The organism is Achromobacter sp. GbtcB20 (genome assembly GCF_019091095.1).
Lineage (GTDB): Bacteria > Pseudomonadota > Gammaproteobacteria > Burkholderiales > Burkholderiaceae_B > Achromobacter > Achromobacter mucicolens.
Map to the genome: position 1 here is coordinate 1 of NZ_JAGXJZ010000019.1, position 57,671 is coordinate 57,671.

At 60.1% G+C, this 57,671-nt stretch carries 45 protein-coding genes and 1 pseudogene (1 of these 46 running past the window's edge); 34 read left to right on the plus strand and 12 right to left on the minus strand.

From position 1 onward, the window contains the following. Positions 1–299 precede the first annotated feature (299 nt). From KVT32_RS21325 to KVT32_RS21335, 3 genes are all read right to left on the minus strand, one after another. Positions 300–605: a helix-turn-helix transcriptional regulator gene (locus KVT32_RS21325; RefSeq protein ID WP_152385715.1), complete on the minus strand. Its 306-nt coding sequence runs from the start codon at positions 603–605 to the stop codon at positions 300–302. A 212-nt stretch (positions 606–817) separates the two neighbouring features. Continuing rightward, positions 818–1,789: an LLM class oxidoreductase gene (locus KVT32_RS21330; protein WP_152385716.1), complete on the minus strand. Its 972-nt coding sequence runs from the start codon at positions 1,787–1,789 to the stop codon at positions 818–820. Positions 1,790–1,877: 88 nt separating this feature from the next. Beyond that, complete coding sequence (locus KVT32_RS21335; protein WP_152385717.1) at positions 1,878–3,002, minus strand: alkene reductase; 1,125 nt, start codon at positions 3,000–3,002, stop codon at positions 1,878–1,880. Between the two features lie 889 nt (positions 3,003–3,891). On the opposite strand from KVT32_RS21335, the gene KVT32_RS21340 reads away from it, so the two are divergent. The 12 genes from KVT32_RS21340 to KVT32_RS21395 all read left to right on the plus strand — a co-directional run bounded on the left by KVT32_RS21340 (position 3,892) and on the right by KVT32_RS21395 (position 22,166). After that, positions 3,892–5,295: a YqaJ viral recombinase family protein gene (locus tag KVT32_RS21340; RefSeq protein WP_217618835.1), complete on the plus strand. Its 1,404-nt coding sequence runs from the start codon at positions 3,892–3,894 to the stop codon at positions 5,293–5,295. A gap of 29 nt (positions 5,296–5,324) precedes the next feature. Continuing rightward, complete coding sequence (locus KVT32_RS21345; RefSeq protein WP_152385720.1) at positions 5,325–6,107, plus strand: hypothetical protein; 783 nt, start codon at positions 5,325–5,327, stop codon at positions 6,105–6,107. A 275-nt stretch (positions 6,108–6,382) separates the two neighbouring features. Next, positions 6,383–12,307 carry a strawberry notch-like NTP hydrolase domain-containing protein gene (locus KVT32_RS21350; RefSeq protein WP_152385795.1) on the plus strand — a complete coding sequence of 1,975 codons (5,925 nt, stop codon included), beginning with the start codon at positions 6,383–6,385 and terminating at the stop codon, positions 12,305–12,307. 119 nt (positions 12,308–12,426) lie between these two features. Beyond that, on the plus strand, positions 12,427–14,460 hold the full coding sequence (locus tag KVT32_RS21355) for a DNA topoisomerase (RefSeq protein ID WP_152385721.1): 2,034 nt from the start codon (positions 12,427–12,429) through the stop codon (positions 14,458–14,460). Between the two features lie 43 nt (positions 14,461–14,503). After that, positions 14,504–14,734 (plus strand): hypothetical protein, encoded by a 231-nt coding sequence (locus tag KVT32_RS21360; protein ID WP_152385722.1) that lies wholly within the window; start codon positions 14,504–14,506, stop codon positions 14,732–14,734. Beyond that, complete coding sequence (locus KVT32_RS21365) at positions 14,731–15,306, plus strand: hypothetical protein (RefSeq protein ID WP_152385723.1); 576 nt, start codon at positions 14,731–14,733, stop codon at positions 15,304–15,306. Before KVT32_RS21360 ends, KVT32_RS21365 begins: the two co-directional genes overlap by 4 nt. 3 nt (positions 15,307–15,309) lie before the next feature. Next, positions 15,310–15,831, plus strand: coding sequence for a hypothetical protein (locus KVT32_RS21370; RefSeq protein WP_152385724.1), 522 nt, complete (start codon positions 15,310–15,312; stop codon positions 15,829–15,831). Between the two features lie 793 nt (positions 15,832–16,624). Then, positions 16,625–17,350 (plus strand): hypothetical protein, encoded by a 726-nt coding sequence (locus KVT32_RS32165; protein ID WP_227741415.1) that lies wholly within the window; start codon positions 16,625–16,627, stop codon positions 17,348–17,350. 14 nt (positions 17,351–17,364) lie between these two features. Beyond that, complete coding sequence (locus KVT32_RS21380) at positions 17,365–17,946, plus strand: hypothetical protein (RefSeq protein ID WP_371825607.1); 582 nt, start codon at positions 17,365–17,367, stop codon at positions 17,944–17,946. Positions 17,947–18,046: 100 nt separating this feature from the next. Further along, positions 18,047–19,378 carry a hypothetical protein gene (locus KVT32_RS21385; protein ID WP_227741417.1) on the plus strand — a complete coding sequence of 444 codons (1,332 nt, stop codon included), beginning with the start codon at positions 18,047–18,049 and terminating at the stop codon, positions 19,376–19,378. After that, positions 19,378–19,923, plus strand: a complete 546-nt coding sequence (locus tag KVT32_RS21390) for a hypothetical protein (RefSeq protein WP_227741418.1) — start codon at positions 19,378–19,380, stop codon at positions 19,921–19,923. The genes KVT32_RS21385 and KVT32_RS21390 overlap by 1 nt, the downstream gene beginning before the upstream one ends. After that, positions 19,923–22,166 carry a DotA/TraY family protein gene (locus tag KVT32_RS21395; protein ID WP_254636975.1) on the plus strand — a complete coding sequence of 748 codons (2,244 nt, stop codon included), beginning with the start codon at positions 19,923–19,925 and terminating at the stop codon, positions 22,164–22,166. Before KVT32_RS21390 ends, KVT32_RS21395 begins: the two co-directional genes overlap by 1 nt. A 70-nt stretch (positions 22,167–22,236) precedes the next feature. Here the strand turns inward: KVT32_RS21395 and KVT32_RS21400 are convergent, their stop codons facing one another. The 3 genes from KVT32_RS21400 to KVT32_RS21410 all read right to left on the minus strand — a co-directional run bounded on the left by KVT32_RS21400 (position 22,237) and on the right by KVT32_RS21410 (position 24,377). After that, positions 22,237–22,584 carry a hypothetical protein gene (locus KVT32_RS21400; protein WP_227741420.1) on the minus strand — a complete coding sequence of 116 codons (348 nt, stop codon included), beginning with the start codon at positions 22,582–22,584 and terminating at the stop codon, positions 22,237–22,239. Between the two features lie 195 nt (positions 22,585–22,779). Next, a complete protein-coding gene (locus tag KVT32_RS21405) occupies positions 22,780–24,075 on the minus strand; it encodes a type II toxin-antitoxin system HipA family toxin (protein WP_152385727.1) in 1,296 nt (431 codons plus the stop codon). A gap of 11 nt (positions 24,076–24,086) precedes the next feature. After that, positions 24,087–24,377 carry a helix-turn-helix domain-containing protein gene (locus KVT32_RS21410; protein WP_227741421.1) on the minus strand — a complete coding sequence of 97 codons (291 nt, stop codon included), beginning with the start codon at positions 24,375–24,377 and terminating at the stop codon, positions 24,087–24,089. A gap of 981 nt (positions 24,378–25,358) precedes the next feature. Here KVT32_RS21410 and KVT32_RS21415 point away from each other — a divergent pair. The 8 genes and pseudogenes from KVT32_RS21415 (at position 25,359) to KVT32_RS21450 (ending at position 35,536) form a co-directional block, all read left to right on the plus strand. Further along, positions 25,359–25,648: pseudogene (locus KVT32_RS21415) on the plus strand (helix-turn-helix domain-containing protein). A 1,457-nt stretch (positions 25,649–27,105) separates the two neighbouring features. Further along, positions 27,106–27,384, plus strand: a complete 279-nt coding sequence (locus KVT32_RS32170; protein ID WP_227741422.1) for a hypothetical protein — start codon at positions 27,106–27,108, stop codon at positions 27,382–27,384. 1,004 nt (positions 27,385–28,388) lie between these two features. Beyond that, positions 28,389–28,781 carry a hypothetical protein gene (locus tag KVT32_RS21425; protein WP_193725394.1) on the plus strand — a complete coding sequence of 131 codons (393 nt, stop codon included), beginning with the start codon at positions 28,389–28,391 and terminating at the stop codon, positions 28,779–28,781. A 1,305-nt stretch (positions 28,782–30,086) separates the two neighbouring features. Continuing rightward, positions 30,087–31,919 (plus strand): UvrD-helicase domain-containing protein, encoded by a 1,833-nt coding sequence (locus tag KVT32_RS21430; RefSeq protein ID WP_227741423.1) that lies wholly within the window; start codon positions 30,087–30,089, stop codon positions 31,917–31,919. Between the two features lie 89 nt (positions 31,920–32,008). Continuing rightward, positions 32,009–33,061, plus strand: a complete 1,053-nt coding sequence (locus tag KVT32_RS21435) for a hypothetical protein (RefSeq protein WP_217618836.1) — start codon at positions 32,009–32,011, stop codon at positions 33,059–33,061. 431 nt (positions 33,062–33,492) lie between these two features. Continuing rightward, entirely contained in the window at positions 33,493–34,434 is a 942-nt protein-coding gene (locus KVT32_RS21440) for a hypothetical protein (RefSeq protein ID WP_227741424.1), read from the plus strand. 129 nt (positions 34,435–34,563) lie between these two features. Continuing rightward, complete coding sequence (locus KVT32_RS32175; RefSeq protein ID WP_227741425.1) at positions 34,564–34,992, plus strand: hypothetical protein; 429 nt, start codon at positions 34,564–34,566, stop codon at positions 34,990–34,992. A gap of 112 nt (positions 34,993–35,104) precedes the next feature. Next, positions 35,105–35,536 carry a hypothetical protein gene (locus KVT32_RS21450; RefSeq protein WP_152385732.1) on the plus strand — a complete coding sequence of 144 codons (432 nt, stop codon included), beginning with the start codon at positions 35,105–35,107 and terminating at the stop codon, positions 35,534–35,536. A 620-nt stretch (positions 35,537–36,156) separates the two neighbouring features. Here KVT32_RS21450 and KVT32_RS21455 read toward each other — a convergent pair. Further along, entirely contained in the window at positions 36,157–37,758 is a 1,602-nt protein-coding gene (locus KVT32_RS21455) for a hypothetical protein (protein WP_254636976.1), read from the minus strand. 352 nt (positions 37,759–38,110) lie between these two features. Continuing rightward, complete coding sequence (locus tag KVT32_RS21460; protein ID WP_152385734.1) at positions 38,111–39,637, minus strand: hypothetical protein; 1,527 nt, start codon at positions 39,635–39,637, stop codon at positions 38,111–38,113. A 267-nt stretch (positions 39,638–39,904) separates the two neighbouring features. Between KVT32_RS21460 and parM the strand changes: the two genes are divergently transcribed. The 10 genes from parM (at position 39,905) to KVT32_RS21510 (ending at position 50,193) form a co-directional block, all read left to right on the plus strand. Further along, a complete protein-coding gene (parM, locus tag KVT32_RS21465) occupies positions 39,905–40,975 on the plus strand; it encodes a ParM/StbA family protein (RefSeq protein WP_152385735.1) in 1,071 nt (356 codons plus the stop codon). A gap of 2 nt (positions 40,976–40,977) precedes the next feature. After that, entirely contained in the window at positions 40,978–41,454 is a 477-nt protein-coding gene (locus KVT32_RS21470; RefSeq protein ID WP_152385736.1) for a hypothetical protein, read from the plus strand. A 182-nt stretch (positions 41,455–41,636) separates the two neighbouring features. Further along, the gene (locus KVT32_RS21475; protein ID WP_152385737.1) at positions 41,637–42,110 is read left to right on the plus strand and encodes a DotD/TraH family lipoprotein; all 474 of its coding nucleotides are present in this window, start codon (positions 41,637–41,639) and stop codon (positions 42,108–42,110) included. Positions 42,111–42,119: 9 nt separating this feature from the next. Next, the gene (locus tag KVT32_RS21480) at positions 42,120–43,853 is read left to right on the plus strand and encodes a type IV secretory system conjugative DNA transfer family protein (protein WP_152385738.1); all 1,734 of its coding nucleotides are present in this window, start codon (positions 42,120–42,122) and stop codon (positions 43,851–43,853) included. A gap of 1 nt (position 43,854) precedes the next feature. Continuing rightward, the gene (locus KVT32_RS21485; protein ID WP_152385739.1) at positions 43,855–45,081 is read left to right on the plus strand and encodes an ATPase, T2SS/T4P/T4SS family; all 1,227 of its coding nucleotides are present in this window, start codon (positions 43,855–43,857) and stop codon (positions 45,079–45,081) included. After that, positions 45,078–45,536 (plus strand): hypothetical protein, encoded by a 459-nt coding sequence (locus tag KVT32_RS21490; protein ID WP_152385740.1) that lies wholly within the window; start codon positions 45,078–45,080, stop codon positions 45,534–45,536. Before KVT32_RS21485 ends, KVT32_RS21490 begins: the two co-directional genes overlap by 4 nt. Then, entirely contained in the window at positions 45,533–46,459 is a 927-nt protein-coding gene (locus KVT32_RS21495; RefSeq protein WP_152385741.1) for a toxin co-regulated pilus biosynthesis Q family protein, read from the plus strand. Before KVT32_RS21490 ends, KVT32_RS21495 begins: the two co-directional genes overlap by 4 nt. Positions 46,460–46,497: 38 nt before the next feature. After that, positions 46,498–48,168: a type II secretion system protein GspD gene (locus KVT32_RS21500; RefSeq protein ID WP_152385742.1), complete on the plus strand. Its 1,671-nt coding sequence runs from the start codon at positions 46,498–46,500 to the stop codon at positions 48,166–48,168. A 2-nt stretch (positions 48,169–48,170) separates the two neighbouring features. Then, positions 48,171–49,559 carry a type 4b pilus protein PilO2 gene (pilO2, locus tag KVT32_RS21505; RefSeq protein WP_152385743.1) on the plus strand — a complete coding sequence of 463 codons (1,389 nt, stop codon included), beginning with the start codon at positions 48,171–48,173 and terminating at the stop codon, positions 49,557–49,559. Next, on the plus strand, positions 49,540–50,193 hold the full coding sequence (locus KVT32_RS21510; RefSeq protein ID WP_227741426.1) for a hypothetical protein: 654 nt from the start codon (positions 49,540–49,542) through the stop codon (positions 50,191–50,193). Before pilO2 ends, KVT32_RS21510 begins: the two co-directional genes overlap by 20 nt. A gap of 447 nt (positions 50,194–50,640) precedes the next feature. On the opposite strand, the gene KVT32_RS21515 is transcribed toward KVT32_RS21510, so the two are convergent. After that, positions 50,641–50,883 carry a hypothetical protein gene (locus tag KVT32_RS21515; RefSeq protein WP_217618837.1) on the minus strand — a complete coding sequence of 81 codons (243 nt, stop codon included), beginning with the start codon at positions 50,881–50,883 and terminating at the stop codon, positions 50,641–50,643. A 77-nt stretch (positions 50,884–50,960) separates the two neighbouring features. Between KVT32_RS21515 and KVT32_RS21520 the strand changes: the two genes are divergently transcribed. The 4 genes from KVT32_RS21520 (at position 50,961) to KVT32_RS21535 (ending at position 55,753) form a co-directional block, all read left to right on the plus strand. Further along, positions 50,961–52,190, plus strand: a complete 1,230-nt coding sequence (locus KVT32_RS21520; protein ID WP_217618838.1) for an ATPase, T2SS/T4P/T4SS family — start codon at positions 50,961–50,963, stop codon at positions 52,188–52,190. Then, positions 52,187–53,329: a hypothetical protein gene (locus KVT32_RS21525; protein WP_152385745.1), complete on the plus strand. Its 1,143-nt coding sequence runs from the start codon at positions 52,187–52,189 to the stop codon at positions 53,327–53,329. The genes KVT32_RS21520 and KVT32_RS21525 overlap by 4 nt, the downstream gene beginning before the upstream one ends. Positions 53,330–53,400: 71 nt before the next feature. Further along, positions 53,401–54,027: a type 4 pilus major pilin gene (locus tag KVT32_RS21530; protein WP_193725396.1), complete on the plus strand. Its 627-nt coding sequence runs from the start codon at positions 53,401–53,403 to the stop codon at positions 54,025–54,027. Positions 54,028–54,091: 64 nt separating this feature from the next. Continuing rightward, the gene (locus KVT32_RS21535; RefSeq protein ID WP_152385747.1) at positions 54,092–55,753 is read left to right on the plus strand and encodes a type II secretion system protein; all 1,662 of its coding nucleotides are present in this window, start codon (positions 54,092–54,094) and stop codon (positions 55,751–55,753) included. A 202-nt stretch (positions 55,754–55,955) separates the two neighbouring features. On the opposite strand, the gene KVT32_RS21540 is transcribed toward KVT32_RS21535, so the two are convergent. The 3 genes from KVT32_RS21540 to KVT32_RS21550 form a co-directional block, all read right to left on the minus strand. Then, a complete protein-coding gene (locus KVT32_RS21540; RefSeq protein ID WP_193725397.1) occupies positions 55,956–56,153 on the minus strand; it encodes a hypothetical protein in 198 nt (65 codons plus the stop codon). Positions 56,154–56,900: 747 nt separating this feature from the next. Further along, on the minus strand, positions 56,901–57,218 hold the full coding sequence (locus KVT32_RS21545) for a hypothetical protein (RefSeq protein WP_152385750.1): 318 nt from the start codon (positions 57,216–57,218) through the stop codon (positions 56,901–56,903). A gap of 61 nt (positions 57,219–57,279) precedes the next feature. Continuing rightward, positions 57,280–57,671, minus strand: partial view of a phosphoadenosine phosphosulfate reductase family protein gene (locus tag KVT32_RS21550; RefSeq protein WP_152385751.1) — the end only. 475 nt of this gene lie beyond the right edge of the window; the window shows 392 of its 867 coding nt (coding positions 476–867); its start codon lies beyond the right edge, outside the window; the stop codon is at positions 57,280–57,282.

Here is a 57,671-nt window from a genome sequence, read left to right on the forward strand (position 1 = left end):
CAGCTGTTCTGGCTGCGTGAACTCAGCCGGCGCACCGGCAGGTTGGCGTGCCTTTGTCCATAATTTGCACCAGAGCCGACTTCGCTATGTTGTTGGCAGGATTGATGGGCGCGACTGCCTGCGTGGCTGGCAGTGCTGAGCTCACGCTGGGGCATGACCACGGCAAGCGGTGGTCTATTGGCGGTCGTGGTGGGTGGCACTACCTTGACAATGCATTGCCCTACATGAAGGACGTCAGTCGCACCGTGTGCAGTGCACCAACGCGACCCGTCCCACAGAGAGCGGCACTGCCACTGAACTCAGATCAGCTTCTGCAAGTTCTTGAGCAATTCCGCAATGTTCCCTTCGTGACGCTTGTAATAGGTCCAAGGTCCGATGCGCTGGGACGTGACCAGCTTGGCCCGCTGCAAGACCGTCAAGTACTGTGAAATTGTTGACTGTGACAGTCCCGCACTCTCCTGGATGATGCTCACGCAGACCCCGACCTTTTCGGGATCGACCTCTTGCTCTGGATAGTGTTTGCGTGGGTCTTTGAGCTTGGCCAAGATCGCGAACCGGGCGGGGTTGTCCAAAGCCTTCAGTGCCTCGTGGATATCAATGCTCATGGCAACCTCAAAACTACTTTTCTCGATATTATAATATCTCAATTACTAATAGCAGCGCACGGATGTAGTGAGAGCCACTACCGCAAAGTTCAGAGTGATGTCAGGCATCAGCAATGCCATCCACCTGTTCGCTGCTCGCTAGTCTCTGTAACCGTTTAGTGCATCACAGAACGTGCGTCAGTCTACCCATAACGAGTTGATCTCTTGCGGCCTCATGGCGCGTGCGCACCAAACCGGGGCGCGATGTAAGAGCCGAGTTCATCCATGACTTCTGCTGCCGGACGGCGACCATACTTGAGATTGAGAATTACATGATCGACGCCAATCGACTCAAGCGACTCCAATAGCGCCAGCAGATGATTTCGCCCCAGCCGGTAGCCCAGATGGATTGGCTCTGGCGGTGCGTCCGGACGCACATCCAGGTCGATGTAAAGCGACTGGAGGAAAGGTTTGTAGGTGTCCCCAGAGTGGGCTTTGACCACCTCTCGCCAGTTTGCCACCATCGTCTTCTGCAACTGCGGTGCCCGTGGATAGGTGATCCACCCGGAACTCTCCCGCGCGATCCACTCCATGGACTGGCGACTGTTGCCCGTCACGAAAAATGGAATCTCGTTCGTAGTCGGCTTCGGAATCAGGTCCGCGCTCTCCAATCGACCGCGACTCCATTGCAGCGGCTCGAAGCTGGTGCGCTGAGCCTTGCGGATTACTTCCAGATGTTCCCGGAAAATATCGCCCCGCTGATCCGGGTCAACATCAAATGCAGGGAACTCCACAGGTCTGTCGCCCGAGGCGACACCCATCAGGAAGCGGCCGCCGCTCAACTGGTCCACGCTCGCAGCCGCCTTGGCCGTGTGCAGCGGGCTGCGCAGCGGGATCGCTATCGACGCAGTCCCCAGTGCAATCGTCGACGTATGTGCTGCGATGAAGCCCAGATAGACCCAGGGATCAAAAACCTGGCCCACATCGCCGAAGCTGGGGTCGCGCAACGGTACGTCCCGGAACCAGAGCGCGGAGAAGCCCAGCGCTTCCGCACGACGGGCCAACTCGACCTGGTTGGACATCGTCGGCGTATCGCCCTGGAAGGCCTCGATGGGGAAAAACAGCCCCAGGCTCAGGTGGCCGGCCTTGAAGGTTCGACCGAACCCTTGGTGCTGCTGATAAGGGGTTGTACTTGGCTGATACATTGTCAGGCTCCTCTGGGTCTCAAGGTTTCCATCGCACGCGCGCAGCGCCACTGGCGCGTCCGAAGCTGCGAACGCGGCCAGTACTGCCTTATGGCCGGTAAGAGGGGTAGTCGGTGTATCCCTTGTCAGTGCCGCCATACATCGTCGCTGGATCTACTGCGTTGAGCGGCCAGCCATGGGCGATGCGCTCAGGCAGATCCGGGTTGGCGATGAAGGGACGGCCGAACGCGATCAGATCGCCCCAGCCCGCCTTGACCACGCGCACACCGCGCTCCACGTTGTATTTACCGGCATAAAGGATCTTGCCGCTGAAGTTGCTGCGCACATCATTTCGAAAGGTCTCGGGCAGCTCTGGCGCGTTGTCCCAATCGGCCTCGGCAAGCGAGACATAGGCAATCCCGACCTGTTCGAGAACCTTGATGGCCTCGATATAGGTTTCATGGGGATCTTCCTCCACCAGCCCCAGATAGACGCGGTCTTCTTCGGTGCTGGCGAACAGCGGGGCAAATCGCACCCCGAGCCGTTCCTTGCCGACCACATCAGCAACCGCCTGTACCACCTCGTGCAGGAAGCGCAGACGATTTTGCAGGGGGCCACCGTATTCATCGGTGCGCCGATTGGTGTGCGAGGAAATGAACTGGTTGACGAGGTAGCCGTTGGCGCAGTGGAGTTCGACACCATCGAAGCCCGCATCGAGTGCATTGCGGGCCGCCTGGGCGTAGAGCTGTACCAACTCTTTCACTTCGGCAGTTGTCAGCGCACGCGGCACCGACGGCTCCGTAAGTGCGCCCTGGCCCGGGCCGGTTTCGACGAACACCTTGACGTTGTCGGCAGCGATTGCCGATGGTGCGACGGGTGCCGCACCGCCGGGTTGCAGCGAGTTATGCGAAACCCGCCCCACATGCCAGAGCTGCGCAAAGATGATGCTGCCTTCGGCATGCACCGCTGCCGTGATCTTGCGCCAGCCTTCAACCTGTTCCGGGCTGTGCATACCGGGCGTCCAGGCATACCCCTGGCCACGCGGCTCGATCTGCGTGCCTTCGGTGACCATGAAGCCCGCCCCGGCCCGCTGACGGTAGTAGTCGGCCATCAGGTCGTTCGGAATGTTGCCCGGCTGGGAACTGCGCGAGCGGGTCAACGGCGGGAGCACGATCCGGTTTTTCAGGGTGTAAGGCCCCAGCTGCGTGCTTTCAAACAGTATTTCTCTATTCATTTCAATACTCCTAAATATTTAGAAATCTCGATGTTGCTGGGCAAAATTTTGGCGATGAATCGAACTCAAAACACGCCGAACGGTTGACATGGCTATCATAGCCGCATATCGGGATATGTCAATATCTAAATTGATAGATGTCATGTGTCGTGCAGCGTGCACAACTGCGCTCGCAGTCTTGCCCCGCTAATCCGATTTCCCATCCGATAAGGAGCTACATATGTTCAACGCCATCCTCATTGGGGCGATTCAGTTCTCTGAAGCTCTTCGGGATGTACCCGTCTGCAGTTGCTCTCATGCCGTGCTCCGATTGGGCTGTTGGCTCGTCGAATCCGTGTCTTCGAGGACGCCTTCTGAATCGTCCTCGTGGGTGTTCGCGACCAACTCTACCTGATCATGTCTCTGGTTCGATGCCCGCTCGCGCGCTAGCTCATCGGTGAGCTTCCGAATCGTTCGCTTGTGATCTTGGAGGATGGCGATGTGGTCTCGTTTGGGCATCATTTCCGAAATCTGCTGAGGCGGCGCGTCGGCCGAGAGACCGGCCCGCTCAATCGTCCTACGCAGACGCGATACCTCCGACTCCAAACTCGCAATCCTCGCCCGGAGAGAAGCTTCTTGCTGCAGTAGTGCTGCGGCGCTCATTTAAGTGCGTCCACGCCGTCCGCCGAGGACGTTGAATTCGCAGACTCCGGTGAAACGGAGTCCGTCGCGGGAAGAAGAGCGCCAGCTACCTGCGTGCTCGTGTCTATGAACAAGTTGGGCTCCTTCGCCGAATGGGCCTCATATCAACCAATGACCGGGCCGGTAGTAAAGATGAATTGGCACTAGAATTCATTACAAATATTAGCCTAACCGGCGGTTGTTCGTTTCCAACGGTACTACTCAACCCATGCCTACCAGTTTCGAAAGAATTGACGCCACCGCTGCACTGTCACGCGAGCTTTGGGCTCTTTGCGATACATTGCCGCAACGCGCGGCGATCGATACTCGAGAGGCGGCGGAATGGATTGATTACATGGCCAATGTGCGCCCCAAAGAAGCCGTGTGGCACATGCGACGCGCATCCGGTATCGGTGGGAGCGAGATTGGCGGCCTAGTTCGGAACCGCTGGAACATCCGCGCGGACTTCGAGTTCTCGGCGCATGAATGGGCGCTCGGCAAGCTGCTCAAAAAGCTCCCCGACGAGGGCAACGAGAGCACCTATCGCGGCACCGTCATGGAGCCAGTCATACGGCAGATGTTCTACGCGCAGTGCAACGCAGAACGACTTCCGTTCGAGTTCGACCGCTTGAAGAACGCAGTGGGCAGTATGAAATGGATGCGCTACTCCCCGGACGAGCTTTGTCGATTCCGCCATCCTTTCCCCCTGGTTGTCGATGGCCATCGACACCAACTGTTCGGAAGATACGTGGCCGACTATAAGGCGCCGACCTCCGTCGACGCTTCCGACGACATCTCGTTCCAATACGCCGCGCAGATGAACCAGGGGGCGATCCTTTGTGAAGAACAGGGCATCGAAGTCGACGGCCTGCTCTTGGTGCAGTTCGACTGCCAGAACTGCAAATTGCATCTGAATGCATTGCCTGTGGATCGCGAACTTTGTGAGGCGATTCGTGAAACAGGGGAGCATTACTGGGGCGAGGTATTGCAAGGCCGCATTCCGCGCTATGTGGTCAAAGAGCAGCGAACGCTCACCGACGATCTGCGGGCCGCGGCACTTCCGCTCGTTCAGCGACTGGCCATGTTGAGCGGAGTGGCTAAGAAGGTCAACGACGAAGCGGAGGCGGTCAAACAATCGTTGAACGGCTTGCTTGATCTGAACAACAAGCGCATGGGTGCTGAAAAGCTGAGCTTTCCGGAGGTAATGAGTTGTTCAGCCACTCCCGTGATTGACGAAGATCGCCTGGCGGAATGCCTACCGGCCGAGGTCATCGAGGCCTGCCGCCACGGGGGAAACGCCAAGGCTAAGAACGAGTTCGATCCCGATGCGGTGGCACGTGCACTTGAGGCAGCCGGCGTAGACATCAACACGGTGCTCCGGCGCAAGCTCGACCCCGCCAAGGTCCATCAGGCTTTGGCCGATCGCGACATTGATCCCAGCCTCGTCATCACTGAACGCCCCGTCTGGCGCAGCGCCACAGGCGTTGCAGACCGCGTCGGAGCCTGGGTGGGGAACATGGACTGGTTTCGCAATGAGAGTGCGGCCACTTTCAATGAAGCATCAACAGAGCCTTCAGAGGGCTCGGAACCTTCAGTGCCAATTTATCGCTCGACCGAGCGCGACGTCGCGTAACCAGCAACAGAAACTTCAGGAGAGAACAAATGGCAATTATCACCAGCACCGCCAGTAACCGGCCCACGGACTACGTTCAGCTGACCTTCGGTACGAACGGGAAGGCCCCGCTGGGTATGTCTCTTCCGAATCGCGACTACAGCGAGTTCTCGGAAGTACCTGGTATTGGCGGCCGCATCCGGCATGTGAGCGTCCGCACAAAATCCATCCCGAACGGCGAGATCGAGACTTGCACGCTGTTTTTCGAGGATGAAGGCGAAGAACGCGGCACGGCCCTGCAGTTCGTGACGGGCGGCCCTGACGGCTATAGCTACGCAGCCGGACATCTCGTAGCGAAACTTCTCGCCTGCCGCCCGGATGACCAAATCCGCATCATGGCGTACGTTTTCAAAGAGGGCTCCACCGGCACGGACCGGGCCTCTGGCCAGAAGTACGTTCGTCAGAAGGCGGAGCTCGCTGTTCCAGTGTTCGCGAATGACTACAAGATTCAACAGCCGAACTGGGGCGTGGACAGTCAAGGAAACCCGATGGAGAAGGGGCCGGAAACTCCGTTCATCATCAATTCAACCACCGGAAAACCGACAAATCACCGCGATTTCTCAGCTGCGCGGGAGTGGATGTCCATGGCGCTGCGTGCGATGCAGTACTCATTCAACCGTCGAAGCCAAGCAGAGTCGCATCACGATGCCAACACGGCCCCGATCTCGGCCGATGATCTTCCTGACTACGTTGATGCCCCAGACCATGCGACGGAACCTGATCAACGAACCGTATCGCGCGGGCGTTCGAATTACGAGGGCCAGCGAGGCTAGCCATTGGCCGGAGGTGATACCACGCGGTTTGGGGGCGGGCAGGTAGTCCCGCCCCGAATTTTTTGGTTAAGGCAGCAGTTGCGGAAGATGAGAGGGAGCGAGCGGGAATGCAATGGATTGACCTAAGGGACCCAGCAGGAGCACGGTTGCGACTTCTAGTGGATCATCAGGGGCGTCGTCACCTGGTTCTGGAAGGGGTCTCGCCGCAAAGTCGGGCTTTTCGCAGGGGTATCGATGAGTTGGGATTCACTTCCAGTCGTAGCGGCGCGTTGTTGATGATGCCGTTTCCGTCCGGCTCGACAACGTCGGCGGCTGTCTTTCAACGGATTTGGCCCAACGCGATCGGTCGCGACATGCCGGTTTCTGCGGTAGTGATCCAGCTGCGGCGCCCAACCGAGCAAGCTGCGGCGCCGGCGGTGGCCGCGGCGGAAGAGGAGCGCCTTCGGGAAATTCGGCAGACGCTCCAGGAGTCGGACTACCTCGGGCGTAACAGCGGCGGCCTGCGAGTTTTCGAAAGCCGATCGGGTCGCTTTCTCGCAACTGAGAACGAAAGCCTTCTGTACGAAAGTGAGTCAGGCCGTGGCAATTCGCCGATGTTCCTGCGGGCCACCGACGAGGAAGCGCTCATTGACTGCGCCTACGGGTTTATCCGCAGCATCGAATTGGGTGAAGTTCAGCGCGAGGGCGATCTAGATCGCTTCATCGGCGCCGTGCTACCTCGGAACGGGCAGGGGGCCGCTCCTTCTGCCGCCATTGTCCGCCGAGCGCTGGAGGAAGCGAAGTTCCGATACCTGCAGGAGCGCTACGCGACACCCGTCGAGGCGTGGGGCGACGCCATTCGACTGACTGAGTTCATGGCCACTCAGCCTCGAGAGGGGGATGAGTCTTGGCTGCCATTGCCGCTGTCTCTAGCAATTAACCAAGCTCTCGGTCTGCACCAAGATGTCTCCGTCACTTCGCAGGAAGGCGACCGAAGTGAGCGCCGCATCCTCATCACCGGCGACTTCATCGGTGCCGGCGCCCTCATGCTCCCTTCTGACGTTTCTGTGATTGCTCCTGCCGGAGTGATCGAACGGGCTCTGCCGGCAACGCTGCATGACTTGCGGCTGGATGATGAGGATGACCAGCAGCTCGACTTCATGGTCTTGCAAGCAGCTTGGGGTCCAAGCAGTAATGATCGGAACGTCGATCAGGAACTGCGTGAAATGCTCGACGACCTTGCCCGAGTTCGACCTGGCGGGGGAGCCGCGCTCGTTATCCCGCACGCTGATGGAGCTCGTCTCGGTACATTGACGCCTGAGCAGCGCGAGGTCCTGGAAGGGTTGCGCAGCAAGGCGCATGTGGAGGCCATACTGGATGTGCCTCCGGCATTGACTCGTTCATCCGGTGTCGAGTGTGGAGCGCGCTTAATTGTTGCTGCGCCGCTCGTGCCAGGCCAGCTGGCCGGTCCATTACCGGCGGCGAAGGCGTGTTACAGCTGGGACGAGCTGAAGACCGTTGTGGACGAGCTGCTTGTTTCTCGCGGGCAACGCCCGTCGTCGGACGATGTGGTTCGGATCAGCGATCGCACACTCGAGAATGAGCTGCAGCGTCCGTATGTCGCATTCTCGCGCGTAGGGGAGGCACGCACGATGGTTCCAAAGAACTTGCAGGCGTCCCTGAACTACGCATTAGCGCGGGTGGAGGAAGAGCAGGGCTCGGTCGACGAGTATGTGGCCTATGAACTCGGCATGGGAATGGAGACCCTCGCAGACCGCTTTTCCGCAGAGCAGGTCGACGGGGTCGGCATGATTATCAGCCGGCTGCAGAAGGGCCGGGGAATCATCGTCGGAGACGACACTGGAATTGGGAAAGGCCGGCAAATCGCAGCCTCCGCAGTGTGGGCGAACAAGCAGCAGCGGCCCGTCATCTTCGTGACTGATCGGGCGAATCTCTTCTCCGACTTGGCGCGCGATCTGATCGACATCGACGAGTGGGCTCGCTTTCGCGCGATGCCCCTCAATTCGGATGGCCATGTTCTGGACATCATGGCCGACAACGAAGTGCTTGTGAGCGCTACGCCGGCCGACAGAATGAGCGAGGTCTTGGAACAAGATCTTTCCTTCGCGGATCTGGACGTGAATCTCGTCATGCTCACGTATTCGCAGATCAGTAGAGAGGATAGTGCAAAGGCGGCATGGCTGCTCAAGCAATGCCCAAATGCACTGGTCATTTTGGATGAGGCCCATATCGCGGCTGGCAGCGACAGCAACACGGCGGATTACGTCCGCATGCTGAGTGAACGAAGCTGGGGCGTGGTCTACGCTTCCGCCACGTGGGCGAAGACTGTGCGGAACCTCCATATTTACGTGCGGGCATTCCCTGAGTCGATCAACATTGGTCAGGTGACGGCCGCAATGAAGCGTGGAGGCGAGGAGTTCGCTGAAGTGTTCTCTTCAATGCTCGCGCGTGACGGCGCGTTCTACCGCCGTGAGCATGATCTTTCCAAGCTCGAGGCGAACGTCCTGGTCGATGATCCGCACTATGACCGCAATCGGGCGCTACTGACTCAAGTGTCAGAAGCACTGGGGATGATGTCGCTGCTGAGCGGTGAAGTCGATCAGCTATTGCACCGTGCTAACAGCGCGACCCGCGGCGCCTTGCGAGCCGCCCAAGAGGGACGAAATGCTTGGGTCGAACAAGCCAAGATGAACATGGAGCAGCTGGACCGGAGGATCGCTGAGCTGGAGAGCCTTGGCGACACAGATGGCGTTGCTTCAGCGAAAGCGGAGCGTCGCGAACTAGCTGAGCAGATTGGGCGCCCCATCTCCAAAGGGAGCTTTTTTCAGAATAGCTTCTCGACAGGCGGCATTCTCTATCAGGCGATGCGTCGTACTCTCGGAGCATTGCTTGCGGATGCAACCGTGGATCGCGCGATTGAGTCGATCCGCGCGGGACGCCGGCCGGTTATTGTGTTTGATGATACCGGCGAAGCGTTGGTTCGCCGGTTTATCGATGAAGAGCGGGAGCGAATCGAAGCGTCGATCGCCGCCCAGGACGGTGATGACAACGTCCGTGATTTGGCGGACTTAGTGAGTGCGCAACGGCGCGCCTCCGTCGTTCCGGATGTTCGCATGCCGATGCTGAAGGACCTGATGCATATGTTCCTGAGGAGGCTCGGGGGCGTAAAGGTGCAAGAGGGAAATGATCCCGAAGTTGGCGGAACAGGGGATAGCACGCTCGTTTCGATTGCGGCAGTACCTGGCGTGAGCGATGGTCAGATGGAAGCCTATCGCCGCGGCGTAGAAGCCATCTTGGCGCGGATTGAGGCTTTGCCTGACTTGCCAATCAGCCCGGCTGATTACATCCGCGTCCGATTGGAAGAAGCAGGGTTCCGGGTTGGCGAAATCTCAGGACGACAGTTTGCCCTCCAGCGCCCGCAGGGCCTGGATGAGCAGGGAAATCCGTATCGTGGATTTGCCGGACCCTGGAGGGTGGTGAAGCGGGCGAAGAAGAAGACCGATGTTATGGCGACGGTGCGAGCGTTTAATGACGGTCGCATTGACGTGGCTTTGCTCAACCGTGCTGGCGCCACAGGGCTATCAATGCACGCGTCTCCGCGCTTTGCGAATCAGGATCGCAGGGAGCTCATCGAGTATCAAATTCAAGAAGACCCTACGGTGCGCCTACAGCTCTACGGTCGGGTGAATCGCTTCGACCAGGTCGTCGGGCCGATGCTTAGCATCATGACCACCGGCCTGCGAGGTGAATTGCGAAACCTGATGATGCAGAACCGTAAGCTTGCAGGGCTATCTGTAAACGTGCGCTCCAGTCGCGAGAACGCTGCACTCATCGGTGAAGTCCCCGACATGCTGAATAGCGTCGGTGACGAAGTGTGCGAAGAGTACCTTCTTGAGAACCCGGGCGTGATGAGCCGCCTGAGCATCGAAGTCGCCAGAGTTAAGGACCGCACTGGCTTGGCCAATCTTGTCACCCAGCGGATTGCCTTATTGCATCCCGACGACCAAGATAAGGTCTACGACGATCTCTTTGCTGCCTACGACGATGCTGTGATTCGCAGGGAACTCTCGGGAGAGGGAAGTGCTAGTTTGCGAAACCGCGATTGGCGCGCCCGCACGATCGAAGAAGAGCGTGCATGGGGGCCTTCAGGTGAGATTCCACAGGAACTCTTCTCGGCCTTCGATGGTCCTGTTTTCCTGAGGACGGTTGAGTATGTTAAGGATTATCAGCCGATAGGTTGGACGGCATTGAAGGAGATCATCGCCGAATCGAACGCCGCGCTGGTGGCGGAGCAAAAGGCAAGGTACGAACCGGTTTCCCCGACTGTGAATGGTCGCGTGTTGGCCGTCGCAGACTATAGCCGTGAGGACCTTGAAGCAATTGACGTTCGAAGGGCCAGGCAGGCGCGCGACGTTCTCCAGCAACTCCAGCAGGCGGCCGCCGCCGCGGCGAACGAAGGTGATGTTGGCGGGGCTGACCCTCAGAATGTGCAGGCAGATGCCGATGACTGGCGCACAGTGCTAGCCGGCGCTTGGGTCCCGATTCGGATTCGTCGCGGTGGCCAAAATGTCTACGACCGGTTTGTGGCCTACGTCCCGCGCAGGGCGCCGTACATCCCCATGTGGCAGTCGAAAGGCGACAGTGGCGGAGAGCTACGGTTACGGTTCGACGGGAGTGGCGGCCCAACGCTGCACGTGATCGCGCGCCGCGATCCCACCACAGGCCCGACCTGGGCGGAGATGTTCAAGCGTGCCTACATGCCGTCGGATGATCGCCTCCAAAAGGTGTCCCTCTCGTCAATCGTGGAGAGCGCCGGACGGATTCTGGAGGGGAAGCGCATCATCGCGCTGCAGCGCATGGATTGTTCGTCAGTCGAGGAGGCCTTGGCCCTGCCAGATCACAACGGGGTGAAGGAAGCTCATTGGCGATTGCTGTTTCTACGATCGGTCATGGCTTCGCTGGTCCCTGGAACGGAGCTTACCTTGCGAGAGATCGCCGGCTCCAACAGTCAAACCTTCTGGAGCGTGGGCAACACGATGACTGTCGCGAAGGTTGAAATCCCGGCGCCGGAGGACGCCGCTGTGTTTTCGAAATGGAAATACCATCTCGTCCAACCAGGGGATGAGAAGCCGACCGTGCTGACGGCGGCATCGCTGTTCAAACGGGCTGGCGTGGCACCTGATTTTCCTGAGGTAGAGGTGGGCAGGATTCACCTGTTCGACTTCGACGCGCGAGGAGATGCTGTTCGGTTGGAACGCAGATTTGGCGACCACACACCTGGCCCCGTTACCTTACGCCGTAAGCTCTTAACTGGCAATCTCTTCCAGGCCGCAGAGTGGGCCGAAGCTACGAAGGCCGGCATGGCCATAACCTACACCGACGAAACGGGGCAGCGGCACCGCGCCATCCAAGTGCGCGCGACCGCCTTCGGGCGTCAGGACATCAACATGCACCGAATTCCCATCCGGCTGCATAACCCATTGATGATCACCGATTTCGTGCACCGGACACTTGACTGGGCCAATCAGCTGCCTGCCAACGATCGCCAGGCCGGCCGCACGTTGCAGGTGCCGATGTCCTTCAAGGCGGCGATGTTCGAAGGAGAGCGGCGCCAGAGCTTAATCGACCTATTCGGGATTGCACCATACGCCCACGACGGTAAGGGTGCAGTCGCGTTCGGAGTCGAAAAGCGAGAGAAGGCTCGGTTCGTTCGAATGCTGAAGTCGGCGATGGATGCGGATCGCCGCGATTGGGAGGCGGACAACCCGGACGAGCCGTATCCTCTTGCTCTGACCGCCCAGGCAGCCCGTACGCCGCGGGATCAGGAGGAGACGACGGTAATGTTCGCTTTGCCTGCAGACCGCGCAGCGAGTACTCGCTTCATCAGCTTGGTTATCCGAGCAGTCGGCCTGCAACTCTACGTCCGCCCTCAGGACCTCCTGTTGGCAAATCTGGCTCGGCAATCAGAAACGGTGTTCTTCCAGGAGGTGGCAGAACGCCTGGCACCGGAACGCCAGCGGCTTCTGGACGCCCAAGCCGCTCGCCGGGAGCGGAATAGGGCGTTGGTGGGCGACTCCTTTGACTCCGGCGAAGCGGAGTCCGATGACACGGTCGAACAAGCGGAAGTGGGCGAGGGTGTGCAGCGCGGTCTTGGACTTGACACTCATCCCCCGCGGGCCGCGGAGGCGCCGGCCATGTAGCCCAGAGCGGCAGCGGTGACCGGGGAAAGGGCAAATTTCCGGTCATCGCGTCAGTCCCCAGGATTCGTCCCTACTACAATATGAAAGGTAATTACAGTTCATATTAAAAAGGCGGCGAGATGGCGACGGACCACACGAAGCTGGACGAGCTATGGATTGCAGAGAAGCCAAGCAACCAAGCGGTGATTGAGAAGGCGTTGCGGGCTTTGGGGGCGCAGTGCGTCAATTCTTCTTCCTGCAGAGCGGACGGTTTCGTCCTGCTGAACTGGAAGGGGAAGTCCATTGCAGTCACGAGCGTGTTCGGCCATATGCTCTCGTTGGTTCCGCCGCGGGGCTACGACAGCTACCAGCGCTATGTCGAGCAGAGCAAGGAGCTTGGTCGGTGGGACTTCTTCGGCTTTCTTCCGTTTTTCCCTCCAGAGCTTCTGTACGAGGCGAAGCCAGAGCTAGGGCGTGACAAGAAACCCGTCACGCGCGGCGGCCAACCGGTCGAATCTGTCCGCCTGAAGGTCGTTGAGCAGTTGTTGCGCAAGGCTAAGCAGGTAATCAATGCCTGCGACACTGACCGCGAAGGGCAACTTATCTTTGACGAAATCGTTATGCGCCGGTTGAAACAGGATCCCGCCGATCCGAAGTTCAAGCGCGTCCGGATCGTCAATCCCGATGACAAGGCCATGCTGGAAACCGTTCAGACGCTCGAGGCGAATGGATCGGACCTCTGGGTGAATCTTCGCGCCGCGGCTGTTGCACGGGAGGAGTGCGACTACCTCTTGGGCATGAATGTCTCCATGGCGGTTCAGTCCCTCATCCGTCGTGAGCGCGGCGCGCCGCCCATCGGTCTGGGCCGCGTCAAGATCGCCATTGCGGTGCTTGTGGACCACCAAGACCGTCGAATTGCGGCTTTCGTTCCGTATGACGCCTATGTGCCTATAGCGCAATTGGCGGATCGCACGCAATTGCGGTGGTTCAAACGTCTTGGTTCGGAGGGGACGCCTGGTTTCAATGCCAAAGGGCAGCTGGTCGACAAGGTGTTGGCAGACCGCATCGTGGCGGACGTGGCCCGGGGGCAGCCGGGGGTAATCACAAATGCTTCCGTTGAGGAAAAGGCCGAGCCCGCACCCCTTCCTTACTCAATGGGAACGCTCCTGGTCGATGCTTCGAAAAAGCTTGGCCTGTCGGTGAGTGAGGTTCAAGAACTCGCCCAAAGGCTCTACGAGAAACATAAGCTCATCACTTACGTCGGCACAGATTGCCAATATTTGCCGGAAAACATGCATGAGCGTGCACCGGAGATTCTCCACGCACTGCGCTTTGCCACCGGCGCTGTGCCCGGCTTGGAAAAGGCGCTCGAGCTCGTGAACCCAGCTTTCAAGTCTCGTGCCTTCAATGACGGCAAAGTGGACGAACATTTCGCGATTACCCCCTCTGGCGCCGAACCTGTTGGGCTGAACGACTCGGAAGCTGCTTTGTACGGGATGATCGTCAACCGGTACGTGGCTCAGTTTTTGGGACCCTACACGTATCTGTCGACGGTGCTGACGGTGCAGTTCGGCCAGGACGTCTTTCGGGCGCTCGCGCGCAGACCAACCAGAGCGGGATGGCGTGCGATTTCCGACCAGTCCGTCGACGATGCAGAGGGAAATGGCGACGCTGTGGATCTGGCCCGATTCCGCGAAGGGGGGCAGGTCCAAGCGGTTGGCGCGCGAATTGACGTCAAAAGAGTCGACCCTCCCAGCGCATTCGACCAGTCCACCCTCGCCGAGGCAATGCTGCATGCGCATCGGTATGTGCGGGATGAGGATTACCCCTCACGCGAGCAGGCCGAAGAAGTCCGCAAGGTTCTCACTCAAACGGAGGGAATTGGCACGTCCCGAACTCGGGCGAGCGCCATCACTGAAGTTTTGACTATGGGGCTGCTTATCGAGGCCGGGTCGGGAAAAAAGCGCACCGTCCATATCTCCGACATTGGCCGTCAGACGCTGGGCCTGCTGCCGCCGCATCTCACCAGCATCGCGGTCACCGCGCAATGGGAGCTCTTGTTCTCACTGGTTGCCAAGGGTCAGATCCCCGCCGGCGCGGTGATCGACCAGCAAAAGCAACTCATCAAACACGTCGTGAAGTTTCTCGCTGACAACCGGCGAGCCGCCGCGTAGCAGTCGGCTACCCAAATCCATCTCTCTGAATCTTGGAATCGATATGTCCGTTTCCCACATGCCCGGATCGTCCTCGCCCACCACATCCGCCAGCCTCCTTGCGCGCGTCGTCAAGGGCTCGGTGAATTGGACACCTGAGGAGCGCCAAGACTTTCGGGACTTCTTCTGCACTGATGAGACCGACATCGAACTGATTGCCAGGCTGGGAATCACGTCGGAAGCGCTTCGGATGCGCCGTCAGAACATCGCGAAGTTGGTGCAGGTGACCGCATGAATCGAAAAAAGGCCATGCCACTCGATCCGCGGCAGCTTGACCTGTTTGCGGTTGCCGAGGAGATATTCGGAACTCATTTCAGCCTGGAGGCTTCACCGGCGGCCGAGCTGCAGGCACCCTCGGAAGCGCGCGCGAAGTTCTACAACATGGACGGCCCGATCCTCGAGCTCACCGCGGCTGAGGAAGATCGGTTCGGTAAGGGAGGCTTCCGAAAGCTTGCTGCTTCGATGCTCATGGGGGCGATTGACGACGTTCTCCGTGCAGCTACTCCGGAAGCGAAGACAGCTGCTATCGCCTACTTCACAGAGCCTGTTGGACCCTTGCCCTTCGAAACCGTCTTGGATTGGCTCGGGCCTCCGCTAGACCAATTTTCTCCCAAGCAATGGGCTACGCGGATCTCCCAGGACGCTTCTTCTGCCAGCGCGGGCATACACCGTTATTGGCGAGCCGTGGAGCAGCAAGAGGCCGATCTCGCCGCCCGGGCGGCGGAGGCTGAAGGCGAGGACGAACCGGTCGCGTACATCGCGGAAGCCCAGTACCACTTACCCCGAGAGCGGTTGGGGAGCATGTAGAGGATGGACAATCGATTCGTCTGTGGTGGTCGTCTGCTGAGGCGCCTTGCGTCTGATGCCGGCCTGACGTTCACGATCCAAGAGGATGGTCAGGATCGACGTAGCGTGGTCGCGTGCGACGACGCGTTGGAAAGCAATGTGTTGGGCCCTCTTATCGCCCTACAGGCAGAACGCGTCTGGCAGGCGCTTTTCCCCGAGTATCGAGGCCTCGTGTCTGGCGCCACTTTTACTGTGCAGCCTGAGAGCCTGGTTGGATTGGCGGTGAACTGGCCGTTGCTGGGGCGCGACGTCGCTTCCTTGCATCGGATGCTGGCCATAGCGCGCGCCGCTGACTCCGTACTGGATTGGGACCGACGCCAGGTGATCGAGGTCGAGGAAATGGTCGACTGGTATCAGAGACTTCAAGTGCAGCTGCAGGACGATGTTCTGTACCTTCCCGCCACGCCTGAGTGGCCTGCCACGCGCGTGCCGTTGATCTTTGTAGAGGGTGAGCGGCAATTGCCCCAGGAGAAAATCCATGCCTAGCGCCGGCCTTCTTGAACAAGCACGTCGCGGACGATACCGTGCGAAGCCTCCAGTCGTTCCGGTGCCGGAAGGCGTGGATCAGTTGCAGAGTCAGTTGACGTTGGCGCAGCTGGATCCGGCCGACTTCCAATCGGACGAAAGAATCCCTGATCCGCCGGCGGCGCTCGATCGACGAACCGCTGCGGCGCGCGTTGATGCGGCCCACAGGGAGGCTACGGCAGACCAGAATAGCGTCCCCCCGCGCATTACCGCGGCAGCGGCGGCAGGCCAGCATTCTTCGGACCCACGTCAAGTTACACGATCGGCTACGCAAGGCTCGCACGCCGCCATCGATCATGCCCCGATTGCTAACTCAGCCGCAACGCCTCGATTCGGCGGCTTCCGAATTCCGGGAATGGAAGGCATCGTGCGTGACGGAGGCTCCCCACGTCAGCCCATTGGCCAGGAACGGTCTCAATCGCTCCGCCGAGCGCACCAGACAGCGCCCGCGCAGAGGGAGGCAGGACAAGCAACGAATCTGTCGCCGGCAGTGGCACAAGCGGTCGTAGCAGCGCCCATTGGCGTACGTCATGCTTCGGAGAACAGCCAGGTCATCGCCGATCGCCACGCAGCTGGGGTGCTGGTGCGCCTTGTTTCGGCGGTGGTCGAGGGAGGCGGGGGCCGACAAGCCAGGGTTGGCGAACCAAGCCGCCAGACTCTGGCAACCCTTATCGCAGAAGCTCACCGCGTCTCGCGTGATCTGACCGCTGCAGCGGCGGGAGGGACGCAGGTACGTCGCTCGCTTCAGGCAACCATGCTGAAGGAAACCGCATATGCGCTAGCCCGGCACTACAGCAACACAGGTGAAGTGGCTGCAGATTCCTTCCGGGCCATCGCGCAAAGCGTGCTGGACGCCGGGGCAGACCTAATCCCTCAAGAGATCCTGGACCTCCTCGGGCAGGCAAATCCGGATTACGGCAGTGTTGAAAGCGAGCGGCAGTACGCCGAGGACAGGCTGCGCGCGGCCCCCTTCGATATCGCGTGGGAAGTGCAGCGGAGCCTGCAAGACTCGAAGCTCCACTACGGACGCTTCTTCGACCTGAGAGACGGCGACCCTGATGCGGATCGCCCGTTTACCTACGGTCAACCCTTGGATGCGGTGCGCGGCAGCCTGCTGCAAGCGGTCCGGAGGATCGTCGATGCGGCACATCCGGACATCACGTCGCCGCTGGTTTTGGCGAAGTGGCGTGAGGGAGCTCTGTCGCGCGCCTCAAAGCTGCTTTGTGCCATCTATAGAACCGAGACGGTGCGGCTGCTACGCGCAGAGGCGACCCCTGATCTGCTTGGTCGCGCTCGCGCAAACGCTCTAGGAGGCACGTTCGCGTCTGTGATGGCGGGCGTTGAACGAAAGGCAAGGGAGCAATTCAACGAAATTGAGCGGAGTGCCCCAGAGCTGATGCGACTGGGTGAGCCTTTGCAGGAATCTATGCCGGAAGCGCCGCGCCATCAGGCACATCCGGCGGAACGAGAGCGGAGTTGAGAATTTTGAAGAAAGTGAAGAGATTTATCGGGGCTCGGCGCGCCACAGCGTTGGTCTTGCTCTTAGCGCAGTTCGGCGCACACGCGGCTACCCAGGCCTGCGACCCCGCCTTGGACGAAGCTATCGAGAAGCGGCGCCAACAAAGTGACCGGCAGATCGACACGGTGGACCAGGACATCTCGAACTCTGGAAAGCGAATGCTTGAATGCATGGTCGACTTTGCGGAGGTCGTGGGCAACTCCATCAACATCGGAGGGCAAAATATCGACCTGAGTGGAGTCGTCAAAAGTCTAAATCAGGAAGCCTGCCGCATGACGCGCGAGGCTAAGCAAGGGCGATTGCCAAGCTTTCCCTCATGGGAAAGTGTTGCTGGAAATGCCGGCGGCCAGCTGCCTGGACGAACGCCCCCGGTCTATACCCCGCCTACGAGCCCGCCCGTGGGCACGAACCCCACCTTCCCCAACAGCAGAATGCAGTCCTCGCTCGGGTCGGTGAGTCAGCAGTCGAACAGCAGCGCTTCTTCGGCATCGCAATCGAGTGGTTCGATGGATGGCATCTACGACGCACTGTCGAACGCTATGGGGGGGCGCCGTTGAAGGACCGTACAAACAAGTCGCATGCGGGCCCGCGAAGCTGGTACCAAATCGCGATGTCGCCGGTCTTAAAGGACCGTCTGCATACTTCGATAAAGGACTGATGATGATGAGAATTACGCAGGGGCCACTCGCCCCAAAGTGGCGGCGCAACGCCCTTGTGGCTGCGCTCGCATTGACGTTCAGCACTGCTGCTGCCTCGGGGGGCGGATACGTCGCGGATAGCTATTCGCCGATGATCTACCAAGGGGTACAGCAGATTCAGCAGCAGCTTCAGTCTGTAGTTCAGGCAATTCAGAACGCAAGAGACGCGACCGTCGACGCGATATACAAATCCACCGGCTCGCAAACGGAGGCCCTCACAAACGCGATTTCGAAAGGGTCGGAGCTGGACTCACAAACCAATCGGCAAACGCAGGTGGAGCTTGAGCGTGCCCGCCGGGATGCCGCGTTGGAACAGGCCAACGGATGTTCGGTCACAGCAAGGTCGAAGTCTGGCGGCGCAGGGTCTAGCGCGGCGGGTTCGGGGGCGCAGTACGGCGGTGGTGGCGCACCTGTTCGGATGACTGGCAATTCGACGGTCAGCACGGCAATGGCCAAAGCGATCGACCGCGGAAATGGTCTGGAAGCGGCGCCTTCGACGAACAGACAGATTGAAGACACTGCGCAGGGTGCATGTGAGACATACGGTGCGGGGAACCCGCTTCGCGAGCTGTGGTGCAAAGCCGCCGGCTGGGCCGCAGGTAACCTAACCGGGTTCATTCAGGCGGATGTTCGCGCCGAAACACTTTTCGATGGACCGCAAGCCGCGCGAGATGCACAGGGCTTCAGGCACCAACGGACATTGGGGACATCGAAGAAGGAAGTCGACGCCCTCAATTCCTTCGTGTACCACCTGGAGAAGCCTCAGCAGATCGAGGATCCGCAAAAGCTCGATTTGAAGACCCGGGCGGGAAAAGGTTATCTGGCGCTCAAAACCACTTTCGACGCGCGGATTTCGATGGGTGGCAAACCGACCCGCGACTACATCGGCGCGCGCTCGCCCGACAAGGAGACCATACCGATGCTGCAGCAGCTCACCGCTGACCCCGTGACGGGCGCGTGGGTTGCCGCGTATCTCCAATCGAGTGTCCCGAAATGGGCCAGCACAGGTATCTCCGTTGAGGAACTCGAACACTTGGAAGTCGAGCGTCGCTACCTCAACCCAGCTTGGCAATTGGACTTCGCGAGTCAGTTTGACGCTGCAGTGATAGCGCGAGAGGCGACCTTGATAAGTCTGGCTAGGGCCGATGTGGAAGTGAAGACGCTCCAAGAGGCGCGTAAGACAAATATGTTGCTTGGTCAGATCTACAACTCCATGGCACGAGTTGAGATGCGCGAAATCATGGATGGTATGCGGGAGCAGTCCAAGGACGCCGCTACCGCAGTGGAGTGATGGAAGTGCAAGCAACGGGACATTCCACATCGATGCGAGAAGCGATTCCAGGGCGCCTGGCCGCCCTGATATCGGCTAGGCCGGATCGGCTCCTTCGCCAAGTCGAGCTCAGCTACGCAGCCTTGCGTGGGGACACTGAGGCGCTTGCGCGGACAGATTTGGTACGAAGGCTCCTATCTCGAACCGCGGAGCTCGACACGGCTCATCGAAATCTGGCGGATTGGCTGCGTGATCGCAATGAAGAGCATCCTGAGGAGCGCGCACGCCAACAGAAGCTGAGGCAAAACGTCGATGAGGATTTGTCGAGGTTGAGAGACGTATTGTCTGTCGTCGCCGCGTTGCCAGTCGCCCACGTAAAGGCAAAGGCATTGCAGGCGCTACTGGACGTCCATGTAAGCGTCAAACAACTTCGCGACCTGAGCAGAAGGCAAATTCAAGGTCTTAAGAACCGCCCAGCAGCGGAGCAGGCCGTCGCGCAAAGCGAAGTCCAGCTTGCGTCTGAGCAAGAGGCATCCAGGATGCGTCAGAGAGAAGGGGAGAATTGATGGGCATGAGAATTTTTAAGGCTCGCCATGTGCAAAGGTCGTTCGTCGCTCTGCTGTTGGTGGTGTGCTCCCTTTTGACGCAGGCCGCGCTCGCCCAGCAGAGGCCGCCTACCTCCGACGAACTGGAGCAGGCGATCGGGCGAGAAACCGATAAGAGCTACGAAGTTTTGCGAATGGTCTTCGGCCAATTTGCGGAGAATCCATTCCTTGAGGTGGGAACGCCGGATTCCCTACTCGGCCACGTCTTCTTGATCTCGAACTTGGTGATCATGGGCCTCGGCATTGTCTGGTTCACATACAACATATTGGCCGGCATTCTTACCTCAGCCCATGAGGGACGAGTGCTTGGCCAGAAAATGTCTTCGGCGTGGCTTCCGGTTCGAACAACTGTGGGCGTAGCCGGAATGCTGCCGGTCTTCGGCGGGTTTTCGGCCGCCCAGGCGTTGTTCATGTGGTTCACCTTGCTCGGGATCGGAGCAGCGAACATGTCTTTGCATGCATCTATAGATGCCGCCGCAAATTATGCTCCCCTAGTTCAGTCGGAAGGGATGGTGAATCCGTTGGGATCCGGTGTGCTCTCAGCGGACGTGGCCGATGCTCTGTTCGTCTCTAAGGTTTGCGTTCTGGCGAATCGCGCGTATGACAATCCATCGGGCTACAACACCACCAATCTGCTGATTGACAAGCTTGACTCGAAGGAAGGCGCGCGGACGAATCAAATTTATGGAGAGCACCTCTGCGGGGGCGTAAATTTGGCGGGCTTCCTGGGCGACAACGCGAGGTCCGGATCAGGCCTGCAGGGTGCTCTCTCGTATCGAGTCGCCTCAGTTGACTATGATGCGATCGCAAAGGCCGGCCGACAGGCGATGGTCGGCCAGCTTCGAGGTCTTAACGCGCTGGTCGACCCGATTGCCATCGGTTGGTTTCGTGGCTATCAAATGGCATTGCAAAATGGCACGCCCATGCCGGAATGGCCGACGGCGCAGTTGTCGAAGGCGCGCGCCGGAGTCCGCCTGGTTTACGAGTTTATTGAGCCGCTAATCCCTAAGCAGAGCGCAATTCGCAAGGAAGCATCCGACAAGATAAAGCGCGATGGATGGGCGGTTCTTGGTGCTTGGAACTCAACTATCGCGGAGGCAAATGCAGCGATCGTTGATGCTGCGAACGTCTATAGCGTCAGCGTGGTCGCCCCTGGAAGTCGAGTAGGGTTTGGGCTGGGGGAAATTGGAGACCAATTACGAGGAATCGGGCAGCGGATGCTGAGCTCTGTTGGCCTTGCGGATGTGCCGCAAACTGACCAGGTGCGAGATGCTCTTGTGGCCCTTTCCACGCGGCGCGAGACCGCGGCGCCGGCGTCAGAGTGCTTTTTCGATTCATGGCAGACGGAAACTGGAAACTGCTCAATGGGCCAAGCGATAGCGTTGAGAATGATCGACGGGATCGCTGCGAACACCGGTGGCAACGGTCTCGTGAATCCAATTATTGCTTCCAAGAACGTAGGTGATTGGTTGATGATGCTTCCGCAGGTCGCGTATGTGGCCTCCAAGGCGAAGGATCTCCCCGGACCCGGAAAGGCGGCTAGCGCTGCGGTGGCGGCTGCTTCGAAGGCAACCAGCGGCTTTGGACCTACAGCTCTAAAAATGTTCGGGTCGGACACTTTGCGGATTCTGGAGAAGCTTGCAATCGCGATGTTTATCGTGGGGGCCATTCTTGCCATATACATCCCATTTGTGCCGTTCTTGACGTGGATGACTGGCCTGGTGGGCTACTTCTGCATCGTAGTGGAAGGACTTGTGGCAGGCCAACTCATGGCGTTTGCTCACCTCTCAGGGGAGGGCGATGGCATGGGTGCGCGGACGGAACGCGGGTATACGCACCTGCCCAATGTGCTGTTGCGGCCCACCCTGATGGTAGTCAGCTTTTATATAGCGAATGCAATGTCCATCATGATTGCGACATTGTTTCTCCAGCTCTTCGCCGCTGCGCTGGCCAACGTGCAAGGCAACTCCGTGACCGGTATTGCGACGATCATTGGAGTGGTTGTGTTGTTCATGATCGGCATGATGGTCATGATTCAGGGGATCTACAACATGGTCTATGAAATTCCTGACCGCTCTCTGGGCTGGATTGGGTCAGCGATGGAAGCTCGTTTCGGCCGAGAAATGGACAACAAGATTGAGATGCTTGCGCAGACCACGGTCCGATGGTCCGGAGTTCCTGGCATCGGAGTCGGACGGGCATAGCTACCGGCGAAAAAAAACAACCCGCCAAATTTGGCGGGTTGTTAATTTGGGTCTAGATGATTGGCGTTGGTCAAGGGCGGTCTCCTCGCCACGTATCGGCAATAGTCTGCATCACGCGGCGGCGATAGTTGGGATTAATCACGAACCCCATCAGGCGGGTGGCTATGACTATTATTATGTCCAGCAACGCTATGGCCACGCAGATGCCGACCGGCACGAGAATGAGCTGCACGAAAGCCTTGCTTTGGAAGAGGTATCCACCGCCGAACGCCACGATGACGGCAAAGATAACTACCGTCGGTCGTGCGATGAAGTAAACCAGGTCATGAAACCCGGTGGTCCGCTTTGCGTTCATAGTGCTTTCCTTAGGCTTAGCTGCTCGAATGTAACAGAAGTTGTTGAAGATTGTTTTGATCATTAGGCGAATCGGGTGGGTAGTGGTAGCGGGGAGCGCAGACGTTACTGCTCTTATGCCAAGAGAAATTTCTCTCTTGCTAGCTTCCATCCTACAGGTCGCGTTGCTCCTCCCAAAGCTTCTATCTGGGCTTAGCTAACCGGCTTTTCTTTCACTCGGCCGGGCGGTATGTTATGCCGCGCTAGGCCGCCACCCCGATTACCTGGGGCGCTCTTGTGGCGCCGGCAAAGGGGCGGGCAGTTCACTGTCGACGACAGAATGCCGCGTAAACGCACGTTCCAACTTGTGCACATCCTGCCCATCGATGCCCGATTCCTTGAGCGTGGCCTGCCAGTGGTCGGCCACTACCTGGCTGATTTCCTCGACGATGTCCCATGCTTGGTTTGGTCTCAGTCGGAACAACGCTGCTGAGCTAACTGCATTGTTGAAAGTGGAAAGTGCACCTTCGTCGCCAACGAGCATGCCCTGATACATCCGTTCAGTGGTAATCACAGACGGCACCAGGTCGAAGGCCGGAGAGAGGCGTAGGGTGTCAACGTTGAACACATCCGGACCATCCACAAAGCCGTGATTCAGCTCATGGTCGTCCGTGTTTGAGGTGGCGATATTGAATACCAGGCGTCGGAACAGTTGACGGATGTCTGCCGCGGGATCTTCGCTCCATACGGTCATGCGGCGGGCGAGGCTTGGATAGCTTCTGTGAGGCGACGGGGGTAGATCGCGCACTTCAAGTGCGCTGCGCGCGGACGCGTAGCGCAGTCTGCCGAATTCGCCACTAGGGAGGACGTCGACGTCGAATCGCTCCGTGAGGAATACCGCACGTCCGCCAATCTCGATCAGTTGGCAGTTGGGTACTTCAATGCCGGCTCGACGAGCTAGCAGGTACATCGCGTGTTCTTGGCGCGCGATCTCCGGTAGCTCTGGCGAGTCTTTCGTGGAGGGGAACTTGGCAATCCAGATTCGACCGTCGGCGAGGACTGAACATTTGGGCCGTGCGCCTCCCAGGGAAAGCCCAGGGCGGAGCAGTTGCTCGGCGTCACGCGGAAGCTCTTTGCCCAGCTCCACGGCCCTTGCGGCCTGCTGAATGTCCTCCAGATCGCTGATTGAAGCTAGCCAGGCGGTGGAATTGACACTCGTCGGGGAGTCGCTAAATAGGAGCGCTCCAGTCCTAACTCCACCTTGAGATAGCCGGAGATAGCCCAATTGATCTTGGGCGCCATACAGTCGGTCAATGAGCGCGCGTCCCCACGAGTCCGGGCCCGCATCAAGCAAAAAACCGAAGTAGCCGCGATTCGCTGTGGTCGAGAACACTGTCCGTCCCAAGGGCACGGAGGGGCAAAGGGCCACGGCGTTTGGCCGTGCCAAATACGAATCGCCATAGACAAAATCGCCCCGGCCGTTCGTCGACGTGATTTCGGTATGTTTGAACGCGCCGGCTACCACTGGCTCAGAGAGGCCAGGAAGATAGGTCCAAACATAAATTTGGCGAGTCATCACGCGAGTCCTTAGAAGGCAGTGTCGATCGGCGGAGAGCCAACGTTTGCGGCGACATCTGCGGGCACGAGCTGGTCGATGCCGCTGTCCAGATCTAGCGCCCAAAGGACTGCGAGGTAGCTTCCGATGGAAGTGGTGGCCTCTCCGTGTTCGATGGCCCGTATCGTGGAGATACCAACGCTTGCTGCGGTGGCCAAGCGTTCCTGAGTCCATCCACGCGCTTTGCGCGCCGCGCGGAGCCGTCCGGCGAATAGCTCAAGCCGCTTCTTCGTCTCAACGGGCAATCCGGGGGACGCATTCATTGTTTTGGCACCGAATATTAGCGAGATTCAATGGTTTAGCACTGATCTTGGCAGAAGTCCATTTGGTTCTTCGCTGCGCGCACGAACTCGATCGAAAGGCCGCTCGGAACCGTCAGAATTCAAGTCAATTTCGTCGCACAGCCGAAAGTGCCAGTATTAGTTCGCACGAGCGCGCCGCGACGCTCCAAGGCCGAACCCTGGCCACATCCTAGTGATCTTCTGTTCTTGTTCTGGTGCAGGTGAAATTTCGGTTCGAGCGTCGCGTTGAGCGATCGAATTTTTAACGCGGGACCAGTGGTACGGAGTGTGACGGAGTCGCGCTATCCAGCAGCACGCGCGCGGAACGCTGTGTCTCGATGCGCTCTTCCCAACTGTGGCGCTGGTCGGCCGCCTGCTCTGCAGCCGCTGCCAAAACGCACGCTGTGTCCAAGTCCTCGAGCATGTCGACAAGTTCAAGTGGGGCGTATGCCCAGCCGTTGCTTCCGTGCGCGGTGTCTGAGGCGGAGCTGCTAATCCCGTTGCTGTACCTCGCTTCTAAGCGGTGACACACCTGCCGGAACGCCAGCAGCCGTTCCTGCCAGTACTGACGGTCGACCGGAAGGAGAGTGGCCGTCGCCGCCTGGTAGCAGGCTGTGTCCCAATGATCCATCAATTGCAGTAAGACGGCGGGGACGCGCACCCAACCATTCACAGCGGCGCCGGAGCTGAGCAAGGTGTTGGCAGACATACCGGCGCAACGAAATCCGGCGATAGTGCCTCCCCGTCCCGGCGGGGGCCGTGTGTTCACCAGCTGGGACTGAGGAGCCGAAGGGGAGGACGCATTATTAGAAAGAGAAGTCATGGGACCTGGTTGTTCGGTGAATTCCGGGCTGCAAAGTACAATAAAAGGACGCAAACCGTAAACATTTGAAATGAACCTTATAGTTTGTAGCTCAATAGAGCGCGATGCGTTGCTATGCGGTTTTCTAAAGGAACCTTGCAGTGGCAGCAAAGCACTCTCTTGCGGCAGCATTGAGAACGGTCAGGAAAGCCCGCGGCTTAAGCCAGGAAGCCTTTTCTGACGTCTCGAGCAGGACCTATCTGAGCGTGCTGGAACGGGATCTGAAAAGTCCCACCCTTAGCAAATTGGGAGATATTTGCGAGGTTTTGAACGTTCATCCCGTCACTTTGCTGGTTCTTGCCTATAGCGATGGCTCTCGAGAGGGGAGCAAACGGTGCTAACCCAGGTCCTCGAAGAGCTCCGCGAGCTTCGCCAATCCCCTGGCGCTTAATCCATATCGCCCGTTAGATCGCACAGGTTATTTGTGGCCCGGGGGCCACAATAAGTTTTACTGTCCACGAATTTTGTGGCCCTCGGGCATCAGAACCGGTCGTCAGCCTGCTACGAAGTGACGCGTAGTTTGTCTCTTGGCCAACCGTGCGCAATGCCGACTGCCATGCGAAGAATCGCCATCTACTGCTTGTCTCTCGAGGCTGTGCGCTTCGCGCCGATCCACGACGCGGTATCGACGCGGCGTACCTTCAGTTCAAGTGGCGCGCCAGACCTGTTCGTGCACGTGCGCAAAACGTGGGAGCCAGGTAAAGCGGTTGCGCGTTTCTCCCCTTGTTGACTCGGTGCTGCTCCCCCGGACTGCTAGGACATGGTCGAGCAACCAGCGAGTCAGCAGTGGGGGCGGGTCAGAAGATCATTGCTGCGGAGAATGAGCTGCGGTGGGCTTGGATAGCGACGCAGATGGAGCATGGTGCATGAATAAAAAAAGGAACATGTTCGCTTCGTTGCGCTCGGCTCGAGACAACGAATCGCGGAACCGTGCTTCTTTGGGTGAGTGATTACGGGGACCTCTGATGCCCTCTGATTCGCCCTCGAAGGTGAGAACTTACAGGGACCGCCTTCTTGTCGGCAGTGTTTCGCGGGGGCCTTTTCCTATGGCGAGATCGCACTATTGCCTCCCAATGACATTCACCCGCATTTAGATCTAGGCGCCCGGCGGAAGCTCGAGTTTAGTGACAGTCAATGCCATTCACTTTCAATCGCGAAATTTCCTCCGATAACCAACATTTCGGCTTCTGCGCGCGCTGCCGCCTCTCCGGCGATTTTTCCCACAAAAATTCATCTGGCAAATCATTGCGTTAGGGGAAATCCGGTGAATTTCCATCGCGGGCGGCGAAAGTCACCTCTCTTGGAGCGCAACACTTACGGTCGAAAATCGTGTGCCATTTGCGCCAGGCGGTCGGCGCAAAACGCAGATAATGGCCAGAAATCGCGAACTTGCAGCCGGGCTGTGTTGGTTCGAATGGCTGTTTCCGAGGTGAATTCTTGCCCCACGTCTCATTACTCCGAAAAAATCCCATCCCACTAATGGGGAAGAATCCGCTCTCGCTCGAAAGCACGCACATTTCTGCACGCTCCCGTTCGCATTCACCCCACGTGCGCGCTCCCAACGTGGCATCCTCCCCTTTGGCAGCGGCTCTCGCCCGCATTCCTCCCGCGCGACTCTGTACGCAGGCCCCGGTGCGTCCTGCCGCGCATTCGCCGGCAACGGGGTCACCCGCAGGTTTACGCGCCCCCGTGCCCTTGACCGCGTTGGCCTCTCCGCATCGAACGAATGCGCCCCCAGTGCACCCGCTGTGGCGCGGATGCGCCCCCTACGCATCCGCGCCGGAAGGGTTTGGTATGGGTCGGATTCAGCACCGTGTAGTACCGCCGTTCGACGCGTTTAGAGCCCGTATGAGCGCGCTGGACGGCGGATTCACCCGCGGCGACGCCACGCAGGCCGTGCATACGGCTAGCGCTGCTTGGTCTCTTATGGTCGGGTCCGCGCTCGGCGCGACCGGTGCTATCGCATTCCTCCTCTGGATCGACCGCGCGATCGGGGGTCTTTGCTCTGGCGCGTCCCCGCGCGCGAAAAGCCCGCACAAGGTCGCATTCACCGCAGGGATTGGATTCGCGCCGGCGCACCCCTGGCCCAGTTCCGACGTGATCGCTGCTTTTCTGCGGGGCGTCTGATGGAAAAAGGTAAGCCAGGGGCTTTTGACGTCAGCAGCTCCGGCCTCCAACCGGCCACGGCCCCATATGAGTCCGATGGCGGCGTACACGCCCGTGAAAGCGCCGCGCTTAAGCCGCCAGCGCCTGCGGCCGATCGCGCCCTTGGGTCGTCAGCGCCTACGGTCAACCACATCCCTGGGGCGTCAGCGCCCGCGCCCGGCCATTCCCTTGGGTCGTCAGCGCTCCCGGCCGGCCACATCCTTCGGGCGCCTGCGCCCCCGGTCGACCGCACCCTTGAGGCGTCTTGCCCCCAGGACGAGCACACCATCGGGGCGTCGGTGCCCGCGGGTGACCACGTTCCAGTGGCGCCAGCGCTCCTGGCCGGCAGCGCCCTGGAAGGATCCGCACTTTCGGCCGCGCGCACGCTTATGCCGTCTACGACCGAGGCGTATGCGCGCGCCTTGACTCGTATTCAACGTGGTGTAGCCCACACGGGGGCGGCCCCGTCCAGGCCGGGATATTTCCACGCGCTTGTAGACTGGCTCGTGCACCACGCCCCCGGGATTCGACCCGGAACGTGGATGATTCGGCGTGCCGCCCTGCGGGACTACTTCGCCAGAGACGGCTCGCCCGAGGCTCTTGCGGCGGATTCGCGCCTAGAAGCGTTGTCGCCCAGGGATGGATTTAAGGGCGTGCGGCCGGGCACAACCCAGCGCCTCTATGCTGCCGCGTCTACCAGGCGGCGCCATATTCTGCCATCGCATTTGCGGCTGTTGACGCAGCGACTGGCTCTGCAGGCGCGGCCCCGCAAGGGAGATCGACTGGATCCCGCTTCCGTAGTGACAGTGGCGATTCGGGCATTTCAGGCTGCGGGCCTGCGTCCAAGTGAATGGCCTAGAGCCGAGTGGACTGCGCCAGGCTCCCTAGAGTTGAAGGTGACAAGAGCAAAGCGGCGCCAAGCGCCGCAAACCCTCCCATCTATGGCTGGAGCAGCTCCTCCCGCGAACGTGCCACGTGAGCGCGTTGTGCATATCGATCCAGAGGAGCGTTTGTGGGTTGACCTGTTCCTCGGGTATGTGGCGCGCGGCTGCGCGCAAGCTGGCGGCTACCATGCCTTCTATGAGGCAATGGATCGCAAGAGGTATGAGGTATGCCGGGATCTCGGCATCACGATAACCTTCTATGCGGGAAGAGGGCAGTTCGGGGCGGACAGGAAGAAGCGCAATGGGTTGAAGGCCGCTGCTGTAGAGATGGGCAACTCCCCGAGGAAGGCGTCCTCCTACTACGGGCCTATTGGAAAGGCTCGCCCGGGCGTCGTTCGCCCCAACGAGCGTTCGGCCGAGGTCGAGCGAGTGCAGGAAGCCCCGCCTTCGCCCGCATTCACCCAGGGTGAGCCCACAGACAACGGGTTCTTCTAAAAGTTGGACATGTCCCTGCTCGAGAACGCTCCTGGGGGCGGTTTCATGATCACAAAACGGCGCAGGTATGTCCTTGAAGTGGGCGAGCCTGTGTTGGCACGGCACGTGACGCTTTCGGCGTCGGCGGCCCGAAAGTATCCGAGCCTATGGCCGCTCAAGCGCAGCGAGTGCCTCTGCCAACGCCAGACCGCTACCACCATATTCGAGGTATGGAGATCGCGCACCACCTGGCATTGGCTCGCAGAAGGCGAGTGCGGCGCGCGAGGCTCATGCCAGCGCAAGCCGACTCTCGGAGCATGTGTCCGAGCTTGAGTTGGGGCGCGGGACCACGGCGTGCGATGAGCGCTCTCCCAGGAATGGCGCCAGGTTGCCGCGGTGAAGTTGATCGGAGCCATGCAGAGGCGGCGAAGGCGGTGTTGAAATGTCCGCCTCAGCCGGTGGACGCCAGCGAGCTCGACGAATTATCCCGCGCCCCGCGCGGTGCGCATACTGCAGCTGTTTCACCAGCTCTAACCCGTCAGGGCATCCGCGAAGCGGCGCAAGCAAGTGAGCAGGCGCGCCTAGCTTGCATCAGAAGAATGCAGATTCGACTAATGGTGGACTACCCATTCTCCTGGCGCCGTCGCTTCAACAAGGGCGGGTAGCGCGGCCCACGGTGATGCCAGCCACCGCAATCTGCTCACCAAGAATTGGGGGCGTGTTCGCCCAGGCCTTTCGGAGTGGATGGTTTTACGAGGGCAGGCCGGCGGGCCGCCGCAGTCCGATTCATGATGACAGTGGTGGTGGCGCGATCGCGCCGGCGCGTCGTCCCGCAGCGGGGCGCTGAGTGCCGGTTCCCCGCGACGAGGCGAGTATTACCCGTTAGGGGCGGAGAGTAACCCGGCCATAGGTCAGGTGCTATCGAGAGAGTAAGGCTTCAGCTCGTTCGACAAGCTGCCGGCGGGCTACCGCATCCCCAGGTGGCATGGTTTCCCCGTGGTGCAGCAGGACGTTGTCCAAGGCAGCGGACAGATCCGAGATGACGTCTCGAGCCTCTTCTTGTGGCAGGAGCAGGGTGACTGCGTCCCGTGGGGCAAGGGGGGTTAGGTATCAGCCTAGGGCTGTGGTATCGACCCAAAGCTTTCGGCGTTGCTCGGACTCAGGCGAAGCGGAGTCCTTTAGTGCGCGCGAAACCGCACACGCTGGTCGCCACTGGGGGCGCGAGCCCGCCCTGCAGTCGCCACGCAGCTGCACTTAGCCGGTTAGCGGTTTCGAAGAATGAAATAGACTTACCGCTCATACAAATATGTGAACGGAATTCGATCCATGGCCATTCTGCGGACTGATGAGTTGCCCCGAGAACTCGACGCGGCGGAACTGATGCCGGCGGAGCAGGAGACGCCCGCTGCGGCCCGGCCTCGCTTCCAATTTGTGGTGCCTGGGGTGGGGCCTGTCAACGCTGATTTCGCTCCACGACAGGGCAATCAGCGGGTGCAGACGGCGCACCGACCGCGCGCGCTGCCGCCAGCCGGCGCAGCTGTACACCAAGCGCCAGCGCGCCCCCGAACTGAGCGCGTGGCGGCGCCGGCAGGCTCGCGGCCGACCGCCCCCGCAGCACCGCGTCGTCCTGTGAACACCCGTCCTATCCCCACCGTTTCTCAGAAAGGTGTGATCGAGGACGACGCTGAAGTCGTGGCTGCGATGGCGCTGTCCGGCAGCGGGAAGACGACAACTTCGATTGGCTTTGCGGAGGCCAGGCCGAACGACAAGTTTCTGTACGTCTGCTTCGCGAAGGCCAACGCTGATGAAGCGAAGATGCGCTTTCCGCGGAACGTTGATTGCCGAACGGGCCACTCAATCGCCTACCTCGGGCTGGATCCTCGCACGAGGGCCCGTGTGCCGAAGTACTGGAATGCGCGGACGATTACCGATGACCTGCAGTCTCTGACCGGGAAAAGGCCGAGCTGGAATGAGGTGGCGGTGATTGGGCGCCTGTTTCAAGAGTTCTTTGCTGACACCGCCCCCGTGATTGACCTGGACTTGCACAGCGCCCGCGCCGTGGCGGCTGATCCTAAGGTGAGCATTGCACGTTTGCGGGAATGCGCCCAGAAGGCGAATGTGCTTTGGGAGGACATGAAAAACCCGCAGGGCAGCTGCCGCATTCCCCACGACGGTTACCTGAAGCGCTTCATTCTGGGCCGCCCGAACCTCGGGTTCGACCGCATCATCTTTGAAGAGGCGCAAGACGCCAACCCGCTGATGGCCGCGCTTGTCCTGCAGCAGCGCGAGTACGGTTCAAAGCTGCTGATCATCGGCGACGAGCACCAATCCATCTACAAGTTCCGCGGCGCCTACAACATCTTCAACCATCTGCCGGCGGATGCATCGGTACATACGTTGTCGGAAACCTGGCGCTTTGGGCCCGAGACGGCTGAAAAGGTCAATCTGATCTTGGCAGCGTTCAAGCCTCATGAAACCGCACGTGTGGTGGGTTGTGGCCAAGATCGGCCCTGGAGTGACAAGGAGTCCACCACCTACCTGGCGCGCACGAATGCCAAGCTCTTCGAGATGGCCGTGGCCCATGTGGAGTCCAAGAACACCCCGATCTACTGGGTCGGCGGTATCGGCAAGTACCGCGTGCACATGCTGTTGGACGCCTACGCGCTTTGGGAAGGTCGAGTGCGAGAGGTCAACGACGAGTTCTTCCGTGGCTATCTCAGCTGGGACGAGCTGCGGCAGTACGCAGACAGCACAGGTGATCCTGACGCCAAAATTCTGCACGCGCTGGTGGAAAAGTATCGACATCGCATTCCTGACCTCGTGGAGCGCATTGACTCTCAGGTCTCCGAGACCTTGGAGCGCGCTGCCATCGGGCTCGGCACGGGGCACGGTTCTAAGGGCCTGGAGTTTCCTCAAGTGGAGCTGTGCGACGACTTTGACAAGTCGTTCGAGCGGGCGCTGACGGCCTACCAGGCAAACGAGGTGACTCCCGAAGACGAGCAGGAGATCAACCTTCTGTACGTGGCGCTGTCCCGCGCAAAGTTCTGCGTCCGTCCAAACCCGGCCCTCGGGGCGTGGATGGACGAGGAACGGATCTACCAGCAAGAAGCCCAGGCGCAGTCCCACTCAAACGCCGAGACGATGAGCGATCGACCCTAGAGGCCGGCATCGCCGGCGTCGCGCGCCCGTGAACAACGAATCCATCCTGGCCCGCAGTTGCGGGTCGCCTTTCCAAGTAGGAGCCCTAAGTGCCTGAAATCGCAGACAACCAACCCGCCACCCCCGGCGCCGTCGCCGAGAGCCCCATGGTTGCGCTGGCAGTCCTTCGCTCGGCCCCCGGCAGCAGTGATAGTCAGCTCAACAACATCCTGGCCGGGGTATACGGCACCTACCAGGACGGCAAGTTCTTAGTTGACTCAGCGATTCGCCGTGCTGACGAGCAGTTCTTCGAATACACGCGGGACGCGTCCGAGGCGGCAAACGTCTCAATCTTGCAGGTGCCCGAAGCCTTGTTGCCGGTCGTCAAGGCCAACATTGGGGCGATGGTCCGGGCACGCTGGGCGGACATGTATGCGAGCATGCGAGCGGCTCACGCAGACGGCAGCGATATGGCGATCGCGCTGGACAGCGACCGAGACCGCGCGCTGCTGGCCATCGACGACATTTTGCGGGAGACCGGAGCACAAGAGGTGTTCGTAAGTCCCATGGAAGTCCAGGGGCTACTCGTCAACTTCCGGATGTCGATTCCTGCCGTGAGCGCCGATGGCGAGGTGCAGGATGCGCCCGTCACTGAGCGGCCGTACGGGCGCTTGCATGCCGCTGCCACGCTCACCAGCGCGGGAGCGGTCATCCCGTGTCTGGCAGACGCCGCATTCGGCGCCTTGGAGGCTGAGACCGCATCGTTCCCGGCGCACAACTCCGAAGACCGCGCGGACGGCGTGCTTCGTATGCGACTCGTGGCGCCCTCGGCGGAGCTTGCTCAAGGGTACGCCAATCTGGTCGCGCAAGATCCGAGCCTGCGGGAACTGATCTTTGCCCTGGGCCATCCGTCTGCCTTCCAACTGGAAAGCGTCGGCCAGCCCTACGCACCGCAGCAAGTCGATGCTGAGCAGCTGGCACACGCCCTCCGTTCCGCTGACCAGACACAACAGCAGGACGGCCTCGACGCCGGCGCGGCCGCACCCCAACTCGTCCCGCATGTTCCGGCTCCTGTGGCGCCCCCGCCGATCGATGGGGGCTTTTTCGACGACGAACCGCCGGCGCCGCCCGCGCAAATCGAGCGCCCGCGCGAGCGCGGGTAATCCTGGCCACCGGCCTCTTCATTCTTGGGTGAGCGACTATGGGGATAAGCTTCAACATTCCAGGCACCGGCCTGGTCGGTCCTGACACTCCAGCGAGAGTTCCGCGAGGGATGGCGCCGCGGCCGGCGCCTCGGCCGAGTTCCCCGTCACCGGCGACACCCTTCGCGGAGCGCCGGCCTGGCCCGGGGGCGGGCGGGGACGAGTCCGCAGTGGAGGCTCAGGCCCAGTCGCAACCCTCAGTTGGGGATGAAGCCGTCCCTATCGACGCACTCGAGCCGCCCGCCTGGCTGGACGAGGTGCCGCTTGTTGAGTCAGACGCCGAGGAAGGCGTTGGACACTGGCATGGGGACTTTGGTGAGCCCGAGCCCACTGCACTGCGACGGCGCGCTCTTCCACGTGCGAATCCAGCAGATTTCGAGCCTGAAGCGAGCTTGCGCTTTCACGAAGGGGCCCCCGAATCAATTCCGCTGGGTTCGGCATATTCGGAGCGGGAATGGGCGTCGGTGCGGGCCGGTGCTGACGTGCGTGCCACTGCTGTCGAGATCGATGTTGGAGGTGGCCGGGCGCTGGTTTCTGCCTCCTGGGACGAGCCCGGCAATGCGGTTCTTGCGGCCCTCGCGGCGGAGCGTGTTCGCTTGGTCGCGCCCGAGGCGTCTAAGCACTCCGAGCGCGCGTCCCTGGGGCGCGTTGTGCTGGCCGCGGATCCGGATCGGGTGGGGCGCTCTATCCACAATCTCGGGATGCCGGCAGGAACGACGAAGGTCGGAGGAGTCCTCGTTGATGAGGCCTCCGGCGAAGTCCTCGGGGATGCGCCCGCCCCCGAGCAGAGCCGCATGGACCTGGCGCGCGTGGCGCGTGACGCCGGCGCCGAGCTGCTTCTGTACACGACCCCGAAAGAGTGGATGTCGCTCCGAAGCCAACTCCATCAAGAGCGCGAACAGGCTTGGTATGACGATCGCCAGTTCTGGCCTCGCCAAACGCCCGTGGCCATCATCCATAGGCCCCTTGTCGTACTTGGGGACGACGCGCTGAGCGCTGCCCAGATGGACTGGCTGGCTGCCGCCGAACGCGACGTCGGTGTGATCGGGCCTGCAAGGCCGGGAAAGAGATGGACCGAAGGGGAGGCTCAGGCGGTCATGCGGTGGTTGGACATCGAGCGCAGCCGGCCGGAGAACCAGGAGCTAGACGAGGTCGGGCGAATCCGCCTGGAAGACATTGCGATCATGAGACTGGTCGATGAGCGGGCCCGGCCCGCACCCACGGCCACAGCATTGATCGAGTGTGGGGGAACGCTAACAATCATGGAGCTACAGGAGCATTCTGAGAACTCCGCGGAGAAGACCGCCCCCACGTACGCGCGTCCCCGAGAATAGAGGCGGAAACAGGGGGATAAGCCCCGTCTGCAAAACTCGCTGACAAACCTACAATCCAGCTTCGAAAAAATTCCCCGACGCAGCTGCTCTAGGGCATCGTTTCATTCATCCACCTCGGAGACGCAAGCTATGAGAAAAACCGTCATCGGTGCTCTGCTTTTAACTGCGGTCGTCGCAGCGCCCGCGCACGCGGCGTTCACCGCGTTGACGATCGATTGCAAGACGTTGCTCGGAAACGCCGGCAAAGAAGAGGCGCGTCCGGTCCAATGGCGATGGGATGGCTCTGTGATGAGTACTACGTATACCACTTACGAGAGGGAAGTGAAGACAACGAGCTTTAAACCCATTCAATTCGTACAACGGGACACAATCACTGGTCTGATCAAGTTCGATTTCGGCTTTGTGACTGGGATCCTGCCAAATGGAGACCGACAAGCTCGAACGTATCAGGTGTTCGAGCGCAACGACCAGTTATTTGCCACGGAAACTTGGAGCGTAGTCACCCCAGAGGGGGTTGTGCTATATCCGAGCCAGAACGAGTATCGCAATTGCAGCTAAAAGAAATCCTGACGCCTGCGGCTTTCTGAACTGGCCTGGCATGCCCTGGAGGTCAGCTTCTGGGGCAACCTTTTGTCCTCTCTCATCTGCCATAGAATCAATGAAAAGAAGCGTGATCTGCGCCCTGCTTATGAGCGCCATCTGTGTGACGCCGGCGAGCGCCGCATTCATCATCGAGTGCCAGACTACGGTGTATGGGTCCAAAGAACTTCCGCACCCAATCCAGTGGAAGTGGGACGGTGTTGAACTTCGAACTTCCTACAAACACGTGAATCCCGAAATAGTTTTCGAGCTCGCGCCTGTCCACTTCCAAGAGCGGGTGATCGACCGCGACGGGCTCGCCTCCCACGGACTTAAAGCCACCTTATACACCTTCGTTATGAGCGTCGAGCGCAACGGGGATCGAATGTCGCGATCGTTCATGGTCATGGAGGCGAATTCGAAGGTCTCACTTCTGGAGTCATCGGGGTTTGTCTCGGAAGCAGGTGGTCTACTGTCTGTGAAAGAAACAACCTACCGCGATTGCACTTGGCAGAAGTTGTGACGTCTTCAATCCGCGGTGAGCCGATTTTTCGATTGGGAACGTCCTCGCCAAGTGAATGACTGCGGGAGGCCTAGTAAGTCCAAGGGCGGCCCCACCTCGTCGCAGATAGCCAATGAATGTTCCGTGGCGGCGGCTACCGCGGAGCACCTTTTTTGAAGGTGTTCGCAGCGACGACTGGCCTCGCTGACGACGCGGTGCAGCGGATCCGCATATCTCATGCGTTGGTGGGCTGGCCGCGCAGGGGCAGATCCGACACCGATCTGCCCAGCTAAGCGCGCAGATCAGCGAAACCACCTCCCTGGGACACCGCGACGCACGCGGCTTTGGGTCTCATCCTGAACTCATTAGCGGTTGTTCCCGGCGCGATCGACGCAGCGAGGGTCATCCGCGTGAAGTGGTGAAGCACGCGCTGCAACTCGATGTGGTGGCGCCTACCGCTTCCCACAATCGCTTGAGGGGGAGCCGCAGCCGAGCACAGCCGACAACGCTAACGAGGCGATGACTGTGCAGCCGCCCTCGGTTTGCCGGCGCCGTTGGGCTTTTGTCACGCCGCACCAAATGGTCGTTACGACGACCCGCTCGAAATCTTCTAAATCGGACTTGGCTGCTCGCTATCGATCTCACACAAGGGAATCAGCGATGGCTTGTTCGAATTTTGATGCATTATGGCGCATTACATGGTCAATCTGATCAAATTCCCTCTTCAAGGCCAAGCGATATGAACGCTTGGTCGGCATATTCGCTCCCAAGGTCACCGAAGTAAGAAATGACGATGAGACGTCCGCCAGATCTGGATCACTGTGAACTTTGATATGACTCCGGACGACGACTTCTAGCAGATAAGTCTTGAACTGTGCAGAGAGCTTTTCGCTTGGAACGATTTTTTCAAGCATCGAGCCCAGCATCTTGGTGGCTTCCTTGGAAATATAGTGGCGATCAAACTTATTGGCGGTTCGGACAGCGTCGGGGATCTCAGAGTCATTAATCCGCGCACATTGCTCAGCCCAGTCAGTGGCAACTTTTACCAAGCGGTAGAGAAGGTAGTGGAATGGCGTCGGCCATTCTTGATAGTTGTCTTCGACCGACGGCACAGACATGTTGTCGAGGATTCTTTCCGCGAAGTGCGAAAAATAGTGCAACCACATATGGTCGTGTAGCCCTTGATGGATGCCCTCATGGACCATTATTTCGAAGAGTGTTATTCCGGAATTGATCGGGCATCGGAACCTGCTTATCTCGTAGTACGAGCCCAACGGTCTATTAAGTGTCTCGACGAGCTTACTATCTTCATCCAGCCGTCTGCATACCGCTTCACCGATTGCTCTGTAGAGACCATTCTTCACGGCCGCCTCTGCGTCGGCAAAGAAAAAGCGAAGCAACCTGTTTGCTTCCGGAAGACGAAGCCGATTTCCCACGCTTTGGTCCTGGTTGTTCTTTAACTCTACGTAGAGCCGGCTTCCGGACGCGTCGAGCAGTGCATCTATATAGTGGTCAATGAAATCGGAGCGCATCGCTTCATCGGCTTTAAGGAGCTTAAGGCAGAAATGTGGGTGTGCCACCGCGAGCTGGATAGTCAGCTCAGGGGAAGTTACTAGATTCAAAAGAATTTCATGGGCTTGCGTGGCGGGGTCATCGCGGGTCGTGCTCAACAGCTTCAATCGTTGAAGCAAGGCGATCAGGGCCTTCCGCCATGCAGGCAATCCTTTGGGCGGTTTCCCCCGCGACAACGCAGCCTTGTCGATTTCGCGCCTGTCGAGCCGCTCGATTAGGCGCAACAGCAGGGGCTGCTGCTTGCTCACTGACATGAGTTTTGGCAGTTGGGGTTCGACCAGCAGCACCAACTCGTCGTAACGCTTGGTGAGATGCAAGTGGTCGATCAATTCACGGAACACGCGAACTCTACTTCGGGCGAGAGTAGGAAATCGTGTGCGCCAAAAAAAGTAGCAAGCAAAGGACAGAAGAAGTAGGTAAACCGCACTTGAACTGTCGAGACCCCATTTCCACGGACCTAGGCTGTAATACATCCCAACCTTATCCAAGGCCGGTGCAAAAACCAGATAATGAATAAGCAGAAAAACCACGCCGCCGACAAACCAATCCCTCCAGGTCATGCAGAAGCGAAGTCGAAGCCTGCTGGTAGGGGAAATCAACGCCCACACGGCGGCGATGACGCCTAATATCGTGAGCAAGTTGGTAGTGTCAATTTGGGTAGGGGTTGTCATGAGCGATTTGTTCTTGCATCCATTCTTCTTCCTTCAAGGTTACATGCGTTACCTCATGTTTGTAAGATGAATATTTCAATCATGAGAATCAGAGGTGGTCATTTAATCCTTCAGTGGATCTTCCCTCCCTCGCACCTTGGCCAGCGCTGTGAAAGGGGCTGTAGTCGTGGTCGTCCTTAAGGCAAGGCAGATAGCAGGAGGCCGGTCTTTATCCCCCGTCCTTCGCAGCAGCGCTTACAGCGCGGCGCCGTTTTCACCTCGGTTGGAAGTCGCGGGACTGGGACTGAGCCCGTCAAACTGTCTTGCATCCTCTGGCATCAGTTTGAGGCGAGAGTGATGCGCGAACGCTGGTTTACACAGTGCGACTGCGACGGGTTTCCGGCTGCGGCTGGCGTAGAGCTGGCACACCAAAAGGCCAGGCATGCCCGGAGAAGGCCTTCAGCATGTCAGAGAAGAAGGGCTCCGACTTGGTTGGAGCCAGCAGACCCTCGGGATGGTGACCGGTTTCTCTGAGCACCAGGTCCAAAGCCGCCTCGAGTGGGGCAAGGCTGTTTTCCATGTACTGCCTGGCACGCGCGAGCGCGGATTCCAATGGCTGCTGCGCTTCGTCCAGACACGCCGCGCTACGTTTTGCCCACAGGGACGCGCTGCTCACGCCAAACCAGAGCCACCAAGTGGAAGCCTGCCGTTCGGCACGCGCCGGTTCGCGAGGTTCTGCCCAGTGATCCACATCGCCCTTCGAATCGCCCCATGCCAGCGCGTCGATCAACTGATCGGAGAATTCGCGGCCCACTCCCCAGTTCGACTTCAAGATCTCGATGTCGACCTGCAGGTTGACGTACTCGAGCACGTGGCGGGGTTCGCTGAAAACCTTCTGCGGCAGGGATTCCAGCATGGCGCGGAGAGTCGTCAGTGCATGGGGGGCGTGAATCAGCCAGCGCCAGCGTTGTGCCATGGCCGTGGTGGAGTCGAAACCTTCCTGAGGGTATTGGGCAAACGCAGACAGCCCGCCGGCGAAGCTCTCCTGACGTCGCCGGCGCAGCAGTGTGGTGCGCTGGACATGGAGGTTTGCGAGGAGGCCCGGTTGATCGAATTGGGAGACGGCGGTAGGTGCGCGCTTGCGGAGACGAGTCCGATGGACCACCGCCCGATGCTCTCCATCGTACATTGAGAAGGACACGCTCATGTACTCGGGAAGGGCATGGCTGGCGTTCGAGCCGAACCGGAGCTCCTCGAGCTCGTAGGCAAGATTTGAAAGCAGCCTACTTAGTTCTGCCACACCGCCCGGCTGCGCCCCCAACCAGTCTCTCAACGCCTGGAACTTGTCATCTACCAGAGCCGCGACGCGATTAGTGGCGGCCATGTTGGAGACGAGGGTGGCGGTCGCCCCGGCCGACGAGGCATGGACCAGGCCATAACGGCTGTTGTGGTGGACGACCGATCCAACCTCAGGCAAGTCAATCGCGAAATCCATCTGAATCAGCTCTGGATCCATGGAGCAACCGAGTGTCAGGTGCTCCAGCCACTTCATGATCTGCTCGATCATGGCTTTCGACTGATGCACGCTGCAACGGTCTCCCAGACGTTGCCAGATCTTCGCGCGGAGCAAATTGAGGCAGCGGTTCGCGTCGGGAATGAGGTCGGCGTCCAACGTGGGCTGCTGACGCTGATTGCTGGCGCGCTGGTGGAGAACGAAGCGATACGGCGTGCCCAGCAGCATCGGAATCAGCGCGTCGCGCAATAGGCGCCACTCCGGATGCGATTCCCAGGTGCGGTCGAGGAGAGGGAGGTTGTGGCGCGCCAGTTCGATCAGGAACGGTGCGAATTCGCGCCAGGAGCTGCGTATGTCGTCGCCGATCAGGGAACGAGTGGGGGGCATATCACGATTCCTTGCAGGGCCAGCAGATCCGCTGGCTGTGACTGGTGCGGCGGATCCGCCGACGTCGAATGACATCTCGAATGTCATTGAGTGGAAGAAAATGCCGCTCTTTGCTTGGTGTTTTCATTATGAATCAATATAATGATTCATACAAACCAGAATTTGAAACTGTCACGATTCCGGGATCACCCGACCGCCTGGCGGCGAAAGGATGTCCCGGCCCTTTCTGGTGGTACGCCACCCCAACTGGATTGATGCATCTCCGATATGAGCAAAGAGAAGAACCTGACCGCCGTGGGCGGTGACGATGGCCACTATGCGATCAAGATCGCCGTGATGCGGCCCGGCTCGCCGATCAGCACCTTTGCCATGCCCGCACGTGCTTGGCCCGGCAAGCTCACCTCCGCCGGCCTTACCGAGAGCGCTTCCGCTGAGGGTTTGGACAAAATCTATATGACGGCCGATAACCAGTACGTCACGATCACGGCGGACGATTTGCTGGGCAAATTCGCTGACACGCGGTCCAACGACTACCCGACCTCGGCAGTGAACCGCGCGCTGGTGCATTACGCACTGCGCCAAGCCGGCGTCTCGGGCCCGACCAGCTTGGTGTCTGGTTTGCCGGTGGACCGTTTCTACCTGGGCGAGGTGCCCAACAAGGATCTGATCAACGCAAAGCGAGAGAATCTGCTCAAGCCGATCTCGTGCTTGGCAGACATCGACGTGCCCGTGATCGAAATGCACCAGGTGCTTTCGGAGGCTGTGGCTGCATTCTTCGATCAACGCTATGACGAAGACGGGAAGGTCAATGAAGAATTCCACGAGCTTTCGAGCTTGGCGCCCGTGGCAGTCGTTGACGGCGGCGGCAAGACGCTGGACATCGCGGTGGTGCGCGAAGGTGGGATGGGTCTGTACAAAGATTTGTCCGGCACTGCTGATGTGGGGGCACTGACACTCTACGATCGCTTGAACCAGGAGCTGCGCAAACAGTTCAGCCTGGGTCAGGACATCGCGATCAAGTATCTCGAGCATGCAGTGAAGACTGGGCAGTATCGCCTCTACGGCAAGCCGCAGGATGTGCAGAAGCTCGTTGACGGCATGCTGGAGGAGTTCTCGGATCAGATCCGCTTCGAGGTAAACAAGCGGCTCAAGGACGCCTCGCAATTCGGGCGCACGATCTTCGTGGGTGGCGTTGCAGAACTCCTGGGCAAGTTCCGAGCCCGCGTGTTTCCCGGTCTGCCGGAAGAGGCGATCATGATTCCGGCCAATCCGGGCTTTGCTAATGCCCGCGGCATGGCGAAGGCGGCCTACCTGGCTGCGCAGCGCGCACGGGCATAAGTATGGCCAAGCAGCAACCTAGCACGGACATGGTCCGATTCCAGCTCAGCCAGTTCCCAGATCTGATGCCGCTGGCTGATCGTGTGGGGGCGGATGGGGAAGGCCGCGGAGGCTTGGTCCGGGAAGTCCGTCGCTTGGTGCGCTTGGGCATGGCGCTGGAGTCAGTCGGCATCGGGTCCCGCGAAATCCAGGCGCTGATGGATGGTGCCCTGCAGCTTGTGCCTACCGGCGTGCGCGGCGGGCTCCTTGCCCCCCAGTCGGTAGCTTCGCAGATCCCTGACGTGGCTCCGCCCGCGGCGCGCTTGGCTCACGCCATTGGCGCCGTGCGGCGGGATGACAAGTCGACTCTGGAACCGGCGGCAGAGGACTCGCCGGCGGCGTTTCGACATCCCGCGCCGGCACGGGTTGCGTCACCGGGCGCTTCACCTGCCGCGGCGGCGCCGGTGGATGATCCCGTTCTGGACGCATTCATCGTATGAAGGAAATCTTCCTAGATCGTTGTCTTTCACCGGTGAAAGAAGAGTAGGGGGCGCGCAAGCGCCCCCTTTTACATGAGTCCGGCGGTTCAGCGCCGCCTCAAAATTGTGTGCCACATGTCACAGGCCGCTAGACAGTATGAGCTATTATTACGACGCATACTATTAAAGGCTTGGACGCGCTAATGGCCAGACCCCACGGTTTTCAGAAATTTCCCCATTTCAAACAGCTCCTGCGCATCACTGCGGCGGTCGCCGTGGTCGTGACGACAGGCTGCTCCAGTCAAGGCCAGAACCTCGGTAAGCCCGGGGAAACCGCCAAGGCAGTTCGACTCCAGCTGGAGGGCGCCCTGGGCCGCGTGCAGTCGCAGCCCACCTGGAGCGATGCGGCGGACAACGCGGCCCCGCGGCCGAACTTTGCGAGTGACTCCATTTCGGTGGCGTGGCAAGGCGATGCAGCCGTCTTCCTTAACGAAGTGGCCCGCCAGCGGTTTCTCAAATTCACGGTAACTGGCCCGCAGCCGCGAATGCCCATCTACATCTTTGTCAACGCTACCCAGATGGCCTATCTCGATCTGCTTCGCGATGTCGACAAACAGTTCGGCCAGCGCGCGAACGTCGTGCTCGGCGACGGGTACATGGAACTTCGGTACCGATAGGGCAGACGAATGCAACCGAAACAGCAATATGCCGCCCGCGTAACCTTTCGCAGGGCCATGCTCGTTGCGGCCGTCGCCGCCGCATTCGGGGGCGCGCCCGTTTGCGCGTTTGCCCAGCAGAGCGAAGCGCTTAGCTCGCTGATGAATGCCTCAGCTGGCCGCGTAGCGCCGCGAATATCGCCCGTCCGTGAGGCGATATTGCGACCGACCGCGCAAGCCTTGGGCACGCAGACCGGGATGATTGAGGCAGCGAACGAAATCCTGCAGGTCGTCAACGACATGGGCGGCACGATGGATCGGACCTTCCGCTTCGGCGACCTGGTCATGGGCCAAGGCGTGCTTCCTCCGGTTGTTGTCGCTTCCCACAACTCGGCTTCCATCGGCGAAGGCGCAAAGATGATGCGCGTTGCCGGCAGCGTCTACAAGATCGAGGAGCCGGCGCGCTTCTTTACGGGTGCCCCGTCTTGGCGCGACTGGCTCCTGATGGGTCTCCTGGCTCAATCGGGTGCGCCAGAGCTGCCGGACAATCCCCAGCTGTTACCTCAGGATGACAAGGAGCGGGCCTACTGGCAGGAAGTGGTCCAGAAGTCCTACGTGCTGGGGCGTGAGCAAGCTGCACGCATCTTCGAGGAGAACCTCGCCGGCCTGGAGCGCACCTACCTGGGCATGCGAACCTTCTACGAGCTCCATGGCCGCGGACTGGTTTCACTGCCGCGCCTGGCCACAACGCAGGATGTGGTCAATCAGACCGACGCCAACACCATCGTCGTAGGCGATACGGTCTTCCGCATCACGGTGCCAAGCTCGTTTAACACAGACACGAACAACTGGCGGCCGACCACCGGTACCACTCCGACGCCCGCCATTCCCGCTCAAAGCGTGAATCTTGCCAACCCGGCGTTCAAACCCTACGTGCCCGCGCAAGCACAGCCCTTTGCGCCTGCCGCGCCCCCTGCTGGGGCTGGTGGCGGCGCGGTGCAGACCGCCCCCGTCGTCGCGCCCGCGCCCCAGATGTCACCGGCACCGGCGGACACTGGCTGGAATCAGGTACCTCAACAGCCTGCACAGGCAAACCCAGGCACCGAGCAGGTGATCCGAATTCGCATTGGGCAGGGCGGCGGCGTGACAGACGCGTCCTCCTACGCTCCAAGGCCGATTCCGGCGGCAAACCCGTATCGGGTAACTAGCTCGCTGCTGGTTGGCGTGGCCTTTAATGCCGACCTTCCAGCCATGCTCCCAGTCCGCCAGTCACCGGTCGACGAGGCGCAGGTCTTCTCGATGCCTTCACAACTGCTCCCTCACGCGGAGCCAGCTCCCTCCGCAACTTTGCCGCAGGTCCGGCCAGCACCGAAGGCCGAGACCGTGGTCGGAGATGCTTCGCCCGAGGAGCTCGCCCGAAAACGGGCGGAGCTTTACGCGAAGGCTTACGCGGACGAGTTCCAACGAGCGTACGCCGCAGCGGCGAATGCTGCTCGCCAAGTTGTTGCTGTGTCTCAGCCCAACGCGACCCGAGAAAGCCGCGAGGCCGTTCCTGGCGGCGCCCCGGTGCAGTCACCGGCATTGGCACCTCGGCGCGTCGCGCAAGGCGCTCGTTCGTATCAAGTGCAAGTGGGCGACACCGCTTACTCAGTAGCGGCCCGCTTCGGCGTCAGCTGGCAGTCCCTGCTGGAGAAAAACGGCCTGCAAACGCCGGCGGACGTTTCGCCAGGGGTGACGCTCCATATCGGCGCGAGCAGGGGCTGACATGGCGCTTTTCGATGGCGAGAAAAAACTTGCTCAACTGGTCCTGCCACCTGGCTTTGGCGGATTTGACTTTGAGCTGGCCCTCCAGAGCGCACACGCTATGGGGATCTCGGACCTTACCTTCCAGTCGAAGGACTACGTCTTCGGCCATGATCAGGGCAGGTGGGTGCGTCTGAACGACCGCAGACTTGAGCATCGAGAGTTAGAGCAAATTTTGGCTCAACTGTACGGCTCCACGACTGGGAGCGCACGCCTGCTGGATCGTGACTTTCTGGACTTCGCCGCCGTCATTCAAGAGAGCCCGGGTTCCGAATCCTGGATCCGCTTCCGGACCAACGCGACGCTTAGCTACATCAATGGCCAATCGAAGGGGTTCTCGATAACCATGCGCCGTATTCCAGGCGCACCGCCGAGATTCGAGGATCTGCCGCTGCCGGCTGAGCTGCGAGACAACTTCCTCATCGCTGAAGGTCTAGCTGCTGTCATTGGAACGACGGGCTCGGGCAAGACGACCTTACTGGCCGCGGCAAATCGCGCGCGCTTGGAAGGCGACAACCCGGTTCGCATCCTCATCTTCGAGGACACGCAGGAGTACATCTACGACGGCTTGGCAGGCGGGCGTATGCCTGAACCCTCCCAGGCCATCATTGGCGACCACCTGAAGTCCTACGACCAGTCTGGGCCAAACGCAATGCGGCGCAAAGGTGACGTGATCATCGTTGGTGAAACACGCGATCGCGCTTCGATGACCGCCTGCTTCGAAATGGCGGCGTCCGGGCATGCGACCTACCACACGTCGCACACCAAGACGCCAGACACCTATTTCACTCGGACCGTGAACATGTTCCCTGAGGAAGTGCAGCCGGACCGTGCGTCGCAGCTCGTCGAACTCTGCCGCCTCATCTGCGGCCAGAAGCTATATCGGGCTTTGGACGGGCGCAAACACGCCTTGCAGTCATGGGTGGTGCTGGATCGTGAATGCGTGGAAAAGCTCGAATCCGTGGAGTTCAAGGACCGCGCTCGTCTGATCCGAGGATTGGTCGAAGATCGTGGTGCATCTTTCCGGCTTCAGGCGCTTCCCGAAGTGCGCGAAGGCCTGATCACCTTCCGGACTTTCATGAACCTCACCGGGATGACACCCCCCGAAGGGCGAGAGTTTCTCCAGCACCACGGAATTGATAGCCAGGCGCTTCCCGCGAACGAATTCACCGTCGAGGCGGCAGCATGAAGCGCGCGGCCTGGACCAAAACAGCCTTGAATGTGGGGCTTCCGTATACCGACATCCCAGCCTACGTCGTCTCACCACTCGTTCTTGCATGGGCGACGCCTGACGCAGTTGCATCCTATGTCGCTTGGCCATTGGGCCTAGCTGGCTGCGGATGGCTCCTCTATCTGAATCGAGTGAAGAAGCGAACCCCCGGGTGGGCCATGCGGCGCCTGCGGTCCTGGATGCGTGGCGCGGTTTATCACGCACGGCCGATCTGGCATGTGAGGCGCATGTCCCGCCCGACATCGCCAGAGATCGCCCTGGGAATTGCGGTGGCAAAGCTTGATGACGAGATGACCGCCTTCGGGTTTGAGCCGGCGACAAGCAATGCACCCCGGCCGGCTGAGGCGCAAACCAAGAAGCCAAGCAAGGCCAACAAACGTACCGATCAATCGAAGAGGAAGAACAGCCAATGAAGCCCATCGCGATGCCGATCCACACCCTACGTGCGCTCCTGGGTGGCGTGCTCGCAACTGCGTTGTGTGCGCCCTCCATGGCCTTTATTGATGAACGAAGCCCTCCGCCGCCGGCGCCGGTCCCGTTTCAACCGGGCGCCTCATCGGTGCCGATCGCGAGTGCTCCCCTGACCCTCACCACCGCGCCCGCCGCCGGCCAGCAGCAAGTTGCCGGCTTTGGCAGCGCGGCCGCGCCGGGCAGCGGCGTGCTGAGCGGCTCGTTCACCGAGATGGCTTGGCTTGCTCCCATTCCTGCCTCCGGTGCGCCAGGGCAGATGCCCCTCTCGGTCGCGATCATGCAGGCAGTTCCGCCCGCGATTGGCACAGTCCAGCTGGATGGCGATTCAGCGGCGTTCTCTCGCATGGTGGTGCTTCCCTCCGGAACCTCATATCAGGCGGCGCTCGCCTCCGCAGCACAACAGGCCGGCGTGCGCATCGAGCGGTATCTGAAGACTTTCCGAGTCGTTGACCTGGCGGCCGGCCAGCCTGGCCGCTCGGCGGCATCTGGCGTCGCGCTGGGTGCTGCTTCCACGGGGGCGCAGTCGATGGCGGACATGGCCCTGGCGCCGGCGGAGATGGCGCCAGTGGCAGCACCGTCGCGCCCCCCGTACACCGTCTCTGTGAGCGATGTGAATCTGCGGCGCACGCTGGCACGCTGGGCCAAGACCGCAGGATGGGTGTTCGAACCGGAACACTGGCAGGTGAAGGTCGATATTCCGCTCACCGCCGCGGCCTCCTTCAGCCCGGACTTCAAAGAGTCCGTGCAGGACCTCTTGTCCTCCAGCGAGCTCGGGGACACGCCGGTGCACGGCTGCTTCTACACGAACAAGGTTCTGAGGGTCATTCCCTACACAGAAAGCTGCGATCGCACTGCGGGCCGCTAACGCCCGGCCCACTCAAGAAAACGGATATCGAGAACCCCATGAAGAAGAACTACCAACGCTTCGCACTGCGTACGGCGGGACTGGTGGCCGCGCTCGCGGCATTGAACGGTTGCTCCGCGATTCAGCACTCGGATCGTGTGCTGGATTCGTCCAAGCGTAGTCGGGAAGATGTCGCTTCCCAGATCGGCAACTACAAGTCGAGCATTACGGATCGTGATCGCCGCATGCATGCCAACCAGGTGGATAAGCCCTGGATCGTCGGGAAGGCCGTGCCGCTGGGACGTGAAGTAACTTTGCCGGCGGCCTTGCGCCGAGACGTGAACACCGCCCTCATGTTCAAGGGAGGCGCGACGTCGTTGCAGACGATCGCCGAGCGGATCCAACTCGCCACGGGCATCAACACCCGGGTAACCCCAGATGCCTTGATGGCGCAGGAAGCGTTCGCGCCGAGGCTGGAGGGGGAGAAGACTGAGAACCTGCAGCCTCTGATCCAGATGCCCAGCGTGGCGCAATTGCCCGACGGCATTCGCCCGCTTCCCGAGGCGCTCGACGCGGTGGCAAACCGCCTGGCGGTTCATTGGAAATATGACGATAAGACATCGGCGATCGTCTTTTACCGCGTGGAGACCAAGGCGTTCAACGTGCGCGCCCTGCTGACGATGGCCACGGTAAACGCTGGGATCGGTCTGGACGGCAAGTCGGGGAGCTCCGGATCTGCGGACAGCAAGTCGGGCAGCAACTTCGATTCGACGTCAAAAACCGACTTGAAGGGCGAGGAGAAGATCAGCCCCATCGAGTCGGTGATGGGTAAGGTCAAACCATTCCTCAGCAAGGCTGGAAGCATTGTCGCTCAAGCCAGCGGAACCAACTCGATCGTGGTCACCGACACGGTTGAAGTGCTGCGAAACATTGACGAGTTCCTCGAGCGCGAGAACCGCATGTTGACTCGTCGTGTTCGACTTGTGTTCGAAGAAGTGGTGGTATCGGTGAATGACCAGCATGACGCCGGCATCGACTGGCGGCTGATTTACTCGACGGCCAGCGCGGCCGCGGCGGGCGCCGCCCCCACGGGGACGATGAGCACGGCAGCTGGCACGATCGCGTCTGGAACGGTCGGAAGTGGGCCATTCAAAGGGTCGGACGCGATCATCAAGGCGCTTGACGAGATTGGAACGACCACCCGCTCCACCGCGATTCCGTTGTCCGCACTGAACCGTCGGCCGATCACCTACGCTGACCGGAAGACCTTTTCGTACATCAATGAGGTCCAAACCACGGGCCTGACTTCCTCGGACTCCAGCAGCGGCTCCTTCAGCACTGTGCCGAACGTTTCTGTGCGCCAGAAGGACGTGACGGTGGGCCAGTTCTTGACCTTGGTTCCCGATGCGCAGGAAGACGGCCAGATTCTTCTGACCATCTCCTACGACAGCACCATCAACGACCCTCTTCAAACCATCAAGTTTGGCGATAGCAAGAACGGGATCGAGATCCAGCAACTGACTGTGCGCGGCAATGGGATGGTGCAGCAGGTGGCTCTCCAGTCTGGTCAGCCTCTCGTCATCGCTGGATTCCAGAAAGACCAAGACCAAACTTCCCGCCAACGTTTCGACGAGAAGGCACCCATTCTGTTTGGGGGCGCCAATTCGACGAACAATCAGAAGCTCTACAACCTCATCATCGTCACCGCCCAGGTGGAAGAGGGGCTGTAATCATGGCCATCTGGCGCGGCGGCAAAGCCGCGAAATCACGCGACCTTTTTTCGCACGCCTTGGTGCAGGAAGACAATCGGACGCTCGTCTTCGGCGTGGACTGGGCTCCGTTGCTCGGAAGTCGCACCGACTCGGTGGCGCGCAAGAATGCAGCTCAGCTGAAGGCGACCCATTACACCGTAATCACCAACAACGGCCAGACGGGCTTGGGCACCGTCAAGTTGAGCAGGGCCGAAAAGAAGCTGATTCGAAAACGGAAGATCTTCCCGGCCGCGGCTGCCTTCGCCATATTCCGCCCAATGGGTACGGCGGTTGGCTTCTTCGCCTTGGACGATGGCCGAATTTGGCTGGTCCTCTCCCAAAACGGGATGATTCGGCGCAATGGCGATCTGATCTACGACGACGAGGATACCGCCTGGCAGCGTTATCACCAGCTCCAGGCAGAGGCTCAGGATCCTGAGAAGAATGGGCCGAACTGGTCGTTCTACAGCAACCTGGACATCGCGCAAGTTGAGCATATAGCGCTCGAGGAACTGCTGAACGTCGAAATCCGGCCATTCGAGACCCGACATTTCAGCCTGGATCAGCTTCCGAAGCCAGTCAAGGTTTGTCTCTGGTTGGTTGTCGGATTCTTCGCAGTGAATGCCGCCATGGATGCCATCCAGGCTTGGTCTCGTGATCGCCGCCTCGCCGAACTCCGCGCAAACATGCAGGACCCGGAGCAGGCTTGGCAGGCGGCCATCAGCGAAGAGGGGCAGCACAAGCGTGTTGACAGCCTCAAAGGGGTCGAGGCCCTGTACCAGAAGTTGATCGAAATCCCGCTCGATGTGGCGGGCTGGCGATTGCACGAGGCGACCTGCGAGGCGGGGGGCATGCTCTGGCAGTGCAGAGGGACCTTCCTTCGAAAGGGATACGGCGCCACCAATGATCAATTCGAGGCGGCACTACCCAAAGGCTGGAAGGCTCGTTTTGATCCATTGGGGACCGCCGAAGGGGTCTGGTCTTTCAGCATCGTTGGAGCTAAGACCGGCGTCACGGCGGCGAGTTTGCCCACCCGAGAGAAGATTCTCCGTTCACCGGTTAGCCAGCTGCAATCGATCCTGCCTGCGTTCACGTCGATCCGGCTTCCGAACCCAGAAGCGTGGAACGTTGCGACGCCTGTGGACGGGAACGGAAAACCCGTGTCGCGGCCAAGCAATCTCGCCGTTCCAGGTGCGATTCCGCTAGTCCTGGAAGGTCCTCTGCGTTCGCTTTCTGTATGGGAAGTGGAGAGCACGCCTACTGCGATCAGGAAGATTGTGATCAACCGCGTCGACGCGGAAGTAAAGCTGAATTCCAGCCCCCTAAAGATGACATTGACTGGAGACTTGTATGTTCAAAACGCGAAATGATCGCGGCATGGGTGGCGTGAAGAGTGCCCTGGCGATTGCGACCTTCGTGGCGAGTGTACCGGCATGGGCGCAGAGCCAAGCCGCCCCCAACGCAGCCGCTGCGGAAAAGTCCGCTCTGCAGCATGTGAAGGGCCAGGTTGGCAATCTGCTGGATCTGGACGCCCAGATTGCTGCAGACAAGATGCGCCTGGAGGCCGGCTTGCCCACCCAGGCGGACGCGCAACGCCAAGCGGCAGCAAAGCACGAAGAGGCGCAGGCCGTACAGCAGCGGGTTAACACACCGCCCCCACCACCTGCTCCACCGCAGGTTGAAGCCATTTATGGCGTTGGCGGGAAGCTGACCGCCGTTGTTTCTTACGGAGGCCAGCAGTACGAGTTTCGGAGCGGCCAAGCGTTTGCCGTCGGCCAGAATAATGGCCCCCGCCTGAAGTCGATCAGCGGTCGGTGTGTGACTGTGAGCTTTTCCGACGCCACGCGGACCGCCTGCTATCGGCATGACACGAATCTGGGTCCGGGCGAAGTGCCCACGACATACTCGCGCAATGGGGGCCCCACGCCGCGCCAGGATAGTTCCTCCCAGGTGGCAGCCCAGTTTGGAGTCATTCCTCCGCCGCCCCCATTTCTTTCCAAGTAACACAGCTCAAGGACGATTCAATCCATGGGTCTATTCAGTTTCCTCCAGCCTAAGCCGACGAGCTCGGCCGGCGCCCGCGCATCGACGGTGAAGAAGGGAGTTCGCCCCGTTGAGCCAGGAGTGAAGGCCGGACCGTCTGCATCCAGGACTCCGCCGACGGGAGAGCGACGGGCGGCCGACGGCAGCAGGGCGGTGCGCCAGACGCAGCGCCCTGGCCCCTCGACAGGTGCACCGGTTGAGCGCAGGGAGACCCCGGGAAACGGTGGCGCCACGAATACAACATCCAGCGGCGGGGCCTCCGCGCCGACCGTTATTGCGTCCGAGAACGACCTCGCAAAACATGTGAGGTTTGAAAAGGCGATCTACAAGGAGCTCGACCTCGTCCCTGCCATTGCTTCAAAGGTGTGCCCCATCCTCTTGGATTCGCAGACCGTGGTGCTCCTTTGCCTACCTGAATTCATAAATTCTGACCAGGCGGACGAAGTTGAGAAGCAGGTGGCGCAGCGGATGCAGCGTCAGATGGCCGATCCGCGTCGGATCGCCGTTGCCGTGCCGAGCATCCTGAATGCCATCATTCGCGAGCACATCCACAAGGAGACCCTGCTCAACCGCCGGAAGATCCTCGCCAGCCCCGAGCGGACGGCGATGATGAGCTTGCTCGAGGACATGATCCGCTGGGGCGAAAAGCACAACGCGTCGGACATTCACCTAAACGTGTTTGACGATCGGCCCTACTCGGAGGTCAAGTTTTCCGTAGGGGGAAGTATGTGTCCGTCGAACAGTTTGCAAAGATGCCGACGCAGCAACTCCAAGAGATGCTGCGTGTGGCCTTCATGGAGGTCAGGGGAGCCGCGCAGTCCACGTTTCAGCCGCTTATGGAACAGCAGGGCCGGAGCACTCATACCTTGGAAGGCGGAAAGCGGGTGATGTTGCGGTGGGCGACCTTGGCTGCGGACGCCGGCGTTTCAGTCACGACCCGACTGCTCCAGCTGGACGTTGACGAGAAAGCGAAGACCTTCAAGGAGCTCGGCTATCTTCCGGCGCATGAGCGGATGATGCGGCGTGCTCGAATGACAAACGGCGGCGCAGTTGCCATCGCTGGCATCGTCGGATCAGGTAAATCGACGTCTTTGGCCACCTGGATCAGAATGATTCCGGAGGACCGGAAGATCGTTACCTTTGAGGATCCGGTTGAATACATCCTGCCCAACGCGATCCAGAACACGGTCACGCGGCTGGCTGATATCGACCCGTTCGAGGAGAAGCTTAGAACGGCGAAGCGAAGTGCGATGCACGATTTGATGATCGGCGAGGTTAGAGATCTGATTACCGGTCGTGCGTTCATGGATCTCACAGCCTCGGGCACGAACCTATACACGACGACGCACGCAGGTAGCTCCGTCCAGATTCCCGATCGCTTTGCGTCAGAGGTAATTGGGGTGTCGCGCGACTTTTTGGCCTCGTCTGGCATTCTCAAGCTGCTTGTCTATCAAGCACTGATCCCAAAGCTGTGTGAGTGCCGTCATGGCTTCGACTACCTCATCAAAGAGGGCGGGAAGGACTCGGAAGGCCAGTACCAAGATGGCGACTTCTGGCGCGAATACGCGGACCGCATCGACCGCTTGTACAGGATCGACACGCTGACCAACGTCAAGGTGCGCAATCCTGATGGCTGCCCCAAATGTAGAAAGCAAGGCTTCGCGGAGCTCTTCGGATTGAACGATCGCACGGTGGTCGCGGAGATGATTGAGCCGGCGATTGACGACCACGCGCTGGAGCTGATTCGAAGAGCCGACAACGCGGCTCTACAGCGGCACTACTTTGGTCGCACCGATCTCGATTACACGAGCGAAGACATGAACGGGAAATCCGCGATGGACTGCGCAATTTACAAGGCGTTCTTGGGCGAACTCGATCCCAGAGAAATTGAGCCTCGCTTCAAGTCCTTTGAGACGGTGGAAGTCGCTCGCGAGATCGCCAAAAGGAGAAAAGCATGATCGGAGCATTGCATCGGTGGGCATCTGACCTGGGGCAGTTCTCAATCAAGCATCATCTTGCCGTCAGAGGCTTCCAGAAGCGCCGCGCCGACTTCTACGAGAATCTGTGCGACACCATGGAGGCGACCGCCGGAAAGAAGACGTTGCAGAACATTCTGCAGGATGACTGCGAGCGCTATGGTGGCGTTTCCACACTGCGTGGCTATCTGTCCGATTTCCTTGCCACCCGCTTAGTCAGTGATGGCGAGGGCAAGCTCAGTGAAACCTTGCGGGATATTGCGCCCGAGGAAGACATACTGATTCTGGGAATCGCGGAACTGGCCGGGCCAGGCGCTCTGGAGCAGGCGCTGCGCGACCTTACCGATTACACGCGCTTGATGGAGCGGGCGAAGGCGGCGTTCAGGTGGACAGTTCTGACCGGAGTTCTTTCTCTGGTGATCCTGGTGGTCATGCTCTTCATCATGGCGTTTCTCACCTACCCGCGCCTGGCGGATGTTTTCAGCATGCTGCCGACGGACATGTGGCGAGGAACCGCGGCAAGGTTCAGGAGCACGGCTCGCTTCCTTTCGGACAACCTGTTTCTGATCCTGGGTGTCGGTGGCGTCGTCGTCTACTTGTTCGGCTGGTCGTTAAAGAACCTCACTGGATCTATTCGCGAGCGCCTCGAGGATCGGTTCGTATGGCGCGCCTTTCGCGACTTTCAGGCAATACGTTTCATGATGACTCTGTCCGTCATCCTCAAGCCCAGGCAGGCAAACACGATCAGCATGCGCGACGGCATCCTGATGCTAGGGGATGCGAAGAATCCTTGGTTGAACTGGCACATTCAAAAAATGATCGCCCGAATCGAAGAAGACCACGTCACGGGGGCGGAGACTTTCAATACCGGAATTCTTCCCCAAGAGCTCTACTTCAATCTGGCAGATGTATGCGTTACCAACAGCATTGACTCTGGGCTGCAGAAGATCAGACGCCAGATCGAGGTCCGCGTTTTGGCTGATGTGGCCAAACGTGCGGTGGTGGCGCGATGGGTCATGTTCGGCATCTCCATCGCGGGCCTTATTGGCATTACGGGCTGGCACTTCGCGACCATCGATAGTCTCCGACGCGCACTTCAGACTTTCTATATGTCCTCTTGATTGGGACGAGTTCCGATTTTTTTTAAACGATGCCCTGCATTTGGGCACTTCGAATTTTAGAAGAGGTAAACATGCTTGCAATACACGCTTCGAGCAACGCTGAAACGGCCAATAAACTGGTGAAAAGGCGGAAGCAGAGCGCCAATGGCTCCTTGCTGACGGATATCGGGGTTGGCTTAGTAATTCTTGCCGTGATTGCGATCTTCTCGATCCCATACGTGAACGAGTACCTCATTGACGCGAAAACGCCGAAGGTGGCGGAAGATCTGCGGCGATTCATGGCCAGGAACCGGATCAACGGGACTGCTTCTGCTGACCCCAATACGGCGTTTTCGGCCGCTACTCAACGGGCGTTTGCGCTAGCCCTCTCCGGCTCGACCACCATGTCGTCGAACAGGAACACTTTCGTCGTTCAACACAACTTGGGCAGCGGTGGCGTGATCCTGTATGCAGGCGCTGACGGCGGCAAGGGCTACACCCTCACGCTGGATAAGGTGCACCAGGTCGCCTGCGCTTCTCTCGCTGGAATCTTGAACCGTGATTCGAACAAGATCTCGATCAACGGGCAGGAGCAGAAGAACACCGAAACTCCAGTCAACTTCAGCGCCACGACCGCTGAGGCCGCATGTGTGGACGGCGAGAACAACACGATGGTGTTCACGGCGGGCAACTACGAGATCAACGCGGGATCTCGCTAAAGGCGCGAGCGGCTCGGACTGAGGGCGGGAAACTATGGATTGTTCGCAGAACTACGGAGTAGCCATGAAGTTGTGTAAACGCCCTTTGGCACGGGCAAAGCGACAGGCCGGCTTTGTGTTGGCCGAACTTGCTGTCGTTCTGGGAATCGTAGCCATCGTGGCCGTCCTTGGCGCGAGCAAGATAAAGAATGAGCTCGACGACACCGTGGCCGAGTTTACTGGGACCTATATGCTCAGCATCAAAGGTGGACTCGACGCGTTCTTGAGCAGCACGTTCGACGATATCGCACGAGCAAATTACGATCGCGTGCGCACTGGTACAACGGCCGGACCTGGCGGTTCAGGACGACCTGGCTATCCGACCTTTCGTCTCGAGCAAACTCTTGGCGATGGCAGCCAGGAGTTCTCGCTGAGCCTCATTGACCTTCGGCGCGCCAAGAACGTCCCCGGTGGCTTCCCGGCCACGGCCCCGCTCGGAAACCAGCCGCTCCTAAAGATCATTCGGTCCGGCGGCGCGACGTGTCCTGGAACGCAATGCCGGATTGACGCGATGGCCTACACTGCGCGGCCTCTCAATTCTGGAATCGCGACGTTTGGTGACTCGGCGATGGTCGGCAAGTTTCTGATGTCCACTGCCGGCTACGGCATGGCTGCGCAGGTGGAGAATCCGGCAGAGCTGCGCGGGGCGACGGGCACCTTTCCCAACCCGGTAGACCTGGGAACTGACGGCATCGTGGGCGTCCACGCGCTGCTCGACACGACGATGTATGAGCAGTTCGTTCGCATCCGAGATACGCGAGATCCTGACCTGCAGGGCAATCTGTCCGTTGCCGGCACGACCAACTTGAACGTCGTCAATGTGAGCGGCGATCTAGGTGTGGGTGATGACGGCACCGGGCAGCATTGCGTAGAGCTCCGGCCGGAAGGGCGGGTCATCGTGAACTGTGAGGGGCTGGTCCAAGCATCTAAGGGTGAATTCGACGGGGTGAAGCAAACCGTTGTGGATGGCAATCTGGGGGTCACGACGAAGGGGCTCGTTGACACCGATGAGGGCCTGCGCGTCCGGGGAACTTCGGTCACGGCTGTGGGTGAAGACGACGGACTGGACATCAAGCTCGGCACCAATAGTGGCGTGGCTATCCGCCGGCAGGACGGCAGCGATACTCGGGTCGAGAGCACCCAGTTCGACGCGCAGAAGCTGCGTTTGCGCAATCCTTCTGCCACTGTGCGCGCCGGCCAGGCGTGCGCAGCGGAGCAGTTGGGGATGATGGCGCTCACCACGCAGGGCGGCGTGGCGTACTGCAACGACGCCGGCACCCAGGGCACTGTCTGGATGGAGTTCCTCCGGGTTGCCACGGAAGGGGACACTTGTGGCGCGCAGACAATTCCTGGCTCTTTGGCACAGGGCACTGCCGGCACGCTGGTGTGTCGGAATGGCTACTGGCGCAAGCTGTCCGACCAGTTTTCCGCCCTCACGCTGGTCGCGTCACGGATTGTTGGCAACGGCGAGGTGGTCGCGCGGCCATCGTGCGGTGATCGCGGTTCAGCGCTCATCTACCTGGTCCCCCGGTCATTCGACTCGAACCGGCCGGCGTGGCAGTGGGTGGTTGATAGCTCGGGTGGCAATTGGGTTGTCCGAGTCAACGCGCCAGACTGGGGTCAGACAGTGGGCACTCCTAAGCTCGCGCAAGCGATCGCACTGATGTACTGCAGCTATGCCTACTGATGCGCACACTGCCCAGATCAGCCTCGCAGATCCAATGCCGCCGTGTGACGCACCGGCAGAAGATCTGAAGCGTTGGATGGCCGGCCGCCTAGGCCTGCTGGCTCGGCCAATGCGGGGCGGTGATACCACGACGCGCGAGGCGCACGGCCTATGGTGTGCGATTGTCGATTCGATGGTGTGGCAGCGTGACCGTCAGGGAGCGTCACTGGACATTTCTCGATTCGTGCTGGCGCTTCGATTGCCGGAGCTTCGGCGCCGTGCTGACGATGGCGATGTCGTCTTGGCCGCGTACCTTTCGCGCGTGGCCGGCGGCAGCGAGGGCCAGGCCGCGCTCTACCGAGCGCGGCACGCGTACCTTGCGAGTTTCCTTGTTGGTGAACTGGTCGCCGAAATTGAGCACGTCTGCAGGGCTGCGGCTGCTTCTCCGCGGCTACGGGGGGCGGAACGCCGCGGCGCGGGACCCTGGCGAACAGCGGCGTTGGCTGCCCTGTGTACGGCGGTTGGGGCTGGATTGGGGACGTTCGCCATTGTTGGACCGTCATCAATCTTTGGAGTTATCTTCAGCGGGGGCGGCAGCCTCTAACGCGCCGGCAGCCTGGGCAGAGCAACTTCCAAGATGCGTGATGCCCAGGCGTATTCAGGACTATGTGACTGCTCCTTTCCTGTGGCTGCAACTGCGAGCTCCAGTCCCGCCAACAGTTTGACCGCCGCCCCCCTTGCCGTAGCCACGCTGCAGTTTGCGGCTCGCGCTGCATCTTCTGGCCAGGCGCCGTCGACCACCAATGCGCGCGCTGCTACCACTTCCTGGGGGCGCAACCGCGCAATCTGGCACAAGGCCTCAAATTGCGCGGTGTCCGCCGCAGGCGCACGACATGCTACGCCGCCCTCGGGGAGAGCCGCGCGCGCGATGTCAAAGGCGCCAAGGAATCGCCCAATGGCATTGCTTACCGTGGCCTTCCCCACCCCGAGCTCTTTTGCTACCTCCAGCCGCTGGGCGCCGGACAGAACGATCCGCCTCACTGCGTTGCGCACGTCCGGGGAGTCCAGGCGTGCGACGTCGGCCAGAGCTGCGAACTGGTCGTCGGACAGGGGGCCTGGGATCTCGGTGGTCATGTGAGGGGAGGGGGTAAAGGGCGCAGGCGCCATTCTAGTTGACCCCTCCGGCCTGTCGGGCGTCTAGCGCCTCCACCGCCTCGATCGCGTGCCGCGCGATTTGCAAGAGGCGGTCCCGTTCCCGGGCGTCTCCCGCCTGCGGGCTGACCAGGGCGGCGAGTTGACGCGATATCAGCTCAGCATAGTAGCGGGTGCCATGGCGGTCGTTGGCGCCCGGCGCACCCCAGTCAGCCCGGTCTTTGGCGCATCCGTAGCCGACTTCGATGAGGATGGCGAGGGTAGCAGGCGTCAATTCGGAGGCGGCAGCTGCCGCCGGCACGTCATGGGGCTGGCGATGGGGTAGGTCGATCATGATATGGCTCCTATGGGAGTGGTAGAAAACGGTTGGTTTGTCGAAGGCTTAAATCCACGGGTCAGGCGGGAACCGCAGAATCCGGTAACAGGGCGGGGAAGGAAAGCTGCACAGGCGCCGGCGGGGGGCCTGCCAGGATGCCCGTCACCTCTTCCAGACTGCGGCGTCCGTGCTTTTTCGTCGGCATCAGCATCACCTGTTCGGTTTGCCGCTCGAGCATGACGTACTTCCGGTACAGGTGCGGATCGTTGAGCAGCTCCGGATGTTCGGTGGCCAGGCGCGCGGCGGTCTTCAGATCCTCTTCGCTCGCCATGATGCAGAAAACACAACTGAAGCGCTTCATCCCCAACTTGTAGACCGGGTGAGGCTCCTGGCCGGCGGCCGCGATCGTGGCAAACACCTCCTGTTCGGTCATCTCGTGAATGGGGTGCCAGTCGTACCATTCTCGACCAG

Bases quoted from the DNA above. Each gene is read 5' to 3' on its own strand.
- KVT32_RS21325 (WP_152385715.1), bottom strand. From the start codon at position 605: ATGAGCATTGATATCCACGAGGCACTGAAGGCTTTGGACAACCCCGCC.
- KVT32_RS21330 (WP_152385716.1), bottom strand. From the start codon at position 1,789: ATGTATCAGCCAAGTACAACCCCTTATCAGCAGCACCAAGGGTTCGGT.
- KVT32_RS21335 (WP_152385717.1), bottom strand. From the start codon at position 3,002: ATGAATAGAGAAATACTGTTTGAAAGCACGCAGCTGGGGCCTTACACC.
- KVT32_RS21340 (WP_217618835.1), top strand. From the start codon at position 3,892: ATGCCTACCAGTTTCGAAAGAATTGACGCCACCGCTGCACTGTCACGC.
- KVT32_RS21345 (WP_152385720.1), top strand. From the start codon at position 5,325: ATGGCAATTATCACCAGCACCGCCAGTAACCGGCCCACGGACTACGTT.
- KVT32_RS21350 (WP_152385795.1), top strand. From the start codon at position 6,383: ATGATGCCGTTTCCGTCCGGCTCGACAACGTCGGCGGCTGTCTTTCAA.
- KVT32_RS21355 (WP_152385721.1), top strand. From the start codon at position 12,427: ATGGCGACGGACCACACGAAGCTGGACGAGCTATGGATTGCAGAGAAG.
- KVT32_RS21360 (WP_152385722.1), top strand. From the start codon at position 14,504: ATGTCCGTTTCCCACATGCCCGGATCGTCCTCGCCCACCACATCCGCC.
- KVT32_RS21365 (WP_152385723.1), top strand. From the start codon at position 14,731: ATGAATCGAAAAAAGGCCATGCCACTCGATCCGCGGCAGCTTGACCTG.
- KVT32_RS21370 (WP_152385724.1), top strand. From the start codon at position 15,310: ATGGACAATCGATTCGTCTGTGGTGGTCGTCTGCTGAGGCGCCTTGCG.
- KVT32_RS32165 (WP_227741415.1), top strand. From the start codon at position 16,625: ATGCTGAAGGAAACCGCATATGCGCTAGCCCGGCACTACAGCAACACA.
- KVT32_RS21385 (WP_227741417.1), top strand. From the start codon at position 18,047: ATGATGATGAGAATTACGCAGGGGCCACTCGCCCCAAAGTGGCGGCGC.
- KVT32_RS21390 (WP_227741418.1), top strand. From the start codon at position 19,378: ATGGAAGTGCAAGCAACGGGACATTCCACATCGATGCGAGAAGCGATT.
- KVT32_RS21395 (WP_254636975.1), top strand. From the start codon at position 19,923: ATGGGCATGAGAATTTTTAAGGCTCGCCATGTGCAAAGGTCGTTCGTC.
- KVT32_RS21400 (WP_227741420.1), bottom strand. From the start codon at position 22,584: ATGATCAAAACAATCTTCAACAACTTCTGTTACATTCGAGCAGCTAAG.
- KVT32_RS21405 (WP_152385727.1), bottom strand. From the start codon at position 24,075: ATGACTCGCCAAATTTATGTTTGGACCTATCTTCCTGGCCTCTCTGAG.
- KVT32_RS21410 (WP_227741421.1), bottom strand. From the start codon at position 24,377: ATGAATGCGTCCCCCGGATTGCCCGTTGAGACGAAGAAGCGGCTTGAG.
- KVT32_RS32170 (WP_227741422.1), top strand. From the start codon at position 27,106: ATGAGCGCGCTGGACGGCGGATTCACCCGCGGCGACGCCACGCAGGCC.
- KVT32_RS21430 (WP_227741423.1), top strand. From the start codon at position 30,087: ATGGCCATTCTGCGGACTGATGAGTTGCCCCGAGAACTCGACGCGGCG.
- KVT32_RS32175 (WP_227741425.1), top strand. From the start codon at position 34,564: ATGAGAAAAACCGTCATCGGTGCTCTGCTTTTAACTGCGGTCGTCGCA.
- KVT32_RS21455 (WP_254636976.1), bottom strand. From the start codon at position 37,758: ATGACAACCCCTACCCAAATTGACACTACCAACTTGCTCACGATATTA.
- KVT32_RS21460 (WP_152385734.1), bottom strand. From the start codon at position 39,637: ATGCCCCCCACTCGTTCCCTGATCGGCGACGACATACGCAGCTCCTGG.
- parM (WP_152385735.1), top strand. From the start codon at position 39,905: ATGAGCAAAGAGAAGAACCTGACCGCCGTGGGCGGTGACGATGGCCAC.
- KVT32_RS21470 (WP_152385736.1), top strand. From the start codon at position 40,978: ATGGCCAAGCAGCAACCTAGCACGGACATGGTCCGATTCCAGCTCAGC.
- KVT32_RS21475 (WP_152385737.1), top strand. From the start codon at position 41,637: ATGGCCAGACCCCACGGTTTTCAGAAATTTCCCCATTTCAAACAGCTC.
- KVT32_RS21480 (WP_152385738.1), top strand. From the start codon at position 42,120: ATGCAACCGAAACAGCAATATGCCGCCCGCGTAACCTTTCGCAGGGCC.
- KVT32_RS21485 (WP_152385739.1), top strand. From the start codon at position 43,855: ATGGCGCTTTTCGATGGCGAGAAAAAACTTGCTCAACTGGTCCTGCCA.
- KVT32_RS21490 (WP_152385740.1), top strand. From the start codon at position 45,078: ATGAAGCGCGCGGCCTGGACCAAAACAGCCTTGAATGTGGGGCTTCCG.
- KVT32_RS21495 (WP_152385741.1), top strand. From the start codon at position 45,533: ATGAAGCCCATCGCGATGCCGATCCACACCCTACGTGCGCTCCTGGGT.
- KVT32_RS21500 (WP_152385742.1), top strand. From the start codon at position 46,498: ATGAAGAAGAACTACCAACGCTTCGCACTGCGTACGGCGGGACTGGTG.
- pilO2 (WP_152385743.1), top strand. From the start codon at position 48,171: ATGGCCATCTGGCGCGGCGGCAAAGCCGCGAAATCACGCGACCTTTTT.
- KVT32_RS21510 (WP_227741426.1), top strand. From the start codon at position 49,540: ATGTTCAAAACGCGAAATGATCGCGGCATGGGTGGCGTGAAGAGTGCC.
- KVT32_RS21525 (WP_152385745.1), top strand. From the start codon at position 52,187: ATGATCGGAGCATTGCATCGGTGGGCATCTGACCTGGGGCAGTTCTCA.
- KVT32_RS21530 (WP_193725396.1), top strand. From the start codon at position 53,401: ATGCTTGCAATACACGCTTCGAGCAACGCTGAAACGGCCAATAAACTG.
- KVT32_RS21535 (WP_152385747.1), top strand. From the start codon at position 54,092: ATGAAGTTGTGTAAACGCCCTTTGGCACGGGCAAAGCGACAGGCCGGC.
- KVT32_RS21545 (WP_152385750.1), bottom strand. From the start codon at position 57,218: ATGATCGACCTACCCCATCGCCAGCCCCATGACGTGCCGGCGGCAGCT.